The sequence below is a fragment of the Phytohabitans rumicis genome (genome assembly GCF_011764445.1).
Taxonomy (GTDB): Bacteria; Actinomycetota; Actinomycetes; order Mycobacteriales; family Micromonosporaceae; genus Phytohabitans; species Phytohabitans rumicis.
Genome location: NZ_BLPG01000003.1, coordinates 1 through 54,893 on the forward strand (window position 1 = coordinate 1; position 54,893 = coordinate 54,893).

At 71.4% G+C, this 54,893-nt stretch carries 57 protein-coding genes and 4 pseudogenes (1 of these 61 running past the window's edge); 37 read left to right on the forward strand and 24 right to left on the reverse strand.

Features of this window, described 5'->3' with window-relative positions:
- Positions 1-315: 315 nt before the first annotated feature.
- From Prum_RS48395 to Prum_RS53440, 4 genes and pseudogenes are all read left to right on the forward strand, one after another.
- Positions 316-813 (forward strand): NADPH-dependent FMN reductase, encoded by a 498-nt coding sequence (locus tag Prum_RS48395; RefSeq protein WP_173086613.1) that lies wholly within the window; start codon positions 316-318, stop codon positions 811-813.
- Complete coding sequence (locus tag Prum_RS48400; RefSeq protein WP_246278859.1) at positions 800-1,330, forward strand: flavin reductase family protein; 531 nt, start codon at positions 800-802, stop codon at positions 1,328-1,330. Before Prum_RS48395 ends, Prum_RS48400 begins: the two co-directional genes overlap by 14 nt.
- A pseudogene (locus Prum_RS50555) lies at positions 1,327-1,907 on the forward strand (amidase family protein); the annotation flags it as partial. The gene Prum_RS48400 and the pseudogene Prum_RS50555, both read left to right, overlap by 4 nt.
- Positions 1,908-2,144: 237 nt before the next feature.
- A complete protein-coding gene (locus Prum_RS53440) occupies positions 2,145-2,504 on the forward strand; it encodes an amidase family protein (RefSeq protein ID WP_246278869.1) in 360 nt (119 codons plus the stop codon).
- Between the two features lie 112 nt (positions 2,505-2,616).
- On the opposite strand, the gene Prum_RS48410 is transcribed toward Prum_RS53440, so the two are convergent.
- A complete protein-coding gene (locus tag Prum_RS48410) occupies positions 2,617-3,090 on the reverse strand; it encodes an AMP-binding enzyme (protein ID WP_173086615.1) in 474 nt (157 codons plus the stop codon).
- A gap of 180 nt (positions 3,091-3,270) precedes the next feature.
- Between Prum_RS48410 and Prum_RS48415 the strand changes: the two genes are divergently transcribed.
- The 13 genes and pseudogenes from Prum_RS48415 to Prum_RS55685 all read left to right on the forward strand — a co-directional run bounded on the left by Prum_RS48415 (position 3,271) and on the right by Prum_RS55685 (position 12,265).
- Positions 3,271-3,618 carry an ArsR/SmtB family transcription factor gene (locus Prum_RS48415; protein ID WP_173086617.1) on the forward strand — a complete coding sequence of 116 codons (348 nt, stop codon included), beginning with the start codon at positions 3,271-3,273 and terminating at the stop codon, positions 3,616-3,618.
- Between the two features lie 34 nt (positions 3,619-3,652).
- Positions 3,653-4,129 carry an NADH-quinone oxidoreductase subunit B family protein gene (locus Prum_RS48420; RefSeq protein WP_173086619.1) on the forward strand — a complete coding sequence of 159 codons (477 nt, stop codon included), beginning with the start codon at positions 3,653-3,655 and terminating at the stop codon, positions 4,127-4,129.
- The gene (locus Prum_RS50560; protein ID WP_218578008.1) at positions 4,126-4,716 is read left to right on the forward strand and encodes a hypothetical protein; all 591 of its coding nucleotides are present in this window, start codon (positions 4,126-4,128) and stop codon (positions 4,714-4,716) included. The genes Prum_RS48420 and Prum_RS50560 overlap by 4 nt, the downstream gene beginning before the upstream one ends.
- Positions 4,674-6,143, forward strand: a complete 1,470-nt coding sequence (locus Prum_RS48425; protein ID WP_218578009.1) for a proton-conducting transporter transmembrane domain-containing protein — start codon at positions 4,674-4,676, stop codon at positions 6,141-6,143. The genes Prum_RS50560 and Prum_RS48425 overlap by 43 nt, the downstream gene beginning before the upstream one ends.
- Positions 6,140-7,081, forward strand: coding sequence for a respiratory chain complex I subunit 1 family protein (locus Prum_RS48430; RefSeq protein ID WP_218578010.1), 942 nt, complete (start codon positions 6,140-6,142; stop codon positions 7,079-7,081). Before Prum_RS48425 ends, Prum_RS48430 begins: the two co-directional genes overlap by 4 nt.
- A 14-nt stretch (positions 7,082-7,095) precedes the next feature.
- Positions 7,096-7,227 carry a hypothetical protein gene (locus Prum_RS54325; RefSeq protein ID WP_281369177.1) on the forward strand — a complete coding sequence of 44 codons (132 nt, stop codon included), beginning with the start codon at positions 7,096-7,098 and terminating at the stop codon, positions 7,225-7,227.
- Positions 7,228-7,280: 53 nt separating this feature from the next.
- A complete protein-coding gene (locus Prum_RS48435) occupies positions 7,281-7,754 on the forward strand; it encodes a hypothetical protein (protein WP_218578011.1) in 474 nt (157 codons plus the stop codon).
- A gap of 349 nt (positions 7,755-8,103) precedes the next feature.
- Positions 8,104-9,242: pseudogene (locus tag Prum_RS53445) on the forward strand (proton-conducting transporter transmembrane domain-containing protein).
- Positions 9,239-9,541: a hypothetical protein gene (locus tag Prum_RS50570; RefSeq protein WP_218578013.1), complete on the forward strand. Its 303-nt coding sequence runs from the start codon at positions 9,239-9,241 to the stop codon at positions 9,539-9,541. The pseudogene Prum_RS53445 and the gene Prum_RS50570 overlap by 4 nt, the downstream one beginning before the upstream one ends.
- Entirely contained in the window at positions 9,511-10,416 is a 906-nt protein-coding gene (locus tag Prum_RS50575; protein ID WP_218578014.1) for a hydrogenase large subunit, read from the forward strand. Before Prum_RS50570 ends, Prum_RS50575 begins: the two co-directional genes overlap by 31 nt.
- 314 nt (positions 10,417-10,730) lie before the next feature.
- Positions 10,731-11,063, forward strand: coding sequence for a hypothetical protein (locus tag Prum_RS48450; RefSeq protein ID WP_173086621.1), 333 nt, complete (start codon positions 10,731-10,733; stop codon positions 11,061-11,063).
- 293 nt (positions 11,064-11,356) lie between these two features.
- Complete coding sequence (locus tag Prum_RS48455; RefSeq protein ID WP_173086624.1) at positions 11,357-11,722, forward strand: ArsR/SmtB family transcription factor; 366 nt, start codon at positions 11,357-11,359, stop codon at positions 11,720-11,722.
- Positions 11,723-11,842: 120 nt separating this feature from the next.
- Positions 11,843-12,265: a DUF2795 domain-containing protein gene (locus Prum_RS55685; RefSeq protein ID WP_173086626.1), complete on the forward strand. Its 423-nt coding sequence runs from the start codon at positions 11,843-11,845 to the stop codon at positions 12,263-12,265.
- 250 nt (positions 12,266-12,515) lie between these two features.
- Here Prum_RS55685 and Prum_RS50580 read toward each other — a convergent pair whose 3' ends face one another.
- From Prum_RS50580 to Prum_RS48475, 4 genes are all read right to left on the reverse strand, one after another.
- Positions 12,516-12,776, reverse strand: coding sequence for a PolC-type DNA polymerase III domain-containing protein (locus tag Prum_RS50580; RefSeq protein ID WP_218578015.1), 261 nt, complete (start codon positions 12,774-12,776; stop codon positions 12,516-12,518).
- Positions 12,776-12,985: a hypothetical protein gene (locus Prum_RS50585; RefSeq protein WP_218578016.1), complete on the reverse strand. Its 210-nt coding sequence runs from the start codon at positions 12,983-12,985 to the stop codon at positions 12,776-12,778. Before Prum_RS50585 ends, Prum_RS50580 begins: the two co-directional genes overlap by 1 nt.
- Complete coding sequence (locus Prum_RS48470; RefSeq protein WP_308785465.1) at positions 12,982-13,302, reverse strand: putative nucleotidyltransferase substrate binding domain-containing protein; 321 nt, start codon at positions 13,300-13,302, stop codon at positions 12,982-12,984. Before Prum_RS48470 ends, Prum_RS50585 begins: the two co-directional genes overlap by 4 nt.
- Before the next feature lie 420 nt (positions 13,303-13,722).
- Entirely contained in the window at positions 13,723-13,947 is a 225-nt protein-coding gene (locus tag Prum_RS48475) for a flavodoxin domain-containing protein (protein WP_173086628.1), read from the reverse strand.
- A 191-nt stretch (positions 13,948-14,138) separates the two neighbouring features.
- Between Prum_RS48475 and Prum_RS48480 the strand changes: the two genes are divergently transcribed.
- From Prum_RS48480 to Prum_RS48500, 6 genes are all read left to right on the forward strand, one after another.
- Positions 14,139-14,786 carry a hypothetical protein gene (locus tag Prum_RS48480; RefSeq protein WP_173086630.1) on the forward strand — a complete coding sequence of 216 codons (648 nt, stop codon included), beginning with the start codon at positions 14,139-14,141 and terminating at the stop codon, positions 14,784-14,786.
- A 329-nt stretch (positions 14,787-15,115) separates the two neighbouring features.
- Positions 15,116-15,850: an ABC transporter ATP-binding protein gene (locus Prum_RS48485; protein WP_218578017.1), complete on the forward strand. Its 735-nt coding sequence runs from the start codon at positions 15,116-15,118 to the stop codon at positions 15,848-15,850.
- Complete coding sequence (locus tag Prum_RS48490) at positions 15,851-18,796, forward strand: ABC transporter permease (protein WP_173086634.1); 2,946 nt, start codon at positions 15,851-15,853, stop codon at positions 18,794-18,796.
- Positions 18,797-18,927: 131 nt separating this feature from the next.
- Complete coding sequence (locus tag Prum_RS54330) at positions 18,928-19,059, forward strand: hypothetical protein (protein ID WP_281369178.1); 132 nt, start codon at positions 18,928-18,930, stop codon at positions 19,057-19,059.
- The gene (locus tag Prum_RS48495) at positions 19,056-19,325 is read left to right on the forward strand and encodes a hypothetical protein (protein WP_246278860.1); all 270 of its coding nucleotides are present in this window, start codon (positions 19,056-19,058) and stop codon (positions 19,323-19,325) included. The genes Prum_RS54330 and Prum_RS48495 overlap by 4 nt, the downstream gene beginning before the upstream one ends.
- A gap of 92 nt (positions 19,326-19,417) precedes the next feature.
- A complete protein-coding gene (locus Prum_RS48500) occupies positions 19,418-20,035 on the forward strand; it encodes a DUF305 domain-containing protein (RefSeq protein WP_173086636.1) in 618 nt (205 codons plus the stop codon).
- A 71-nt stretch (positions 20,036-20,106) separates the two neighbouring features.
- Here Prum_RS48500 and Prum_RS48505 read toward each other — a convergent pair whose 3' ends face one another.
- Positions 20,107-21,720 (reverse strand): FAD-dependent monooxygenase, encoded by a 1,614-nt coding sequence (locus Prum_RS48505; RefSeq protein WP_173086638.1) that lies wholly within the window; start codon positions 21,718-21,720, stop codon positions 20,107-20,109.
- Positions 21,721-21,897: 177 nt separating this feature from the next.
- Between Prum_RS48505 and Prum_RS48510 the strand changes: the two genes are divergently transcribed.
- From Prum_RS48510 to Prum_RS48520, 3 genes are read left to right on the forward strand one after another with little or no spacing between them, the layout of a single operon-like run.
- Complete coding sequence (locus Prum_RS48510) at positions 21,898-22,938, forward strand: zinc-dependent alcohol dehydrogenase family protein (RefSeq protein WP_173086640.1); 1,041 nt, start codon at positions 21,898-21,900, stop codon at positions 22,936-22,938.
- Between the two features lie 45 nt (positions 22,939-22,983).
- On the forward strand, positions 22,984-23,655 hold the full coding sequence (locus Prum_RS48515; protein ID WP_173086642.1) for a universal stress protein: 672 nt from the start codon (positions 22,984-22,986) through the stop codon (positions 23,653-23,655).
- Complete coding sequence (locus tag Prum_RS48520) at positions 23,652-23,867, forward strand: SHOCT domain-containing protein (RefSeq protein WP_218578018.1); 216 nt, start codon at positions 23,652-23,654, stop codon at positions 23,865-23,867. The genes Prum_RS48515 and Prum_RS48520 overlap by 4 nt, the downstream gene beginning before the upstream one ends.
- A 46-nt stretch (positions 23,868-23,913) precedes the next feature.
- On the opposite strand, the gene Prum_RS48525 is transcribed toward Prum_RS48520, so the two are convergent.
- A complete protein-coding gene (locus tag Prum_RS48525; protein ID WP_173086646.1) occupies positions 23,914-25,365 on the reverse strand; it encodes a DUF2252 domain-containing protein in 1,452 nt (483 codons plus the stop codon).
- A gap of 532 nt (positions 25,366-25,897) precedes the next feature.
- On the opposite strand from Prum_RS48525, the gene Prum_RS48530 reads away from it, so the two are divergent.
- Entirely contained in the window at positions 25,898-26,827 is a 930-nt protein-coding gene (locus tag Prum_RS48530) for a CinY protein (RefSeq protein ID WP_246278861.1), read from the forward strand.
- Here the strand turns inward: Prum_RS48530 and Prum_RS48535 are convergent.
- Complete coding sequence (locus tag Prum_RS48535) at positions 26,824-27,435, reverse strand: universal stress protein (protein WP_173086650.1); 612 nt, start codon at positions 27,433-27,435, stop codon at positions 26,824-26,826. The two genes, Prum_RS48530 and Prum_RS48535, sit on opposite strands and share 4 nt — an antisense overlap.
- Before the next feature lie 177 nt (positions 27,436-27,612).
- Between Prum_RS48535 and Prum_RS48540 the strand changes: the two genes are divergently transcribed.
- The gene (locus Prum_RS48540) at positions 27,613-27,972 is read left to right on the forward strand and encodes a CBS domain-containing protein (protein WP_173086652.1); all 360 of its coding nucleotides are present in this window, start codon (positions 27,613-27,615) and stop codon (positions 27,970-27,972) included.
- Between the two features lie 57 nt (positions 27,973-28,029).
- Here Prum_RS48540 and Prum_RS48545 read toward each other — a convergent pair whose 3' ends face one another.
- From Prum_RS48545 to Prum_RS48565, 5 genes and pseudogenes are all read right to left on the reverse strand, one after another.
- Complete coding sequence (locus Prum_RS48545; protein ID WP_173086654.1) at positions 28,030-28,905, reverse strand: universal stress protein; 876 nt, start codon at positions 28,903-28,905, stop codon at positions 28,030-28,032.
- Between the two features lie 103 nt (positions 28,906-29,008).
- Positions 29,009-29,813 (reverse strand): annotated as a pseudogene (locus tag Prum_RS48550) (universal stress protein).
- Positions 29,810-30,792 (reverse strand): annotated as a pseudogene (locus tag Prum_RS48555) (Acg family FMN-binding oxidoreductase). Before Prum_RS48555 ends, Prum_RS48550 begins: the two co-directional pseudogenes overlap by 4 nt.
- On the reverse strand, positions 30,792-31,679 hold the full coding sequence (locus Prum_RS48560; RefSeq protein WP_173086656.1) for a universal stress protein: 888 nt from the start codon (positions 31,677-31,679) through the stop codon (positions 30,792-30,794). The pseudogene Prum_RS48555 and the gene Prum_RS48560 overlap by 1 nt, the downstream one beginning before the upstream one ends.
- Positions 31,580-32,668 carry an Acg family FMN-binding oxidoreductase gene (locus Prum_RS48565; RefSeq protein WP_178132705.1) on the reverse strand — a complete coding sequence of 363 codons (1,089 nt, stop codon included), beginning with the start codon at positions 32,666-32,668 and terminating at the stop codon, positions 31,580-31,582. The genes Prum_RS48560 and Prum_RS48565 overlap by 100 nt, the downstream gene beginning before the upstream one ends.
- A gap of 315 nt (positions 32,669-32,983) precedes the next feature.
- Here Prum_RS48565 and Prum_RS48570 point away from each other — a divergent pair, with 315 nt between their 5' ends.
- From Prum_RS48570 to Prum_RS55690, 4 genes are all read left to right on the forward strand, one after another.
- Positions 32,984-33,697 carry a CBS domain-containing protein gene (locus Prum_RS48570; RefSeq protein ID WP_173086658.1) on the forward strand — a complete coding sequence of 238 codons (714 nt, stop codon included), beginning with the start codon at positions 32,984-32,986 and terminating at the stop codon, positions 33,695-33,697.
- 57 nt (positions 33,698-33,754) lie between these two features.
- Positions 33,755-34,396, forward strand: coding sequence for a response regulator (locus Prum_RS48575; RefSeq protein ID WP_173086660.1), 642 nt, complete (start codon positions 33,755-33,757; stop codon positions 34,394-34,396).
- A 745-nt stretch (positions 34,397-35,141) separates the two neighbouring features.
- Positions 35,142-36,332 carry a DUF2202 domain-containing protein gene (locus tag Prum_RS48580; protein WP_246278862.1) on the forward strand — a complete coding sequence of 397 codons (1,191 nt, stop codon included), beginning with the start codon at positions 35,142-35,144 and terminating at the stop codon, positions 36,330-36,332.
- Positions 36,333-36,385: 53 nt separating this feature from the next.
- Positions 36,386-36,502: a TusE/DsrC/DsvC family sulfur relay protein gene (locus Prum_RS55690; RefSeq protein ID WP_371871444.1), complete on the forward strand. Its 117-nt coding sequence runs from the start codon at positions 36,386-36,388 to the stop codon at positions 36,500-36,502.
- Positions 36,503-36,536: 34 nt separating this feature from the next.
- On the opposite strand, the gene Prum_RS48590 is transcribed toward Prum_RS55690, so the two are convergent.
- The gene (locus Prum_RS48590) at positions 36,537-37,397 is read right to left on the reverse strand and encodes a universal stress protein (protein WP_173086662.1); all 861 of its coding nucleotides are present in this window, start codon (positions 37,395-37,397) and stop codon (positions 36,537-36,539) included.
- Positions 37,398-37,442: 45 nt separating this feature from the next.
- Positions 37,443-38,414 (reverse strand): Acg family FMN-binding oxidoreductase, encoded by a 972-nt coding sequence (locus tag Prum_RS48595; protein WP_173086664.1) that lies wholly within the window; start codon positions 38,412-38,414, stop codon positions 37,443-37,445.
- Between the two features lie 297 nt (positions 38,415-38,711).
- On the opposite strand from Prum_RS48595, the gene adhP reads away from it, so the two are divergent.
- Together adhP and Prum_RS48605 are read left to right on the forward strand one after the other, a co-directional pair.
- Positions 38,712-39,722 (forward strand): alcohol dehydrogenase AdhP, encoded by a 1,011-nt coding sequence (gene adhP / locus Prum_RS48600; protein WP_173086666.1) that lies wholly within the window; start codon positions 38,712-38,714, stop codon positions 39,720-39,722.
- 181 nt (positions 39,723-39,903) lie between these two features.
- Entirely contained in the window at positions 39,904-40,329 is a 426-nt protein-coding gene (locus Prum_RS48605) for a PPOX class F420-dependent oxidoreductase (RefSeq protein ID WP_173086668.1), read from the forward strand.
- A 24-nt stretch (positions 40,330-40,353) separates the two neighbouring features.
- Here Prum_RS48605 and Prum_RS48610 read toward each other — a convergent pair whose 3' ends face one another.
- The 8 genes from Prum_RS48610 to Prum_RS48645 all read right to left on the reverse strand — a co-directional run bounded on the left by Prum_RS48610 (position 40,354) and on the right by Prum_RS48645 (position 53,102).
- Complete coding sequence (locus tag Prum_RS48610) at positions 40,354-41,538, reverse strand: MFS transporter (protein ID WP_173086670.1); 1,185 nt, start codon at positions 41,536-41,538, stop codon at positions 40,354-40,356.
- Complete coding sequence (narI, locus tag Prum_RS48615) at positions 41,535-42,272, reverse strand: respiratory nitrate reductase subunit gamma (protein ID WP_173086672.1); 738 nt, start codon at positions 42,270-42,272, stop codon at positions 41,535-41,537. The genes Prum_RS48610 and narI overlap by 4 nt, the downstream gene beginning before the upstream one ends.
- Entirely contained in the window at positions 42,269-42,868 is a 600-nt protein-coding gene (narJ, locus tag Prum_RS48620; RefSeq protein WP_173086674.1) for a nitrate reductase molybdenum cofactor assembly chaperone, read from the reverse strand. The genes narI and narJ overlap by 4 nt, the downstream gene beginning before the upstream one ends.
- The gene (narH, locus tag Prum_RS48625) at positions 42,865-44,478 is read right to left on the reverse strand and encodes a nitrate reductase subunit beta (protein ID WP_173086676.1); all 1,614 of its coding nucleotides are present in this window, start codon (positions 44,476-44,478) and stop codon (positions 42,865-42,867) included. Before narH ends, narJ begins: the two co-directional genes overlap by 4 nt.
- A 39-nt stretch (positions 44,479-44,517) precedes the next feature.
- Entirely contained in the window at positions 44,518-48,147 is a 3,630-nt protein-coding gene (locus Prum_RS48630) for a nitrate reductase subunit alpha (RefSeq protein WP_173086678.1), read from the reverse strand.
- Between the two features lie 187 nt (positions 48,148-48,334).
- Entirely contained in the window at positions 48,335-49,321 is a 987-nt protein-coding gene (locus Prum_RS48635) for an Acg family FMN-binding oxidoreductase (RefSeq protein ID WP_173086680.1), read from the reverse strand.
- 23 nt (positions 49,322-49,344) lie between these two features.
- Positions 49,345-52,038 (reverse strand): cation-translocating P-type ATPase, encoded by a 2,694-nt coding sequence (locus tag Prum_RS48640; RefSeq protein ID WP_173086682.1) that lies wholly within the window; start codon positions 52,036-52,038, stop codon positions 49,345-49,347.
- Between the two features lie 50 nt (positions 52,039-52,088).
- Entirely contained in the window at positions 52,089-53,102 is a 1,014-nt protein-coding gene (locus Prum_RS48645) for an Acg family FMN-binding oxidoreductase (RefSeq protein WP_173086684.1), read from the reverse strand.
- A 186-nt stretch (positions 53,103-53,288) separates the two neighbouring features.
- Here Prum_RS48645 and Prum_RS48650 point away from each other — a divergent pair, with 186 nt between their 5' ends.
- The gene (locus tag Prum_RS48650) at positions 53,289-53,720 is read left to right on the forward strand and encodes a pyridoxamine 5'-phosphate oxidase family protein (protein ID WP_173086686.1); all 432 of its coding nucleotides are present in this window, start codon (positions 53,289-53,291) and stop codon (positions 53,718-53,720) included.
- On the opposite strand, the gene Prum_RS48655 is transcribed toward Prum_RS48650, so the two are convergent.
- The gene (locus Prum_RS48655; protein WP_246278863.1) at positions 53,707-53,955 is read right to left on the reverse strand and encodes a pyruvate formate-lyase-activating protein; all 249 of its coding nucleotides are present in this window, start codon (positions 53,953-53,955) and stop codon (positions 53,707-53,709) included. The genes Prum_RS48650 and Prum_RS48655 overlap by 14 nt on opposite strands.
- Positions 53,956-54,143: 188 nt before the next feature.
- Between Prum_RS48655 and Prum_RS48660 the strand changes: the two genes are divergently transcribed.
- Positions 54,144-54,830, forward strand: a complete 687-nt coding sequence (locus tag Prum_RS48660; RefSeq protein WP_173086688.1) for a CBS domain-containing protein — start codon at positions 54,144-54,146, stop codon at positions 54,828-54,830.
- 13 nt (positions 54,831-54,843) lie between these two features.
- Positions 54,844-54,893: the 5' portion of a flavodoxin family protein gene (locus Prum_RS48665; protein ID WP_173086690.1), read on the forward strand. It continues 484 nt past the right edge of the window; the window shows 50 of its 534 coding nt (coding positions 1-50); it begins with the start codon at positions 54,844-54,846; its stop codon lies off the right edge, out of view.

Sequence of the window (54,893 nt, forward strand, 5' to 3'; positions counted from 1 at the left end):
TAGTTCGCGATGAAGAACCCACCCCAACGGCCGCCATGCCACAGGCAGCACGCGGCCAGGAGTTCGCGGTAGCCCGGGGTCGAGAACAACGGCGCCCACGGCCGACTCCCGGCCGGAACAGTGGCCGTGCCAACTGCACCCTCAGCCGTCACGCGCTTGGCCGCTCCGTGCTCTTCGGCGGTGCTTCGATGGCAATGATCGATGGGGTCGAGCCACGTGAGCTCTCGCGAAATACAGCGGTTACATCGGTTGCCCGCAGGAGAAACATGGGTCGGATTGTATACAGAACGAGATCCTCTGGCGAGGGAGGAGAACATGAACGTCATCGTTGTGGTCGGCAATCCGAAGCCGGCGTCGCGGACCCGCGCCGCCGCCGAACTGGTGGCGGAGCGGCTCACGGGCTCGGCGCCGCAGGCGGTGATCGACGTAGTGGACCTCGGTGCCGGGTTGCTCGGCTGGGGCGATGCCGCAGTCGCGCAGGCCAAAAAGGCGGTCCTGGCGGCCGACGTGCTCATCGTGGCTTCCCCGACCTTCAAGGGGACCTACAGCGGCCTGCTGAAGCTCTTCCTCGATCAGTTCGGCCAAGGAGAGCTCGGCCAGATCACGACCTTCGCGCTGATGCTCGGCGCCGCTCCTCAGCATGCGCTCGCCCCGGAACTGACCCTGCGTCCGGTGCTGGTCGAGATCGGCGCGAGCTGCCCCGCGCCGAGCCTCTACCTCCTCGACAGCTCCTACGCCGAGTCCCGCGAGCTCGACGCCTGGCTCGCCGTGGCTGCCAAGCACCTGGAAAGGATCGGCGATGACCGCGACTAAGAAGATGATCGGTACGTCCGACGGCACATTCGACAGCTCGCTGCTACGGCGGGCGTTGGGCCTGTTCCCCAGCGGTGTGACCGCCTTCTGCTCGCTGGTCGACGGCGAGCCGATGGGGATGGCGGCCAGCTCCTTCACCTCAGTCTCGCTCGACCCTCCCCTGGTGTCCGTGTGCGTCGCCCACACGTCGACGACCTGGGAGCGCCTCGCCGAACAGGCCAGGTTCGGGCTAAGCGTCCTTGCCAGCGAGCACTCAAGTGTGGCCCGCATGCTTTCCACCCGCTCACAGAACAGATTCGCGGGCATCCACTGGGTGGCCAGCGAGGGTGGCGCGGTCTTCATCGAGAACGCACCACTGTGGCTCGAATGCGTCCCATACCGCGAGATCGAGGCCGGTGACCACGTGATCGTGGTGCTGCAGGTAGCTGCGCTCTCGATGAACCCCGAGACCGATCCGATCGTCTTCCACCGAAGCAATTTCCGCGCGTTCGTCCCAGCTGCCGATCTGAGCCGGTGATCACCGCCGGCGGGACGGTTCCGGGAACGTCGCCGGCCCGGCCTGAGCCCGACGCTCGGATCTGGCGGGCGGTAGGCGATCCGCTCGTCGAGCCGTCGGGATCCGGAGCCCTCGACGGTGAGACGGTCGCGGTCAAAGACCTCTTCGCGATCGCCGGCCACCCGATCGGTGCGGGCAATCCCGCCTGGCTGGCCGCAGCCGCAACTGAAAAGGCCCACGCCCATGCAGTTGCGGCGCTCCTCGACGCCGGCGCCTCGGTACGCGGAATCGCGCAAACCGACGAGTTCGCATACAGCCTGATGGGGTCAACCACCACTACGGGACTCCGCCGAACCCGCGGGCGCCCGGCCGTATCAGCGGTGGGTCGACGTCCGGGCCAGCCGCAGCGGTCGCCGCAGGGGAGGTGACGATCGGACTCGGCACCGACACCGGCGGCTCGGTACGTGTGCCGGCGGCCTTTCAGGGTCTGTGGGGGTTCCGGCCCACCCACGGCGTGATACCGACGGCTGGAGTTCTTCCGCTCGCGCCCAACTTCGACACGGTCGGACTTCTCACGCGACGGCACGAGACCCTCCGCAGGGCAGCGTCCATCCTGCTTCCGCAGGACACCGCCTCGCCAGGCGAGGCGGTCATCGCCGAGGCGCTGCTCGCCATCGCGGACGACGAGATCGGACGAGCGGTACGGGCCGCCTCGGGAATTCTCGATGTCGCCACGGAGGGAGCTTTCACGCCGGAGCCGGGGTGGCTGGCCGCATTCCAATCGGTCGTGGGCGCGGCGGCATGGAGTGCCTACGGCGACTGGCTCGGTTCCCGCATGGAGTGCCTCGGACCGGATGCCCGTGCCAGGTTCGCCCAAGCGTCGACGATCACGCCCGACGCCGCGGAGGCGGCGCGGCGCGTCATCGGTGACGCGCGCGCCCGGATCCGTTCATGGCTGGGCGAACGGATCCTGATGTTGCCGACCGTGCCTGCGGCGGCGCCACCCATCGGCGCATCGACGGACCAGCTACGGGTCCGGACGATGTCCCTGACGATCATCGCGGGAATCGGAGGGCTGCCCGCGGTGAACGTCCCGGTGACGTTATCGTCCGGGTTACCTGTCGGCATTTGCCTGGTCGGACCGGCAGGGAGCGACCTCGCATTGCTCGACGTCGCCGGAGAGGTGAGCACATGACCGCCGACCGCGCACTGCTGGCTGCCGCACATGCCGGCCCCACAGCCGGGTTGCTGCGTGACAAGGCGCCGATGGCCGCGGTGATCGCGAACGTGGAGCGGTGCCCCTGCCCCTAGTCGGCGTGGCCGAATGCCTTGATCTGTTCGGCCTCCTGCGGTGTCAGCTCGCGGGGTAGCTGGCCACGGGCGAGCTTCTCGCTTTGGACGTGGTGGCGGATGTCTTCGACGATCTCCGGGTTGGCCAGCATGGTGGTGTCTCCCACGTCGGTGAAGTTGGAGACGGCGGCGATGACCCGGCGCATGATCTTTCCGGATCGGGTTTTGGGCATGTCGGCGACGATCCACACGTTGGCTGGCCGGGCGATCTTCCCGATCTGTTGCTCGATCGTGCGTACGACCCTGTCCTCGATGAGTTTGCTGGGTGGGTGGCCGGGTTTGAGCGCGACGTACATTTCCACGGCCCGGCCGCGGAGTTCGTCGATCACGGGGATGGCGGCGGCTTCGGCGATCTCATCGACGGTGAGGGCACCCCGAGCGGGCCCGACTCCACGGGCCTCTCGCCGCCCAACGGAGGCGGCCCTGGTCATCCCGTCCAGCTCACACAATGGTGGAGCGACCTCATCGTATCGCCGACCCCACCGCGCTTACCACAATAACGAGTTGCTAAGTTTGGCAACTCATGAGGCTTGAAGGCGTGGAGCGGTCGTCGGGTGGCGACCCGGCGGTGATGGGGCACGTAGCGTGTCCCCGCAGAAGGGGGTGGCCCAGTGAGCACGCCGCTGTATCAGGCCAAGGCAGAGTTTTTCAAGACGTTGGGGCACCCGGCGCGGATCCGGGTTTTGGAGTTGTTGTCGGAGCGGGAGCACGCGGTTTCGGAGCTGCTGCCCGAGGTGGGGATCGAGTCGGCGCATCTGTCGCAGCAGCTGTCGGTGCTGCGTCGGGCGAATCTGGTGGTGACCCGCCGGGACGGTTCGGCGGTGTACTACTCGCTGGTCAGCCCGCAGGTGGCTGAGCTGCTCGCGGTCGCGCGGCGGATCCTGACCGAGGTGTTGACCAGCCAGGCCGAATTGTTGGGTGACCTGCGCGCGGCGACGGATCGGGCCGGGCCGCCGTGAGGCCGCTGCGTGGGCCAGACACGAGGAGAGGGTCTTGGGGCTGATCGGCAAGATCCGCGGTGTGGGGCGGGTTGCTGAGCCGGCACCGGCGGCGCCTGAGCGGTTGCCGGCGGGGGCCGGTTTGGGTGGGTCGGTGCAGGTGCGGCATGTGGATGCCGGGTCGTGCAACGGGTGTGAGATCGAGATCGGGCAGGCGTTTGGCCCGGTGTATGACGGCGAGCGGCACGGGGTGCGGTTGGTGGCCTCGCCGCGGCACGCGGATGTGTTGACGGTGACCGGCCCGGTGACGGTGAACATGGCCGGGCCGTTGCGTAAGACGTTTGAGGCGATGCCGCAGCCGCGGCTGGTCGTCGCGGTGGGTGACTGCGCCCGGGATTGTGGGATGTTCGCCGGCGGGCACGGGGTGCACGGCCCGGTCGGTGATGTGGTGCCGGTGGATGTGCAGGTGCCGGGGTGTCCGCCGGAGCCGGCGGCGATCGTGGCCGCCCTGCGCGGCGTGTCGGGCCGGTGAACCAGGTCGCGTCGGCGCTGGGCGCCGCGTACGCGCTCGCGGGTGCCGGTGCCCTGGCCGGGTTGGTGACGCCGGCCCGCTGGCGGTCGACGACGGCCGGTGCGGCGACAGCCGCGGTCGGGGCGGCCGGTGTAGCGGCTGGGTTGGCCGCGGTGTCCGGTACCGGCTGGCAGGCACGCCTGCCAGATCTGCTGCCGCTGGCGGGGGTGAGCCTGTCGGTGGACGCCCTCGCCGGCTGGTTCCTGCTGCTGATCGGCGCCGTCGCCGCCGTCGTCGGGATCTACACGGTCGGGTATACCGGCCGTGGCGGGCACGGCCCGGCCTCCCGGACCGCCCTGGCCGTGCTGCCGGTGTTCGTCGCGGCGATGCTGCTGGTCCCGGCCGCGGCCAATGTGTCGACGTTCCTGCTGGCGTGGGAACTGATGGCGGTCACCTCGCTGCTGCTGGTGCTCGCGGAGCATCGGCACAGCCCCGCGGTGCGCACGGCCGGGCTGTGGTACGCGGCGATGACCCAGGCCGGGTTCGTAGCGGTGCTGCTGGATTGGTGTGGCTGGCCGCGGCCTCTGGCGGGGAGTCGTTCGCGGTGATCCGCGCCGCCGCGCCGGGCCTGTCGCCGGCGGTGTCCGGCGGGGTGTTCTTGCTGTGCCTGATCGGGTTCGCGTCGAAGGCGGGGGCGGTGCCGCTGCATCCGTGGCTGCCGCGCGCGCACGCCGAGGCCCCGTCGCATGTGTCGGCGTTGATGAGCGCGGCGATGGTCAAGCTCGGCGTGTACGGCATCGTGCGGGTCGGCTTCGACCTGTTCGGCGGCGGATCGCGGTGGTGGTGGCTGCTGCTCGCCGCTATCGGCGCGGTGTCGGCGTTGTACGGGATTTTGCAGGCCGTGGTGGCCACCGATTTGAAGCGGCTGTTGGCGTTTTCCACCAGCGAGAACATCGGGCTGATCCTGCTCGGCCTGGCCGCGGCCGGGTTGTGGGCCGACGCCGGGCAACCCGGGGTGGCCGGGGTCGCGCTGGCGGCGGCATTGCTGCACGCCGTCAACCACGCCGGGTTCAAGACGCTGTTGTTCTGCGGGGCCGGGTCGGTGCTGCACGCCACGGGTACCCGCGATTTGGACGCGTTGGGTGGGCTGTCGCGGCGGATGCCGGCCACCACCGTCCTGTTCACGGTCGGCGCGTTGGGTGCGGCGGCGCTGCCGCCCGGCAACGGGTTCATCTCCGAGTGGCTGCTGTTGCAGGCGCTGCTGCACCAGGCACCGGCCGCCGGCACGGTCCTGACGATCGCCGCACCGGCCGCGGTCGCGGTCGTCGCGTTGACCGCCGGCGTCGGTGTGGCCGCCTACGTCAAGGCCCTCGGCACCGGGTTTCTGGCCCGGCCGCGCAGCACCGCCGCCGCCCGGGCGGTCGAGTCCCCGCCCAGCATGCTGGCCGGGATGGGCCTGGCCGCGGCGGCCTGCGCCGGGCTGGCTGTCGCCCCGACCGTGGCGGCCCCGGCCCTGGACCGGATCGCGGCCGAACTGAACACGGGGGCGGCGCCGCTTTCCGGCAGCGGTATGGACGTGCGGCTGGCCGGCATCACCTCCACGATCGCTCCACTGTGGATCGCGGTCGGAGTGGTCGGGCTCGCCGTCGGGTTCGCCGCCGCCGGCCGCGCCTTCGGCCGGGCCAGGCGGCGGGCGGTGGCGTGGGACTGCGGCGACGGACCACTGACGCCGCGGATGGAGTACACCGCGACGTCGTTCGCCGAGCCGTTGCAGCGGGTCTTCGACGACGTCCTGGCACCGGAGCAGGACGTCGACGTCACCCACCCGGCCGAGTCCGCCTACCTGGTGCGGGCCGTGCAGTACCGGCGGCGGCTGCCGGACCGTATCGAGGCCCGCCTCTACCGGCCACTCATCACGGCCGTCGACACGGTGGGCCGGGCCGCCCGCGCCCTCGCGTCCGGCAGCGTGCACCGCTACCTGGCCTACATGCTCACCGCGCTGGTCGCGGTCCTGGTCGCCGGAGTGATCCGGTGAGCGCCTGGGCCATGGCCGCGACACAGGCGGTCCTCGTCGCGGCGGTCGCCCCGCTGCTGATCGGGTTCATGCGCGCGGTGCGGGCGCGGCTGGAGGGCCGCGCCGGCGGCCGACTGGTCCAGCCGTGGCGGGATCTGCGCAAACTGCTGCGCAAGGAGCCGATCACCCCGGCCGACGCGGGGGTGTTCTTCACCGCCGCACCGGTGGTGCTGATGGCCACCAGCGTGCTGGTCGCCGCCGCGGCCCCGTACCTGTCCACCCGCGGCCCGCTGCCCGGGGTCGCCGACCTGATCGTCGTGGTCGGGCTGCTGCTGCTCGGCACTGTCGCCCTCGCCCTCGCCGGGTTGGACACCGGGACCGCGTTCGGTGGCATGGGCGCCAGCCGCGAGATGACCATCGCCGCCCTCGTCGAGCCCACGCTGCTGCTGTCGGTGTTCGCGCTGTCCACCCGGGTCGGGTCGACCGACCTCGGCGCCATCGTCGCCGCCGGCGCCACCGACCCCGCCTCGGTGTTCACCCCCGCCAGCGCCCTCGCCGCCGCCGCCCTCGCGATCGCCACCCTCGCCGAGGCGGGCCGGCTACCGGTGGACAACCCGGCCACCCACCTGGAGCTGACCATGGTCCACGAAGCCATGGTCCTGGAATACTCCGGCCGCGACCTGGCCCTGGTCGAGTGGGCCGCGGCGATGCGGCTGAGCATCCTGCTCGGCCTGCTGGCCAACCTGTTCATCCCCTGGGGCGTCGCCACCACCCTGCGCCCCCTCGCCATCGCCCTGGCCGCCGTGGTGTTCGTCGCCAAACTCGCCGTCCTGGGCGGGCTCCTCGCCGCCGGTGAGGTGTTCGCCGCGAAACTGCGCCTGTTCCGCATCCCGGAACTGCTCGCCGGCTCGTTCGTCCTCGGCCTGCTCGCGGTCATCACCTCCGCCGTCCTGGCCTGAATGAGAGACCGTCGATGACCGGCACCCTCAACTCCCAACTGCTCAATCTGGCGTGTGGACTGTTTCTGCTGACCGCGATCGGGGTGCTGTGGCGCCGGGAACTGTCCGCGCTGATCGCCCTGCTCACCGTCCAAGGCTGGCCCTGACCGGCATCGCCGTCCTCCTCGCGGTCGAGGATCGCAGCGGCGAGGCGGCGGCGGTGGCGGTCGGGGTGGGGCTGCTCAAGGCCGGGCTGCTGCCGTGGCTGCTGCGCCGCGTGCTGGCCCAGGTGCCCGGGGCCCGGGAGACGGCCCCGCTGGTCAACGTTTCCGCCTCGATGCTCGCCGCCGCTGTACTGGTCCTGCTCGCCTACGCCGCCGCCCGCCCCCTCGTCGACCTCGCCCCCGCCGCGACGGCGCGGGCGGCGCCGGTCGGTATCGCCGTCGTGCTGGTCGGGTTCTTCCTGGCCGCCACCCGCCGCCGCGCGATTTCCCAGATCGTCGGCGTGCTGCTGATCGACAACGGCATCGCCGCCGTCGCGTTCCTGGCCACCGGCGGCGTCCCCCTCGTCGTCGAGCTGGGCGTCTCGGCCGACCTGCTCCTCGCGGTGCTGGTGCTGCAGGTGCTCACCACCCGCCTGCACGCCGCGTTCGGCGACACCGACCTGGACGAACTACGAGAGCTGCACGACTGATGACCCCCACCCTGGCCCTGTATCTGCCGATCGCCGCCCCGCTGGCCGCGGCCGGCGTCGCCGCCCTGCTCGGCCGGCGCCCCGCCGCCTGGATGGGGTGGCCGCCGCCGCCAGCATCCTGGCCGCCGGCATCGGGCTGGGCACCGCCGTCACCGGCGGCCGGCAGGTCGCCTCCGGGCTGCTGCGCGGCGACGCGCTGACCGCGTTCATGCTCATCGTCATCGGCTCCGTCGCCACCATCGCCTGCTGGGCCGGCGTGCACCACCTCGATGATGAGGCTGCCGCCGGGGCCGGCACCCCGACGACCGCCCGCCGCTACCTCATCCTGGTCCAACTGTTCCTGGCCACCATGAGTCTGGCCGTGCTGGCCGACAACCTCGGCCTGCTCTGGGTCGCGGTCGAGGCCACCACCATCGTCACCGCGTTCCTGGTCGGCCACCGCCGCAGCCGCGCCTCCGTCGAAGCCGCATGGAAGTACGTGGTGCTGTGCTCGGTCGGCATCGGCATCGCGTTCCTGGGCACCGTCTGCGTCTACGCCACCGCGGTCGCCGCCGGCGCCCACGGCACCACCGCCCTCAACTGGACCCACCTGACCAGCCACACCGCCGGCCTCGACCCCGACCTGACCCGACTAGCCATGGGGCTGCTGCTGCTCGGGTTCGGCACCAAAGCCGGCCTCGCCCCCATGCACGCCTGGCTACCCGACGCGCACAGCCAAGCCCCCGCCCCGTCTCCGCCCTCATGTCCGGGGTGCTGCTGTCCGTGGCGTTCTACGCCATCTGGCGCTACAAGACCATCACCGACGCCGTCCTCGAAACCGGCTACACCCGCACCATCCTGCTGGTCGCCGCCCTCGCCTCCCTGGCCGTCGCCGCGCTCTTGCTGATCGCCCAACAGGACTACAAACGCATGCTCGCCTACTCCTCCATCGAACACATGGGCCTGGTCGCGTTGGGCACCGCCACCGGCAGCCGCCTGGCGATCACCGCCGTACTGCTGCACGTACTCGGCCACGGCCTGGGCAAGGCCGTCGCGTTCTGCGGCGCCGGGCAGCTGCTGCACCTGTCCGGCAGCTCCCGCATCACCGCCGTACGCGGCCTGGTCGCCCGGCACCCGGCGCTCGCTGGCGCGTTCGGCCTGGCCCTGCTCGCCCTGTTGGGAATGCCGCCGTTCAGCCTGTTCGCCTCCGAAATCGGGATCGCCCGCGCCGGCCTCACCAGCGGCACCGGTTGGGCCACCGCGGCCGCGTTCATCCTCGTGCTGGTCGCGTTCGCCGCCCTGACCCGCAACAGCGCCGGCATCCTGCTCGGCGCACCCAACCCGGCCCCGGCCACCGACCCGCCCACCCCACCAGCCGGCCACGCGTGGCAGCGATCGCCCCCTTGCCGTCGGGCTGGCCGCCGCCGCGGCCCTCGGGATCAGCCTCGGCCCGCTGCGGGAGCTGTTGGACACCGCCGCCACGACGATCGTGGGAGGCCACTGACATGACCGAACCCCACCCGGCGCCCCCACCGGCCACGGTCATCGACGTCACCACCGACAACCTCGCCGACCACGCCGCACAGCTGCTCGCCGGCGGCGCCCGACTGGCGTTGGTCGCCGCGCACCACGACCCGGACGCCATCCGGATCGTGTACCTGTTCACCGCCGGCCCACCCGACCAGCGCACCGAACTGCACCTACGCACCCGCCCCGACCAACCCACCGTGCCCAGCCTCGCCGCCCTGTCCTTCCCGCCGGCCGCTTCGAACGCGAGATGCACGACCTGTACGGCGTCCAACCCGTAGGCCATCCGCTGCCCCGACGCCTGGTCCGGCACCCGCACTGGCCGCACGGCTGGCACCCCATGCGCGCCGACGCCGGCCCCCGACCACCCCTGGCCGCCTCCGAGGCGTTCCCGTTCGTCACCGTGCAAGGCCCCGGCGTCTACGAAATCCCCGTCGGACCCGTCCACGCCGGCCTGATCGAACCCGGCCACTTCCGGTTCTCCGTCGTCGGCGAAACCATCCTCAAACTCAAAGCCCGCCTCTGGTACGTCCACAAAGGAATCGAGAAACTCTTCGAAGGCCACCCCGCCCATGATCGGGTGGCCTTGGCGGAGCGGGTCAGCGGCGACACCGCCGTCGGGCACGCCCTGGCCTACAGCCTCGCCGTCGAAGACGCCCTCGGCTGGCCGATACCAGCCGCCGCGCAACGTGCCCGCGCCGCCGTGCTGGAACTGGAACGGCTGCACAACCACGTCGCTGACATCGGGGCCATCTGCAACGACGTCGGCTACGGCATCGCCCACACCCACGCCCAACGCATCCGCGAAACCCTGCTACGCCTCAACCACGCCACCACCGGCCACCGGCTGCTCCGCGGCGCCGTCTACCCCGGCGGCGCCCACTTGCACACCATCCCCGACCCGGCCACCATTCAGGCGGTCGCCGACGACATCGCCGAAATCGTCGACATCGCCCTGAACCACACCGTGGTCCGCGACCGGCTCACCGGCACCGCCGTCCTCACCCAACAGCAGGCCGCCGACATCGGCGCCGTCGGCTACGTCGCCCGCGCCAGCGGCCTACCCACCGACGCCCGCCACACCCACCCCACACCACCCTGGACGCGCTCACCATCCCGGTCCACACCAGCGGCGACGTCCTGGCCCGCTTCCTGATCCGCGCCGACGAAATCCAAGCCTCCACAGCGATCCTCACCACCCTGCTACCCACCCTCACCCCGGCACCACCACCAGCCACCCCACCCGGCACTCGAGCGGCCGGCATCCGGGGTCGGCATCGCCGAAGGATGGCGCGGCACCATCACCCACCGCGTCGAACTACATCCCGACGGCACCATCACCCGAGTCAAGATCGTCGACCCGTCGTTCCTCAACTGGCCCGCCCTGCCCGTCGCCCTGGCCGACACGATCGTCCCCGACTTCCCACTGACGAATAAGAGCTTCAACCTGTCCTACGCCGGAAACGACCTGTGACCAGGCCGATGGAGTTGGAGCCGGCCCGCCGCGCCGCGTGGGACGCCTACCTGGTGGTGACCGTCGAGCTGTTGCCCGCCCTGGACCGTGACTCGGTGGACGCCTGGCACGTCGTGGCCGAACTGACGGGCCTGGCCGCCAGTATCCGGCTGTGGGCGCCGGGCTGGGGACCCACCGGCGCGGTACTGGCCGCCGCGATCGACACCGCGCTGCGGCTACGCCGCGACGGGCACCACAACGACCTGGCCCGACTGCTACGCGTCCTCGCACCGCGGCTGTTCCGGCTCTCCAGCGGCCGGCCCAACCCCCGCACGCGGACCGGCTACTGAACGGCCATCCGGGCGTGCAGGGCGTCGAGTTCGGTCCACAGCACGGCCGGGAGTGCCTCCACATCGAACCCGTAGCGCCGCCGCCAGGTCCACAGCAGACACATCCAGCCCTGCGGTGTCGAGCGCGTCCGGTGTCGGCACCGGGCCGATCGGCGTGGTCAGCTCGGCGACCTCGCGCACCCAGGGTCGCCTCGTTGCGGGTGGTATGGGTCACAGCTATGACGGGCGGGCTGGACGTAGCAATTGAAGAGGTCTTCAATTGCACCTATACGGAGAACCGGTGGGGAGAGTCGATGGTTCCGCTGTACCAAGCCAAAGCCGAGTTCTTCCGCACCCTCGGGCACCCGGTCCGGATCCGGGTCCTGGAAATGCTCGGTGACGGGCCGAAGCCGGTGCGGGACCTGCTCGTCGACGTCGACATCGAGGCATCCAGCCTGTCCCAGCAGCTGGCAGTGCTGCGCCGGGCCGGGATCGTCACCGCGACCCGGGACGGCAACACCGTCCTGTACGCCCTGGCCGGCCCTGACGTGGCTGACCTGATGCGCGCCGCCCGCAGCTTCCTGACCGGTCTGCTGGCCAGTCAGGCCGAACTACTCGACGCGCTGCGCGACGAGGACGAACCGGCGGCCGGCGATCCTGTGGCGGGAGCGGCGGCATGACCGGCCACGGGCCCCACCGCCCGCCCGCGGTGCCGGCACCCCACCACGCCGTGGCCGTGGGGCTCGACAGATGCAGGCTCCTACGCTCAGGACTCGCCGTTGTGGGGCGAGCACGGACCCATGCTGCTGGCCGCCTGCATTGTGCGATGGGCCTGTACCGCGGCGGCGACAGCGACGAACTGGCCGGCCTCGCCCAGGACATCAGCGACGAACCAGCACCCCCGTAGCCGCACATCCCACCGGACCCGGCGTGGCCCGCCGACTTCACTCTCTCGTTCGGCGGGCCACGCCGAACCCGAACGCCCGCCCCACCACCGCCCGACCGGGAGAAGCAGTGTCAACCATCACCCGCACCGAACTCGTCACCCACATCGAGGCCGCCTTCGCCCACGGCCCGCCACCCGCGACAACCTGCTCGCCTACGCCGTCGGCAGCCACGCCCGACCAGAGCTCATCACCGTCATCGAGAACCTGCCGGACAAGGCCTACACCGAAATCCGCGACCTTTGGTACGACCTGCCCGACGTCCCGGTCACCGCATGACATCCGCTGGCGGGAACGCCATCGCGGGCACCCCGGCCGGTCACGACACCGACGTCCTTTGAGTGAGCGGCAACCGGGGCTCCATGTGGACGTCGCCACAGGCCCTCAGCCCCGAGGACCGCGGTCGGGGGTGCGGGCCGCGCGGCGCCGTCTTGTGGTGGTCGTTCCATCGGCGTTGAGCCCATCGTTACCGGATCCGTTGCGCTTGGTCGGGAAGATCCTGGAATCATGCTTTGCGTGCCCACTTCGGCTACGGGCCGCGGTGGTGCCTCGACACCGTGTACAGGTCGCCCACGGTGAGCGGGCGTGGCCGCCGGCTTGTCGTCTGGCGTTCCATCCGGGTGGCGAGCACGAGCAGCACCTGCGCGGTGGTGAACGCGTCGCCCAGCGCGTGGTGTGGGGTGTGTACGGGCAGGCCGAGCTGGCGTGCGGCGGTCTCCAGGTCCGGCTCGCGCCCGGCGGCGGGGTCGGCGAGCCGGCTGGCGCGCAGCAGCGCGGCGGTGTCGATCATCAGCCGGCCGGGCCGGTGTCGGCCCGCTCGAGGAACGCGCGCTCGACCCAGGCCGCCTGGGCTACCGGCCCCGGCCGGACGATCGCCGCGCCGTACGCGACGATTTCGTCGCGGCGCAGGTCCAGGCCGGTGGTCTCCAGGTCCAGGACGCAGAACTCCGCCTCCCGCCAGGGCGTACGCGGGTTGGCCGTGGGCAGCGGGGCTCTCACCCGGGCAGCCGGTACAGCCAGTTGCGGTCCACCCGTGCCTGGACGAGCGCGACCGCCCGGAACGTCTCGCGCAGGTGCCGGCGGGTGAGCGTGTCCAACTCCTTCGGTGCGATGAACGTGTCCGGTGTGCTCCCGGCGCGGATCGCCTCCACCTCGTGGCGCAGCAGCAGGCCGTAGATGCTCTCGAAACCTCCGGCCAGCCTGTCGGCCTCGTCGGCGGTGAGCAGGCCGAGCGTGGCGCCGCGGTGCAGCCGCTCGATCGTGGTGCCGCTGACATCGCCGGCGGCGATGGCGATCCAGCGGGACAGCCCGACGATGGGGGCGAGGCCGCCCGCCTTGAGGTCGAGCTGACCGCGGTGTTCGCCGCCAGCACCAGACGATCGGGCGGGCCAGGCGGGCCAGCGGTTGGTCGGCTCGCCCTAGCCCGTCCCCGGCGGTGAGCCGGGGCCGCTCCGCACCGGGGCGGACGGCGCCGTACCGTAGCCGGTCGGGGCGGGCCAGGAACGTGCGCGGATCTGGGATGCGCAGGCACAGGCTCTCCTCGTGGGCCCGTACCCGTACCGGCGGCGGCAGGCCCGCCAGCAGCCACACCTGGCCGAACATGTCACCGGGCCCCAACAGATCGACCTCGAGGTGCGCGACCAGCCGCGCCAGATCCTGCGCGTCCAGCGCATCGAACGGCGGCTGCCCGCCGAGGAAGTCAGCGAACTCCTTCACCCCGGCCCACCCTCCGGCACTCAGGCCGGATCGCTGATATCGGCGGCAACGCCACGCGCCCACGCCCGCACCGGGTCCGGGTTACGGAAGTTCAGAACGACCGCGTCGTACCCGGCGAGGTCGTCCACCTCGGCCGCCGGCCGGACCGCGACCGCCAACCCAGCCACGCGCAACTCCTCAGCGATCCATTCGGCGATCTCCGCGGTGGAGCCACCCGTCGTCGCGTACGACACCAGCACCGTCATCGCGCACCTCCGACATCGAGTACACCGGCGGAGGCCAACGGCCGGGTAGGGCCGATGGTCCCCGCATGCGAGCGGTCCCGCGGTGCCGGGCCGTTGGTCCCGCTCGATGCGGGACTTGGTTCTCTGCCGGCGGGCGGCGCACCACCCGAGCATCGTTCTCATCAATCTTTGCCGCGAACGGAGTGATCCCCATGAAGCGTCGGACCCTGGACCTCGTCGTCAGCGTTGGCGGTCTCGTACTGGCTGGCCTGCTGCTGATCGCCGGACTCGTACTGACCAGCAACGCGAACTTCGCCAAGAACTACGTCACCGACCAGCTCAGCGCGCAGAACATCACCTTCAAGACGGCCGACACCCTCACCGACGAGGAGAAGGCGCAGCCGTGCGTGGTCGAGTACGCCGGGCAGAAGCTGACCACCGGCAAGCAGGCCGAGTGCTACGCGAACAACTTCATCGGCCTGCACCTGAAGTCCACAGCGGACGGCAAGACGTACGCGGAGCTGGGTGTGCCGCAGAGCCAGTTGCGGGCCCAGGTGGCCGAGGCGGAGAAGGCCGGCGCCCCCAACCTGGCCGACCTGCAGGCACAGTTGGCCGAGGTGAGCCAGCAGCGGGACACGGTGTTCAAGGGCGAGACGCTACGTGGTCTGCTGCTGACCTCGTACGGGTTCAGCGAGTTCGGCACCAAGGCGGCGCAGTTCGCCACGTTGGCCTTCCTCGCCGCAGCCGCGATGTTCATCCTGGCGCTGTTCGGGTTCACCCACGCACTGGTCACCCCGAAGACGGCCACCTTCGCCGCCCCCGAGGCGAACGAGCAGGACCGGACGCCCGTCGGCGTCTAACCGTCGACAACGGAGCCGCCCCCGCGGAGCCCCGGCGTACCGGCATCCGCCGACCCCGCTGCTGCCGATGATCACCGACCTGCTCGGCTGACCCGACCTGGGGCCGTCCGCCTCCCCGCAGAGGGGTCGGACGGCCCTCACCCGGACACCGCAGCCGGACCAGCATCGAAAGCATGAACCAGAAGGACCGAAAGGCACGGGTCACCCGCAGGCCGACGGGTTCTGGTCGGTCGTCGTGGGCATCCTGCAAGCCCTGGTGTGGCCGGTCTTCGTCATCTACCACCTGCTGAAGTTCCTCGCGGCATAGAGGGGAAACGATGGCACACCCGATGACCGCGCCCCAGCCGTTGCTGGAGGCGGTGAACGTCCGCAAGGTCTACCGCTCCGGCCAGGTCAGCGTGGTGGCCCTGCACGAACTGAGCCTGACCGTTCACGCGGGTGACCTCGTCGCCGTGATGGGCCCGTCCGGATCCGGCAAGACCACCCTGCTCAACTGCCTGTCCGGGCTCGACGACATCGACGCCGGACAGGTCATGGTGGGCGGCGCGGACCTGTTCGCCATGTCCGACGCCGACCGGACCGAGCACCGGGCCCGCTCCATGGGGTTCGTGTTCCAGTCGTACAACCTCATCCCGGTCTTCACCGCGGCGGAGAACGTCGAGTTGCCGCTGCTGCTGGTCGGCACCCCCGCCGGGCAGGCCCGCCGCCGGTCGCTGGAGATGCTGGACCGGGTCGGGTTGGCTCATCGGGCCGGTCACCGGCCGAACGAGATGTCCGGCGGCGAACAGCAGCGAGTCACCGTGGCACGGGCGCTGGTGGCGCGGCCGGCGATCGTCTGGGCCGTCGAACCGACCGGCAACCTCGACACGGCGATGGCCGGACAGATCATGGCGCTGCTGCAACGCCTCAACGCAGAAGACGGCCAGACCATCGTGCTCGTCACCCACGATCCGGCCATCGGCGCCGCGGCCGGCCGACTGGTCCGGATGCGCGACGGACGGCTGGCCGCCGACGAGGCGGTCGTACCGGTCACGGCCGGCGCCTCCGCTCCCACCTTGGGGTGAATGGCGATGTATCCGGAACTGACCGCGCCACTGGTGGTCCTCCTCGCGGCGGCCGCCGCCTTCGTGGCCTTCCTTCTGCTGTTCCGGCCGGTACTGCGCCGGCTGGCGCTGCGCCAGGTGGTACGCCGCCCCGCCGAACTGGTCCTCGTCGTACTCGGGTCCCTGCTGGGTACGGCCCTGATCGTGGCGAGCCTGACCGTCGGCGACTCCCTGGACCGCTCGGTGCGCCAGGCCGCGTACGACGTGCTCGGCCCGGTCGACGAGTACGTCCGCTCGCCGTCCGCGCCGTTCGGCGACGAGGTGGCCGCCCGGCTGGCGCCGTTGCGGGCCGACCCGGCCGTGGACGGCCTCCTGACCACGCGCGGCGATCCGGCCGCGGCGCTGCGCCAAGACGGCGGACAGCGCCTAGCGGAGCCGCGGGCGATGGCCTGGGAGCTTGACTTCGCCGCCGCCGCGCGGTTCGGCGCGCCGTACCCGTCGGGCCTTTCCGTGCCGGACCCGGGACCTGGGCGGGCGGTCGTCAACGAGCATCTCGCCGACTCCCTGGACGCGGCTGCCGGTGACACCGTCCGGTTCTACGTGTACGGCCGGCCGCTCGACGTCACGGTCGCCGCGGTCGTGCCAGCGCACGGGATCGCCGGGATGGGACAGGGCGCGACGATCAACCGCAACGCGTTCTTCACACCCGGCACCCTGACCGGTCTGGCCCGGGCCGCCGGCCAGCAGGCGACAACGACCACGTTCGTGTCCAACCGCGGCGACGTCGAGAGCGGCGTCGCGCTGACCGACGAGGTCTCCGCGCGGGTGCGCGACCTGCTCGGCCCGCTGGCCAGCCGCGGCGCGGGACTGCAGACGCCGAAACGGGAGGTGCTCGACGCCGCCGAGCAGACCGGCAACGCGCTGGGGGCGTTGTTCCTGTTCGTCGCCAGCTTCAGCATCATCGCCGGCGTCCTGCTGATCGTGAACATCTTCGTCATGCTCACCGAGGAGCGGAAGGGCCAGATCGGCATCCTGCGGGCCATCGGCATGCGCCGGCGGCGGGTCTCCAGCGAACTGGTCATCGAGGGGGCGCTCTACACCACGGCGGCGGTGCTGCTCGGCGGCGTCATCGGGGTCGCGCTGGGCCGCGCCGTCGTCGTGCTCGCGCTCGGCATCCTCAACGGCTTCAACGGCAGCGGGAACCAGCTGTCGGTCGTCTTCACGGTCACCCCGACCAGCATCGTCAACGGCATGGCGGCGGGGTTCCTCATCGCCCTCGTCGCGGTGGCGCTCACCAGCGTGCGCATCGCCCGTACCAACATCATCGCCGCCATCCGCGATCTGGACGCGTCTCCGCGGCGGCGGACCCGGCGGCGGCTCACCGCCCTGTCCGCCGCGGGGACCGCGGTCCTGGCCGTCGCGTCGGTCCCCGCGGTCGCCGCCGCGGCCGGCGCCGCGACCTACCTGCTGCCGGCGCTGGCCGCCGTGGCCGCCATCCCACTGCTGCGCCGGTTCTGGGCACCTAAGACCGCGTATACGGTCGTGGGGTTCGCCGTCCTCGGCTGGGGCCTGACCGCCCACATCGCCCGGCCGCACGTCTTCGACGACGCCGCCGCGTCCACCGCGACGTACATCGTCATGGGGTGCATGCTCACGTTCGGTGCGGTCCTCCTGGTCAGCCAGCACCAGGCGCTGCTGCTGCTCCCGCTGCGCCGGTTGATGCGCAGCCCGTCGGAGACCGGCCTGGCCACCCGGCTGGCGATCGCCTACCCCACCGCGAAGCGGTTCCGGACCGGGGCGACGCTGGCCATGTACTGCATCGTCGTGTTCGTCATCGTGCTGATGACGCAGATCTCGGCGATCATCAACGCCGGTGTCGACGACGCCGTGGCCGAGGCGTCCGCGGGCTGGACCCTGCGTGCCGACTACAACCCGTCCGCCGCGTGGCAGGACCCGGAGCGTGCGGTGAGCAGCGGAGAATACGCCGGCGTCGTGGCCGAGACAGTGACGTTGGTGACGGCGCCCGCGCTCGGCGACGACCCGCTCGGGCGCGGCGAGGACCTCCCGGTCCTCGCGGTGGGCATGCCGGACCGCCTCGCGGCGTCGGCACCGGCCCTGCAGGAGCGGCTGCCGGCCGCGCCGGACGACGTCGCCGCGTGGCGTCTGGCCGCCAGCGACCCGTCGTACGTGATCATCGATGCCTTCTACGGCGCCACCGGTGGCCCGCCAGGGGAGCCGGTGCGCCCGGGCGCCGCGATCACGGTCACTGACCCGCAGACCGGCCAGCAGGTGGCACGCACGGTCGCGGGCGTGATGAGCAACGGCATCGCGTTCTACGGCATGGACGGCGGCGGGTTCCGCTACCCGGTGCTGATGAGCCAGGCCGCCATCGGCGACCAGTTCGGCGCCGTGGCGCGGCCGTCGAGCCTGCTGCTGCGGCTAGATCCGGGCAGCGACCCCGGCCAGGTCGCCGCGCGGCTCCAGGGGCAGTTCCTGACCAACGGGCTGGTGGTCACCGACCTGGCCCAATCGGTGCGCGACAACTTCGCCGCCAACCAGCAGTTCTTCACACTCATGCGGGGCTACCTGGGATTGGGGCTCTTCGTCGGTGTGGCCGGCCTCGGCGTCGTCATGGTGCGGGCGGTGCGGGAGCGCCGGCGGACCATCGCGGTCCTGCGGGCGCTGGGCTTCAAGGCGCGTACGGTGCGCCGCTCCATCATGGGGGAGAGCACGTTCGTCGCCCTGGAAGGCGTCATCATCGGCACGGTGCTGGGGGTGCTGACCACCTGGCTGCTGTACCAGAACAGCCCGATGTTCGGCTCGCTCGACGTCCCATTCCCGATCGCCTGGGGGCAGATCGCCCTGACCGTCGGCGCCACGCTCGTCGCCTCGCTGCTCGCGACCGTCGGGCCGGCTCGCCGGGCGGCCCGGATCCGGCCGGCCGTCGCCCTGCGGATCGCCGACTGACGATGAGGTGGCAGGTGTGATCGACATGCTGGAGCGCCAAGGGCGGCTGCCTAACCTGATCCGGGTTATACCCCTGCCCCGTATCGGGTAACGTGGGGGCGGCTTGTCGGGGACGAGAGGTGGTGGATCGCATGGCGGGGCAGCGCGCCGCCCTGCGGCTACTACTGGTCGTCCTGGTCACGCTCGGGGTCGCCGGCATGCACACCCTCGGCCACCCCATGACAGTGGGCATGGCGGCGCCGTGCCGGCGGCGCAGCACATGACCCAGCCGACGTCGGTGGTGATGGACGTCGCCGATGAGGGTGTTGTTCGCGGCTTGGACCTGAGCCTCGATCCGTCCGGCGTGTGCCTGGCCATCCTGGTCGTGTTCTCGGTGGCCGCGTTGCTGGCCGCGTTGCTGTTGCGCGGGGGCCGGCGACCCTCCTCGAACCGTCGCCGCCGCCGGCTCGTCGGGCCCGCTGGACGCGGGCCGCCACCACCGGTGCCGGTGGGGCTTTACCTGGCCAACCTGTCAGTGCTGCGCATATAGACCGCCCAGCCCGGTCGACCGTGTGGTCGTCACCAGGCGCTTCGTCGTGTCCATTCATCCGCGCAGACATCGATCAGAAAGGCCAACACTTCATGACACGCGTCAACACGCGTCGCTTCCTGCTGCCCGCAGCCGCCGCGCTCGCCACCGTCATCCTCGCCGCAGGCTGCGGCGACGGTGGGAACGAGGCCGGCGATTTGAACCACGGCGGTACGGCCTCGCCCACCGGGGCGGCCAGCTCGAATGCCACCTTCAACGACGTCGACGTGCGGTTCGCCCAGATGATGATCCCGCACCACGAGCAGGCCGTACAGATGGCGACGCTCGCCCAGACCCGGGCCAGCGACCCGCAGGTCAAGCAACTGGCGGTACAGGTCAAGGCCGCTCAGGACCCGGAGATCACCACGATGACCGGCTGGCTGACCACCTGGGGCCAGTCCACGGCGGCGCACGACAGCGGCCACGACATGGCCTCGATGCCGGGCATGATGTCCGACGACGATATGGCCAAGCTCAAGGCCGCCACCGGCACCGCGTTCGACCGGATGTTCGTCGACATGATGATCGCTCACCACAAGGGTGCGATCCAGATGGCTCAGGACGAGCAGAGCAACGGAGCCCACCCGCAGGCTAAGGCTCTCGCGGCCACCATCGAGAAAACCCAGACCGCCGAGATCACCACCCTCGAAACAATCCTCGAACGCCTGTAACACGATCACCCCGTGGTCGGGGCGTCCCCGCGCGGGGACGCCCCGACCACGGGATTGCGGGATCAGGGTGGTCACCGTGCTCGACTCGATAGCCAGCGTGATAGGTACGCGTCGAGGGTGGGTTCGTCGGGTCGGCCGGCGCGGTAGCCGATGTGGCCGTCCGGGCGGATGACGAAGACCGCGGTGGCGGTGCTGGTGATACCGAGGCGGCGCAGCGCCTCGGTATTGCTCGCGGTCTGAAGACGGTGCGTGTGCAGCAGATCGGGGTAGCGGTCGGTCAGATGGTTGATGGCGTCTGGCTGGATGTCGTCGTTCTGGACCCGAAGTAGGTGCCAGCGGGGTGCGGCGGTGATCTGGTGCAGGGTGGTGTCGTTGCCGTGGTGGCGCAGCGGAGCGTCGGGTAGGCGGTCGCCGGCTTTGAGGTGGCGGCCGCGTGGGTTCGGGCCGTTGGTCGATAGTGGACTGTGGCGGTAGTTGGTGGCGAGTTGGGAGATGGCGCGGAACGCGTAGGCGCGGCCGGTGTTGGCACGGGCGGCGAGCGGCAGGATGGCCGGTACGAGCCGGGTGCGGGCCAGTTGGATGAGCGGATTGGTGGACGTGGCGACGGTGAAGGCCCGGTTGGTCAAGCGGAGCACGAGCCGGCCGATGGGTGCGCGTTCGGTCTGGTAGCTGTCCAGCAGGGCCGGGTCGGTGACGCCGCGGAGGCCGTGGGCGAGTTTCCAGGCGAGGTTGGTGGCGTCCTGGATGCCGGTGTTCATGCCTTGGGCGCCGGCGGGGCTGTGGATGTGGGCGGCGTCGCCGGCGAGGAACACGCGTCCGGTGTGGTACCGCGTAGCGGCTCGGTGGTGCAGTCGGAAGTTCGTCATCCATACCGGGTCGCGTAGCTGGACGGTGCCGCCGGTGTAGGCGTCGGCGAGCTTTTGGACCTCGTCCAGTGTGATAGTGGCGTCGGATGGTGCGGTCGCGGTGCGTGGGCGCATGGCCAGCAGTCGCCAGGTGGTGGGGCGGCCGAGGGGGAAGAACAGCAGCATCCCTTGTGTGGACAGGAAGGCGTGGGCGGCGTCGGCGTCGATGCCGTCGGCTTCGGTGTCGGCCAGGACGAAGGTTTGTGGGTATGAGCCGCCTTCGAATCCGATGCCGGCCAGCTGCCGGACGGTGCTGTGCGCGCCGTCGCAGCCGACGACGTAGCGGGCGGTGACCGCCTGCTCGTTGCTATCCGCCTGACGCAGGCGGCATTCCACGACGTCGCCGGCCTGTTCCATTGTGGTCAGTTCGGTGCGGCGTTCCACGGTGATGCCGGCGGTGTTGAGGTGTTCTTCCAGGATGCGTTCGGTTTCGGCCTGGGATAGGAACAGCAGGTATGGGTAGGCGGTGTCGTCCAGGCCGAGGTCGAACAGTGGCAGCGAGACGGTTCGCTTGCCGGTGTGCAGCCGTAGCTGGACGGCCGGGTTGCCGGCGACGACGAGGTGCTCGGTGATCCCGAGGCCGGCGAGGACTTCGAGGGTCCGCGGCTGGATCGCCAGGGCCCGGGACTCGTGGACGCGGTCGGCGGCACGGTCGATCACGCGTGGGCGTACACCGTGGGCGGCAAGCTGCGCGGCCAGCGTCAAACCGGTCGGTCCGGCGCCGACGACCAGCACGTCAACTGCTTGGTTGTCGGGTTGGCTGACGACACCGCCGTCCATGAGGCCACGGTACGTGGTGTCCGGTGCCGGAACGACCGGCTCGGCCTATTCGATCGCGCGCTGCGCCCTGGCGCGCGTCCTCTGACCTGGACCTTCGTCCTGTCTGCGGGGGCGGTTGGTCCCTTCCGGGCGGCCCGGCGCTCGGTGCAGCGTGGGGTGGAGGATTGGAGGCACACCATGAAGGCACTCGTGTACGGAGGTCCGGGCCAGAAGTCGTGGACCGAGGTGCCCGACCCGACCATCATCGACCCGCGCGACGCGATCATCCAGGTGGACACCGTGACCATCTGCGGCACCGACCTGCACATCCTGGGCGGCGACGTCCCCGAGGTCGAACCCGGCCGCATCCTCGGTCACGAGGCGGTCGGCACGGTGGTCGACATCGGCACCGGGGTCACCGGACTGAGCCGCGGCGACCGCGTCCTGGCATCCTGCATCTCCGCGTGCGGCGCATGCCGCTACTGCCGCGCGGGCAGCTACGGCCAGTGCCGCAACGGCGGCGGCTGGGTTCTCGGCCACCTGGTCGACGGGGTGCAGGCCCAGTACGCCCGGCTGCCGTTCGCCGACCTGTCCACCTACCAGCTGGCCCAGAACATCGCCGACGAGGCGGCGGTCATGCTCGCCGACATCCTGCCCACCTCGTACGAGGTCGGTGTCCTCAACGGCCAGGTCCGGCCGGGCGACACGGTGGTGGTCGTCGGCGTGGGCCCGATCGGACTGGCGGCGATCCTCACCGCGCGGCTCTACTCGCCGTCGCACATCATCGCCGTGGACAAGGCGGAGAGCCGGCTGCAGGCGGCCAAGCAGTTCGGGGCGGACGTCGCGGTCAAGCCCGACGACGACCCGCTGGAGGTCGTCCAGGCGCTCACCGGCGGTCTCGGCGCCGACGTGGTGATGGAGGCGGTCGGTACACCTGCGGCCTTCGAGCTGTGCACCACGCTGGTGCGTCCCGGCGGGCGGGTGGCGAACATCGGCGTGCACGGCAAGCCGGCGACGCTGCACTTGGAAGAACTGTGGATCAAGAATGTCACGATCACGACGGGGCTGGTCGACACCTTCTCCACGCCGGACCTGCTCAGGATGCTCGGCACGGGTCAGCTCGACGTCGGTCACATGATTACCCACAGGTTCGCGCTCGACGACTTCATGGCGGCGTACGAGGTCTTCGCCAGGCCGGCCGAGACCGGTGCGCTGAAGGTCGTGCTGTCGCGGCAGTGACGCCGGCATGACGTCCCGGGCGGGTTGGTGCTGGAGGAGGCCATCATGACCGAGTACGAGAATCGGCCGATCATGGTCGGGGTGGATGGGTCCGCCGGCAGCCTGGAGGCGGGGCGATGGGCCGCGGCCGAGGCGCGGCTGCACGCGTTCCCCGTGCGGGTCGTGTGCGTGTACTCCTGGCCGGCGCCGCAGATGCCGTTGGCGCCGCTGCCGTCCGACTGGACCGAGCAGTCGCTGCGCTCGGCGGCCGAGGAGGTCGTCGCGGCGGCGGTCGACGTCGTGCGGGCGCCGGCGCCGGACGTCGGCGTGACCGGATCCGCGATACCGGGGCTGGCCGCGAGCAAGCTCGTGGAGGCGTCCCGCGGGATGGGCATGGTCGTCGTCGGCCACCGCGGCCACGGCGGGCTCGCCGCGCAGCGGCTGGGTTCGGTGGCGTCCAAGGTCGCGGCCCACGCGCACGGGCCGGTCACCGTGGTCCGTCCGGGTACCGGCGACCGGCCCGGCCGCGAGGACACCATCCTGGTCGGGGTCGACGGTCCGCCGGCGTCGGACGCCGCCCTCGGGTACGCGTTCGAGGAGGCCGAGCGCCGCGGCGCATCCGTCCAGGCGCTGCACTCGTGGCAGGCTCCGGGCCCGCCCTGGCGCACCGGGATGGTCAGGCGCACAGAGCATTCCAGAGAGGCGGACGGACGATGTACTGGTATGACCACGGCATGAACGGCTGGGGATTCGCCATGATGACGCTCAACATGCTGCTGTTCTGGGGCGTTCTGGCCGGCGGGGGATATCTGCTCTATCGGTGGCTGCGTCGCGACGAGCCGTCGTCGGGGAGCGACTCGGCCCGCCGCCTGCTGGCCGAGCGGTACGCCCGCGGCGAGATCGACGACGAGGAGTACCGGCGGCGGCTCGAGACGCTGGCCGGCCGGTGAGGCTCACGAGCCGGTGCAGTTCGCCGTTCAGGCAGCTGCCGACGGCCTACATTCCTTTGATGGCCTCCACACGGCCGTCCTTGGCGGCGTCTTGGAATGCGGTGTAGTCGCGTTCGTTCTGGTCCGCGTACGCCTCGGCGAAGTCGGCGATCGCTTGGTCGAAGGTGTTGGAGCGGCCGAGGTAGGCGGCCAGGGCGATCCGGTCGCCGGAGCGGGCGTGTGCGCGGGCCAGGGTCCATCCGCACATGCGGGCGTAGATCGTCATACCCTTCGGGACCATCTGTTCGATCGGGACCGAGAACTTCCAGTCCCGTAGCTGGCGTACGTAGAAGTCGCGGTCGGTGCCGCTCGCGCCGAGGTTGTGGGTCCACCCGAGGAAGATGTCGCTCACGGTTTGCATCAGGCGCTGCCCGGTGACGACGCGTTCGCCTTGGTTGTGGTGCTTGCTGCGCCCGCAGTAGGCGGCCAGGACGGAGGGCTGGGCCTCTTTTGCTTGTAGGAACAGCGGTTCGGTGCCGCCGTCGGCTTCCATCAGTACTATCCAGGCGCGTTGGCCGACGCTGCCGACGCCGACGACCTTGCGGGCCACCTGCACCAGGGTGAACTGCTCGAGCAGGTGCCGGCGGTCGGCTTGCAGCGTGCGCCGGTACTTGCCCAGCACGGCCCGCAGGAGCTCGTAGATCTCCCCGGTCTGGACGTCGCTGAATACTTCCTCGATCGGGACGATCGTCGGCGGCCTGCTGATGATCCGGGCCTGTCCGTCGACTACCGTGGTGAGCTTGCTGAGCGCCTGCATGCTGTCGTGCGTGTGGGCGGCGGCCAGCATCTTCTCAATCGCTTTGAACCTTTTGGCCTTGAGCTGGGACCTGATCCCGGCGAGGGCCTCCTCGACATCCAGGTGCGAGTACCAGACCTGCATCATGGACTGCTTCGCGAACCCGCGCATCGCGGTCCGGTAGCTCTCTGCCACGGTGGTGACGATCGGACGGCGGGTCTTCGCGCCAAAACCGTTTTGTCGGCCCGCCACCGCGAAGCTCGCGGCCAGCCGCTTCACGTCCCACTCGAACGGGCCGGGCAACGTCTCGTCGAAGTCATTGATGTCGAACACCAGGCGCCGCTCCGGCGAGGCGAACGCGCCGAAGTTGGACAGGTGCGCGTCCCCGCACAACTGGACCCGCAAACCCGATACCGGCGTGACGGCCAGGTCCGCCGTCATCGGCAGGGCGGCTCCCCGGTAGTACGTGAACGGGGACACCAGCATCCGGCCGTGCCGGACCGGCACCAGCTCGGGGACGCGGGAGGCCCCCTGCTCCAACAGCAGCCCAACCGGGTCTCGTGAGCGGCCCGGGGTGAACTCGGCATGTGATGCCAGCGGGGTCAGCGCCCTGGCGTCCTTGCCGCGCGCCACCCGATCGGCGCGACTTACCAGCTCTGCCTGCGCCACCGGCCCCTGCGAGGTCGACCCCGTAGCCGCGACGCGCTCAGTCACTGTAGTCATGTCCGTACCTCCAACCACTGCAGCCACGACACCCGGCCGCTGCCACGCCCCTTCGGATAGTGGCGCAAGCAAGTCAGCCGGCGGGTTGCATCCACTGAGTCAACCACTGTGCACGGGCCAATTCGGCTGGTTTGGACTGATTCAGGCGTACCGTAATGGGAACGAACCGGACGGACGCGGTCGCCTAGCTGGCCGCCGGAATGCTCGCCGCCGTGTTCCTCATCCGGGTGTTGCTAATCGTGTGGATTGCGAGGCCGGCCGGCAGAGGGTCTGACTCCCGCACGCATCGGCTGGCTGCCGGCGTCTCCTGGCGACAGACGAGAGGGGGAACTCGATGTGGGGGAGACTGGGGCCAGGAGTGCTCGCGTCACTGGTTCTCTCGGGCCTCATCGTGTTGGTTCCGAACTCGGCGGCTGGGTTCGGGACGATCGAGGGCGGGGGACAGAATCGGGAGCATGAACGCATAACTCGCGCCGCGGTGGCCTGCCCGGCCGGCGCCGGCTCAGACGGCGACTGCTTCGAGCCAAGGTCTGTGGACCAGCTCGCCGGCCATGGGAAGGGATTCGGCGCCGTCGGAGCTCCAGACCTCACTGAGATATCCAACCCGGCCGCACATTGCGATGACGCCGACTTCCTCGTCGGCCGCTATCCGCAGACGCGCGCCGAGGCTTCGGCGAAGCTACTTGATTGCGTCAACCATCTGCGCCGTCGCTTCCGAGAGGCGATCGACAGTGCCAAGGATCTGCTCGACGACGAGGGCCAGATCATCGGGGCCGAGGTGAATCTCGGCACCGACTGCGCGTTGGCGAACACTGAACAGCGTGCCAAGTGCGAGTCCCTGGAGGGTTTCGGTCGAGCTTTGCACGGGGCGCAGGACTTCTACTCGCACAGCAACTGGGCCGATGTGGCGGATCCATCCCGTCCGATCGGCGCTGACAACCCGCCGGGCCTGAACCTGCCGGCACCGAGCCCGGTCCTCGACCTGCGGGGCAGCGGCGCGCCAACGGTGCCGCGCGACTTGACGACCGGCTGCTTCGTGATCCGCGACAGCGTTCCTGGCGTCGGCGCATGCGAACGGCGAGTTACCCATGCCGCACTCAACAAGGACAACGGACTGGTCGATCAGAGTACGGGCGCCACCACGAGTCCGACGACGCCGCGGGGCGAGGTGGCGAGCAACTTCGCGAAGGCCGTGGCGGGTGCAATGGTCGAGACGCGCCATCAGTGGCAAGACTTCCGAGCCGCGTTGGAGACGAGTTACGGCGCGCAGAAGGGGTCGCTGATGGCCTGCGCCCTCACTCGCGACGATCCGTTGAACGACTGTCGGGGTCGCAGTCGGGCGGCCGCCGTTCTGGCCATTTCTGGTGTCCTCATTGGTGTCCTCGGCGTCGGTATCCTGTTGTTCCAGGCGCGCCGCCGACGGCACCTGAACGTGACAAATCGCAGTCCTCTGCCGCCCTAGCGCTGGCTCACAGAGTCCATAGTGGACGTTCGATCGGCGCTGACACCGGCGAGTGCGAGCGGGCATGCCGCATGGTGCAGCAGGTATTGACTCACCGCACCCGGGCGGCGGGAGTGCCGGTGCGGGGCGGTGACGACCAGCCGAGCGGTACGCGACAGCAGCGCCAGCGCAGGGCCGGTGTCGCCGGCGATGAGCGTCTGGGCGACGTCGACGTCGGGGTACTTGTCGAGCCAGCCGTGCACCGCGGCGGCGAGGATGTCGCGTTCAGTCGCCGCCTCTGCCGCGGTGCGCAGGAGGTGTTCGTGTGCGGGAAAGCGGTGCGGCGGCGGTTCCGGTGTCCAGACTCGTGCGGCGGTGACGCCCGCCCCGCAGGCGGCGGCCTCGGCGAGGGCGAACTCGTGCTCGTTGACGACTACGACGGGGCAGGCCGCGTGGGCGGCGACCGTACGGCTAGTGGAGCCGATCCGGATCCCGCGGCGGTCGCCAGCCCTGATGACGAGCATGCCAGCCTGTGTGGACTGTTCGCACAGCACGGCCGTGGCGGAACCGTCGACGACCAGGCCGCTGACCGGAGTGGCGTGCGGGCCGCGGCCCACGGCGCCGTCCACGCCGCGTGTTACCACGGCATCCGGCGACAGGTCACGATCCCAAACATTCGTACCCGAAGACGACGCGTCGGGCCGGTGGCTTGATACCCCTATTAGCGTCCCGCACGGCCGTCTGGCGCGGTCGGGTCGGAAGGCCCCGCCGCGGAGGATTTGGCCCGGCGTCCGGTGATGGAGGTGATGAGCAGTCCGGTCACGTCCGTGTCGGCGGACATGACCCTGGGTGACGCCTTGCGGGTGATGGTCCGACTGGGCCACCGCCACCTGGTGGCGGTCGACACCGATGGGCGCTGCCTCGGCGTACTGGCCGACCGCGCGGTCACGGCGGCCTGGGCGCACGATCCCAACTCGCTGTCGGTACGGCCGGTGCGTTCGGCGCTGCAGCCGGCATCGGCTGTGGTTGGTTCTCGGGCCAGGGTGCTGGACGTCGCGCGGCTGATGCGGTCGACCGGTGTCGACGCTGTCGCGGTCGCCGAGGCCGACGGTCAACCGATAGGGATCGTCACCGGCACCGACCTCGTCGCGCTGCTCGCCCGCTGAGCCGCCAGCGCGATGGCCGCCGTCCCGGCCGGGACGGCGGCCATCGGCAGTGCGTGGTCAGCTGACGGGGGCCAGTTCCCGCACGACGGCGACCGGGCAGTGCGCGTGGTGCAGCAGTTGCTGGCTGACCGAGCCGAGCAGCAGCCCGCGGAAGCCGCCGCGGCCGCGGGAGCCGACCACGGCGAGCTGCGCGCCGTGGCTCGCTTCGACCATCGCGTGGCCAGGCGAGTCGGGGACGACGTCGATGCAAAGCGGCACCTGCGGGTACTTCTCCCGCCAGCTCGCCACCAGCTCCTTGACCTCAACCCGTTCGGCGGTTTCCGCCTCCTCCAGATCGAAGTCCGGCGGCTGCCACCGGAGCGCCGGCGGGGACCAGGCGCGGACCACCCGCAGGCTTGCTTCGCGTGCCGCGGCCTGGGCGAACGCGAACTCCAGCGCCAGCAGGGCACAGTCCGAGTCGTCGATGCCCACGACAACCGGGCTAGCCGCGGCGGCGGGCTCGTCCCCGCGGACCACGACGATGGGGCAGTGCGCGTGCGCGGAGACCGAGGCGCTCGTCGAACCGATGAGCAGCTCGGCGAAGCCGCCGTGGCCGCGGCTGCCCAGCACGACCAGGCTGGAGTGCCGTGAGCGCTCCAGCAGCGCGGCCACCGCGGATCCGCCGTCGATGCCGCCGGTCACCGCCACCTGCGGGTGGGTCTGGAAGGCCGCTGTCACGGCGGCGTCGACAAGTTTCTGCGCGTCCTCGCGGAAGCCGCGGTCCGGCCAGGCCGACGGGCCCGGCGAGATGGGGCCGGCGACGGCCTGCCACTCGTATGCGTACAGGAGCGACACGGGTGTGCCGGTGCGGGCGCCTTCGTCGAGCGCCCAGCGCAAGCCGAGCTTCGCGCCCTCGGATGCGTCGTAGCCTACGGTGATGGGAAGGGTGGTCATGGCTCCTCCAAAGTGAGTCAATGGGCCGCGATGTCGCGCCGGTCGAACACTGGTAGCGCGGCGGGACCGTGGCCGGTCACCGGCGCACGGGCACAGTGGACGCTCAGCCCGACTCGGTGCGCGGATGCGCGACCAGGACAGGGCAGTGCGCGTGGTGCACCAGCGTCTGGCTGACCGAGCCGAGCAGCAGCCCCGCTGAAGCCGCCGCGGCCACGCGAGCCGACCGCGATCAGCGCCGCCTCGCGGCTCACCTCGACGAGATGCCGATCGGGCTGCAGGCCGTGGATCAGCCGCCATCCCACCGCCAACCCGGGATGAGCCCGCCGGACGGTGGCGGTTGCCGCGGACAGCACGTCCTCGGCCGCGGCCCGGGCGGCCTTCTCCGTCTCCTCGTACGTCTCCCGGACTTCGTCCAGGTCGCCGGTCCACCACACGTGCACCAGCAGCAGTTCGCCGGAGCGCAGAGCGGCCTCCTCGGCGGCGTACGCGAGGGCGTGCCCGCTGCCGGGCGAGCCGTCCACACCCACCGTGACCGGTCCGCGCGGCGCGATGCCGGGCCGTACCACCAGCACCGGGCCGCGTGCGTGGGCGGCCACCTGGGCGCCGACCGAGCCCAGCAGCAAGCCGGCGAACCCGCCGTGCCCGCGGCTGCCGACCACCACCAGGTCCGCCCGGTCGGCGGCGTCGATGAGGACGGCCGCGAGGTCGAGCATCCGCTGGGCCTCCTGATTCGGCAGCGGCAGCTCGACCGGGTACGGGTCGAGCGGCACGCCGTACCGGAACGGGTGCAGGTAGCCGTGCACCAACTCCAGCGGGAGCCCGCGCCGGACCGCGACGTCGGCGGCGTACTCGGCCGCGGTGAGGCTCGCCGGCGAGCCGTCGGCACCGGCGACCACGGGCCTGATCATGCGAGGTGTCCGGGTTCGTCGGTGACGTCGTCGGGTTCGCGTCGCGGGGTCGGCCAGCCCGGCTGGCCGTACCCGATCCGGAGCACCATCTGCGGTGCGCCGAACCGTCCCAGCCCGGTGCGGAGGCGTTCGCGGGCTGCGGGGACTTCGATGGGTTGGGAGAGCATGGAGGTGGCGAGGCCGGCGTTCGTGGCGGTGAGCAGGACGCGTTGCAGGGCCAGGCCGGCGGTGATCTGGTCGGCGGCGGTGTCGGCGGGTGTGCCGAGCACGGCGACGAGCGGTTCGGGCTCGAAGTCGCGGCCGGGGCGCGGCGGCGGTCGGCGAAGGGCCGCTGAGGGAGCAGGTCGTGGGGTTCGGTGACGGGTCCGCCGGAGGCGGCGGGGACACCGTCGGGTGCGGGTTCGTAGCGGGTCCAGCGGGCGATGGCGGCCCGGTAGCCGGGGTCGCGTTCGAGGACGCGGTTGGCGCTGTGGGCGAGCTGCCCGAACGCCTCGACGGCGGCGGTGCCGACGATGAGTTCGAGCCAGGCGGCTTCGGCTCGGGCGGCTTCGGCGAGCCGCCAGCGGATCTCGCCGGGTACCGGGTCGGGGAAGAACGGCATCCGGCTGCTGTGCCGGCGGGGGATGGCCTCGAACAGGTTATGTTCGGCCTGCGTCGCCGGGCGCGCGCGGTCCGGCACCAGCCGGGCTACCACGTCCAGGTCGTCGGGGTACGGTCGCAGGCTCACCCGGGCCGGGGTGTCCTGGACGGCCAGCGCCAACTGGATGTTGAACGCGGCGGCGCCGCAGGCGATGTGGGCGGCCCAGTCGCCGAGGTGGCCCGCTCCGGCTGGCGGCAGGGGACGGGTTCGGTCGAGGCGTACCTCGATGCCGCCGTCGTGGAGCCGGAACCGCCAGGGTTGGCTGTTGTGCAGCGACGGCGCGCGGATCGCGGCCGCGACGGCGCCGCGCAGGTCCACGGCGGTGAAACCGGTGGTGATCATTTCGGCTCTCCTTGTCGTGGGGCCTGGCGGACGACCGCGACCGGGCCGGTGGCGTGATCCAGCACGCCATGGGCGACGCTGCCGAGCACGATCCGACCCGCGGGGCCGAGCCGGCCCCGTCCGTGGTCGCCGACCACGAGCAAGCGGGCGCCGTGCGCGGCGCGCATCAGGCCGGGCACCGGCCGACCGCCGAAAACGGCGCACTTGACCGGCACCTGCGGGTACTTGTGCATCCACGGCTCCACCTGACCGCTGAGCAGCTCCAGGCCGGCGGGCATCGCGGAGAAGTGTGTGGACAGGGTCGTCTGATCGAACCAATAGTCCTCGCGGTGCTGCGTCGCGACGTGCACCGCCGCGAGCACGCAGCGGTGCCGGTCCGCCCAGTCGAACGCGAAATCAAGGGCCGCGTCGCAGTCGCCGGAGTCGTCCACGCCGACCACGACGTGCCCCAGCATGGGCGCGTCCGGCCCTGCCGTGATAGGCCGGACCACCACAAGCGGGCCCGGCGCACGGGCGGCGACGTGGTGCGCGGTGCTGCCGTACCCGCCTGGCCGGTGCCGCGCGGGTGACCCGATCACGACGAGGTCGGCGCGGGCGGCGGCGGACGCGAGCAGCGGTCCTGGCCTACCCGGCAGGACCTGCAAGGTGACGCGGTCGCTGCCCAGCCGCCTGCGGGTCGAGGCCACCGCACGGGCCAGCGGCGGGTCGAACAGTTCCAGGACCGCGAGCGGCGGTGTCGGCACCCGCAGCGCCAGCGGGTTGTCCGGCGCGGCCGCGTGGCAGATCACCAGGCGGCCACCGGTCGCGGTGGCCTCATCGACCGCCCAGGCGAGCGCCTGCCAACCTCCGCTGCCGCCGAGCCCGACGAGAATGGTTGGTCCCATGGGTTCCGCCTCCTAGCCGGTGATCTCGATGGCGTCGTCCGGGATCCGCCGGGGACCGGCGGCAGGTCGCCGGGGTTCGGACCAACCCCGACACGAACGACCAGATAGGGATCGCCGACGCCGGCGATCAGGTCACGCATGAGGCGGCGCGGCCAGGCCAATTCGATGGCGTCCGACAGCGGGGCCGCCGACAGGCCCTCCAGCACTGCGGTGAGCAGCAGCGCGGATAGCGCCTCCCCGGCGCGCAGCCAGGACGGCGGGGTGTCGTCGGCGCCGAACACCACGGCGTACGCGGCGCCGCGATCGTTGCCGACACCGGGCTCGAGGTCGGCCTCCCCGTCCAGGGCATGGTCCCGTACCGGCACCCGCCGGGGCACCTGGCGCACGGCCATCGAGGCGGGCACGCCGTCACCGGTCCACGGCGGGCGGTGCGTCCAGCGGTTGACCTCGTCGCGGTATGCCGGGTCGGCCACCTCCGCGGCCGCTGCCTGTGCCGTCGCGACGGCCAGCATCGGCATCTGGTCCTCGCGTACGACGTGCAAATAGGCACCCTCGGCCTCGACCGCCTCGCGGAGCCGGTCCAGGGCGGCCGGCGGTACGGCTATCTCACTGAACGCGCGCCGGTCGGTACGGCGGTACGGTATCGCGCCGTCGAGGGCGACTTCGTGCGGATCCGGGTCTTGGCGCCCGGTGATGCGCACCCGGGCGATCAGGTCGGCGTCGGTGACATCCGGAAATCGGGCGACTTCCGTCTGATATCCGGCGGCGGCCAAGGCGACCCGGGCGTGGTGCAGTGCGGCGCCGCAGGCGAGCGTGAGCAGCCGGCCGTCCGGGTCGGTCACGGCAAGTTGGCGGGTGCGGTCGGCGTGGAGTTCCAGCACGTCGGCGTCGATCCGCCAGCGCCAGGGCTGCGAGTTGAACGCCGAAGGCGCCCGCAGGGCGCGCTGGGCTGCCTCGGCGAGGGGCTCGATGATGTGGCGGGTGGTCATGGCGGGTGGCCTCCTGATCTGCTCAGGCCCTTACGGTGCGCCGATGGCGGGTGCCGTTTGCAGGGCCAGAGGTCCCGCGGCCGCCCGCTACCGGTCCTGATCCGTGGCGGCGATGGGCACGGTGCGGCTGATCGGCGGGGCGGGGCGGACGTCGACCGAGACCTCCCTCCATCCGACCGCGCCGGTGCAGGCCGGGCGCAGGGCCGCCTGCCACCGGCGACCGGGCCTTCCGGCCCTGACCGGCCAGCACGCGGAGCGGTGTCATGAAGGAGGAGACCTGCCGTCCCGGCGGGCGAGGTTGGAGGGAGAAGGACGATGAGGAAGTGGACGGTGGGCGAGGTCATGACGGCCGACGTCGTGGCCGTACCGGAGGACGCCACCTACCGGACGATCGTGGATCTGCTGGCCGAGCGCCGGATCAGCGCGGTGCCCGTCGTCGACGCCGATCGGCGCGTGGTCGGCGTCGTGTCCGAGGCCGACCTGCTCTACAAGGTGGAGTTCGCCGGCGCCGTGGCCGAGCGCCGGATCTTTCCCGGCCGGCACCGGACGGACCGCGAGAAGGGCGAAGGCCGGGTGGCCCGCCAGCTCATGACCAGCCCGGCGGTCACGACCAGGCCGGCGACCACGCTGCCCGCGGCCGCGCGGCTGATGGACGGCAAGCACGTCAAGCGCCTGCCGGTGGTCGACGAGCACGGTGTCCTGGTCGGCATCGTCTCCCGCGCCGACCTGTTGAAGGTCCACCTGCGCTCGGACGAGGAGCTGCGCCGCGACATCGTCGAGGACGTGCTGGGCCGGACGCTGTGGCTGGAGCCGAACGTGGTGTTCGTGAAGGTCGACGGCGGCGTGGTGACCCTGCGCGGGCACCTGGACAGCAAGACCCTTGTCGACATCGCCGCCCAGCTGACCGCCGCCGTCGCCGGCGTCGTGGCGGTCGAGGACGAGCTCACGTACGAGTTGGACGACACCGACCTGGCCACGTCCCGGTGGTACCGGTCGCACCCGTTCAGCGCCACGGGACCTTCGACCTAGGATCCCCTCGCCACTCGACCCTATGACAAGTGACGCCCGGGTCGGTACAAAGGAGGGGTGATCAGAGTTTTTCTCCTCGATGACCATGAGGTTGTCCGCCGTGGGCTGCGCGAGCTGTTGGAGCGTGAGGCTGACATCGAGGTGGTGGGGGAGTCCGGGTCGGCGCAGGAGGCGGCGCGGCGGATTCCCGCGCTGCGCCCCGACGTGGCGATCCTCGACGGCCGGCTGCCGGACGGCAGCGGCATCGACGTGTGCCGTGACGTGCGGGCCGTCGACTCCTCGATCAAGGGCTTGATCCTGACCTCGTACGAGGACGACGAGGCGCTGTTCGCGGCGATCATGGCTGGTGCCGCTGGCTATGTGCTCAAGCAGATCCGCGGCACCGACCTGGTGGACGCGGTCCGCCGGGTGGCGGCGGGCCAGTCCCTGCTGGACCCGGCGGTCACCCAGCGCGTGCTGGAACGGATCCGGCACGGGGTGGAGGAGCCGCGCGAGCTGAAGTCGCTGACCGATCAGGAGCGGCGGATCCTGGAGTTCATCGCGCAGGGGCTGACCAACCGGGAGATCGCCGGGAAGATGTTCCTGGCCGAAAAGACCGTCAAGAACTACGTGTCCAGCCTGCTGGCCAAGCTGGGTCTGGAGCGGCGCACCCAGGCCGCGGTCCTGGCCACCCGCCTGCTCGGCGAGCACAAGTACTAGATCGGCACGGACCACGAGATCTCGGTGCCCGTGGGCACTGCGGGCCGTACCTCGAATTCGCCGCCGTACTGGGCTGCCCGTTCGCGCAGGTTGATCGACCCGCCATGCGGCTCGGCGCCGGCCGCGCCGATGCCGTCTCGACAGCGACCCGGACCGCGCTCGCCTGGGCATGCCGGGCCGCATTCGACAGCGCCTCCCGGATGACGGCCAGCAGATCCGGGCGCAGGTGGTCGGGCACGGCGCTGTCGACCGGGCCGGACAGGCGCAACTCGGGTCGGAAGCCCAGCGGGCCGGCGGCCTCGGCCACCAGGTCGCGGATCTCGGTGCGCAGTGCCGCGCTCACCCCTCACGACCAGGCCGGCGGCGCCCGCCGGACCCTGCGTGTACGGAACCACCGGCACCGGATACAACGTCTTGGCGACGGTGGGTCTTGTGGTCCCGGGGACCACGGCGTACCTCTCCGGTGTCGGTGGCTCCGCCCTCTACCCGGCGGGCGCCACACCTCCACGCTGCTCCGCGGGCGACGGGGCGGGCAGGGTCCTGCGCAACCTGTTGGCGGGACCTTCGCCCCTGGGTGCCGACCTCGCGTGCCGCACACCTTCGGGCGGTTGAACGCCGGCATCACACACGACGATTCGGCCATCACGGTGGACGGGCGCCGGGTGCTGACCTTCCAGGAGCGCGAGCCGGAGCGGCTGCCTGGTCGGACCTGGGTGTCGACCTGGTCATCGAGGCCACCGGCAGGTTGCGCACCCGGGACGCCGCGGCCGGCCACCTCAAGGCCGGCGCACAACGGGTGCTGATCTCGGCTCCCGGCAAGGACGTGGACGCCACGATCGTGCTCGGCGTGAACGGCGCCGCCTACCACCCCCGGCAGCAGGTGCTGTCCGCGGCCGCGTGCACGACCAACTGCGCCGCCTCGATGGTCAAGGTGCTGCACGAGGCGTTCGGCCTCACCCGGGGCTTCCTGACCACGGTGCACGCGTACACCAACGACCAGGCCGTGCTGGACACGCCGCACAAGGATCCGCGCCGGGCCCGGTCCGCGGCCGTCAACATCATCCCCACCAGCACCGGCGCGGCGAAGGCCATCGGTCTGGTACTGCCGGAGGTCGCCGGCCGGCTCGACGGTGTCGCGCTGCGCGTACCGGTGGAAGACGGCTCGATCTGCGACCTGACGTGCGAGCTTGCCGTCCCGGTCACGGCCGCCGAGGTGAACGACGCGTTCGCGGCAGCCGCGGACCGGGACCTGGCCGGTGTGCTGCGCTACTCGGAGCGTCCGTTGGTGTCCCGCGACGTGGTCGGCGACCCGGCGTCGTGCGTCTTCGACTCTGGTCTGACCCAGGCCGCGGTGCTCGCCGCGGGTGTGGTCGGTGCCGGCGCGGTTTCGGTGCTGGCGCCGGCGTGGGCCGGTCCGGGACCAGCCGGGCCGGCAGCCGCAACGGCATCGATGCCCGGCTACGGCATGCACGGTGGGGCCAACGGCATGGGTATGCGCGGCGGCGACAGCGCCGGCATGGGCTGGGGCGGTGGCACGTGCCTATGGGCGACCGACGTCCCGTCCGGCACGCTGACCGGGGCGCAGAGGACCACCCTCGCCGCGATGGCCGAGGAGGAGAAGTTGGCCCACGACCTATACCAGGCGTTTGGCGGCAGGTACGACGCGGATGTCTTCGACCGGATCGCTGCCGCCGAGACCCGGCACCTGGCCGCGGTGCGGACGCTGCTCGACCGGTACGGCATCGCCGACCCCACCGCCGGCAAAGGCGGCCGGGCAGTTCGCCAGCGCCGACGTGCAGGCCACCTACGGCAAGTACCTCGGCGAAGGCAACGCCTCCCTGCGAGAGGCGCTCGGTGTCGGGGAGAAGGTCGAGAACTGGTCTACCAGCGCCTGCTGATGGCCTCGCAGCATCACCTGGCCGCGTTCACCCGCTGAACGGGTCGCGGGCCCGCACGACCTGACAGCTGAGTAGCCATGCCGTCACCACCATCGGCACCACGCAGGTCCACGTCGACGCGGAAGGCTTCCTGACTGACTACGACGAGTGGGACGAGGAAGTGGCCCGCCAGTTGGCCGGTCGCCAGGGGGTGGGGTCGCTCAGGTAGAGGCCGCAGGCGCAGTCGAGGGCTTCTTCGGCGGTTAACGAGCCTGCCACCACGGCGGTGATTCGTCGGGGGCGTCGTGGGCGACGTGCCGGAGCACCGCCACCGGGCAGGCGGCGTGGTGCAGCAGTTGCTGGCTGACCGAGCCGAGCAGCAGCCCGCCGAAACCGCCGCGGCCGCGGGATCCGACCACGACGAGCTGGGCGTCGTTCGACGCGGAGATCAGGGCGTTCGCGACCCCGTCGGTGGTCAGCCGCGTGGCGACCGGTACGTCGGGGTACTTCTCCCGCCAAGGGTTCACCATCGCGGTCAGTGCGGAACGCGCGGCGGACTTCATCTCGGTGTGCCGGCCCGCCGGGTCCGGCGTCCAGCCGTGGATGGCGATGAGAGCCACCGCGTGGGCGGCCGCCTCCTGCATGGCGAAGGCGAGCGCCAGCAGAGACTCCGGCGAGCTGTCGACGCCGACGACGACCGGGGTGTTGGGACGGGTCATCGGCTGCCGTGGTCGCACGACCACCACTGGGCAGTGCGCGTGCGCCGTCGCCGTGATGGCAACCGACCCCAACAGCAGGCCGGGGAAGCCTCCGCGGCCGCGGTGGCCGAGCACGACCAGCCGGGCGTTGCGGGATTGCTCGATCAGCGCCGGCGTGGCCGCGGTGTCCACCACCTCGGTGGTGATGCGCATGCCTGGACGCACCGCGCGGGCCGCGCCAGCGGCTGTATCCACCACCTCCTTGGCGCGGCCCAACACGCCGATGTCGGGGTGGGCGGGCCATTCGATCGCGTACACCAGATGGAGTCTTGGGCCGGTGCGGGATGCCTCCTCCACGGCCCACTGCAGCGCGGCCTGAGCTCCGGCGGAGTCGTCGTATCCCACGACGATGGGTCTGTCAGTCATGGCATCCTCCTTGGCCTGCCATGGTGGGTCTGCACGCCACCACCTCTATGGGGCGTCGATGACGTCGTCGACGTCGCGCCGGGGCGTTGGCCAGCCGGGCTGGCCGAAGCCGATGCGCAGGACCATCTGCGGGCTGCCGGCCCGCCTGATCGCCTGGCGGAGCTGTTCCCGGACGGTGGGCACCTCGATCGGCTGGGAGAGCATCGACGCGGCGAGGCCGGCCTCGGTGCCGGTGAGCAGGACGCGTTGCAGGGCCTGCCCGGCGGTGATCTGGTCAAAGACGGTGTCACCCGGGGTACCGAGCACGCCCAGCAGCGGTTCGGGCTCGAAGTCCCGGCCGGGAGCGCGCGGCAGTTCCCCGAACGGCCGCTGCGGCAGCAGGTCCTGCGGTTCGGCGATCGGGCCGCCGGCGAAGGCGGGCACGCCGTCCGGCGCCTGCTCCTGCCGTGTCCACCGGGCGATGTCGGCCCGGTATTGCGGGTCGCGGCTCAGCGTCCGGTTGGCGCTGTGCGCCAGCTGCCCGAGGGCCTCGACGGCCGCTGTTCCGGTCACCAGCTCCAGCCAGGCGCCTTCGGCCTGCGCGGCCTCGGTCAGCCGCCACCGCGAATGACCTGTGACGGGGTCGGGCCAGAACGGCAGCCGGTTGCTGTGCCGGCGGGGGATGACCGCGAACAGGATCTGCTCCGCTGGAGCCGCCGGGCGCGGCGTGCCCGGTGTCAGGCTCGCGATCACATCCGGTTCTTCGGGGTACGGCCGCAGCCGTACCCGGGCGGGTGTGCCGCGTACGGCGAGGGCGAGGCGCATGTTGAACGTGGCCGCGCCGCACGCGATGTTCACCGCCCAGTCGGCGGCGATACCCGGCCCGGTGGACGGCACCGGCCGGCTGCTGTCAACGCGTACCTCGATGGCACCGTCACGCAGCCGGAAGCGCCACGGTTGGCTGTTGTGCAGCGACGGTGCACGGACGGCGGCCGCTACGGCGGTGCGCAGATCCGCGTCTACGAAGGTCCTGATCATTCCTACTCACCTCGCCATCACGCCGACCTCGCGGACGACGGCAATGGCCTCTAGCCAGGCAGTGGGCCGGAGGTTCGTGCCAACCAGACTTCCGGTTGTGGCCGGCGCCCGTGCAGGGCCACACGTCCCGACCGGCCAGGCACACCGCCTTCACCAGGCATCCGCAGGGCCGGGCCTGTGACGCAAAGGACCCGATCAGGACGTGCTGTTAGGCCCGCATCGCCGGTACCAGTGGCCCTGACCGGCGTCGCGCCCCGCGACGACGCTTGGCGTGAACAGAACGGTGGAGGAGGAACCATGAGAGCGTCGGTCGTCACCAGCTTCGAGGCGCCGCTGCAGATCCAGGAACTGCCGGTACCCGAGCCGGGTGCCGGGCAGGTGCTGGTCCGGATCGAGGCCAGCGGGCTGTGCCACACCGACATCCACGCCGCGCGGGGCGACTGGCCGGTCAAGCCGAGCCTGCCGTTGATCCCGGGCCACGAGGGCGTCGGCATCGTCGAGCAGACCGGCCCCGGCGTGACGCAGGTCGCTGTCGGTGACCGCGTAGCGATCCCGTGGCTCGGGTACGCCTGCGGGGTGTGCGACTACTGCGTCAGCGGCCGCGAGACGCTGTGCGAGTCGCAGAAGAACACCGGATACGGTATGAACGGCGGTCACGCCGAGTACGCCGTCGCGTATGCCCGGCACGTGGTGAAGGTGCCGGACGGGGTCAGCCCCCTCGAAGCCGCGCCGCTGACCTGCGCCGGTGTCACCACGTACAAGGCGATCAAGGTGGCCGGCGTGCGCCCCACCGAGCGGGTGGCGATCTTCGGGATCGGCGGCCTGGGACACATGGCCCAGCAGTACGCCCAGATCTTCGGTGGCGACACCATCACCGTCGATGTGACGGAGGAGAAGCTGGCGCTTGCGCGCGAGCTCGGCGCGGCCCACGTGGTCAACGCCAAGCAGAGCGACCCGGTCGCGGCTATCAAGGCGCTGGGCGGCGCAGACGTGGCGGTCGTGCTGGCCGCATCGCCGACCGTGCTGGAGCAGGCGCACGCCTCGCTGCGCCGCGGTGGCCGGCTCGTGCTCGTGTCCCTGCCGAAGGACAACACGATGCGGCTGCCGATCTTCGAGACCGTCCTGGGTGGACTGTCGGTGATTGGGTCCATCGTCGGCACCCGCCAGGATCTGGCCGAGGTGTTCGCGCTGCACGCCGCCGGGCGTACCAAGGTGGAGCTGCAGACCCGCAAGCTGGAGGACGTCAACCAGGCCATCGAGGACGTGCTCGCGGGCAAGGTCACCGCCCGCGTGGTGTTCGAGTTCTGAGCGGCGGACAACCGCGGCGGGCCGTCGCGCATCGTCGACATGCTTGTCGGTGAGCAGCTGCCCCGAATCTGCTGAAGTCACGGCGGTGAGTGGTGGGCGCCGTGTGCGCCGCTGTGTCGTCCGCGTTTGGGCCGTCCGCCGAGTAGCCGGCGGCTACTGTTCGGGTAGGGAGGCGATCGCGGTGGTCAACATTCCGGCGGCGGCCCGAGCGGTGATCGAGTCCGGACGTCTGGCTCATCTGGTGACGGTCAACGTGGACGGCAGCCCGCACGTGACGTGTGTCTGGGTCGGGCTCGAAGACGGGGAGATCGTGGTCGGCAAGCTCGCGGTCGATCAGAAGGTCCGCAACATCCGCCGTGATCCCCGCGTGTCGCTGTCCATCGAGGCCGAGGGCGACCAGTACGGAATGCAGCACTATCTGGTTGTCGAGGGCACTGCTCGCGTTGACGAGGGCGGCGCGCCGGCCTTGCTCAGGCACCTCGCGCAGCGGTACATCGGTCCGGGCACGGAGTTTCCACCGATGCCCAACCCGCCGCAGGGCTACGTGATCCGGATAAGCCCGACCAGAGTGCGGGGCATGGGCCCGTGGGGCACGACCCTGCGCTGATCCCGAGAATGTCGCAAGCGAGGCTTAGCCTCGACTCGGCAGACTCCGGGCTAGGCCGGCCATTTTGACGGCGGTGTAGACGGCGGCGGCGAGGGCGACGTCGGACAGCAGCATCAGGCCGATGGCATACGAGCCTTCGACGCCGTACACCCAGCCCATGACCAGCGGCGGGACGAAGCCGCCGAGCCCGCCGGCGGCGCCGACCAGGCCCGTGACGGTGCCGACCTTGTCGGCGGGGGCGATCTTGCCGACGAGGGCGAAGACGGCACCGCTGGCGGCGCCGAGCAGCGCGGCCATGGCGAGGAAAGCGATGGTGCCGAGCGGGATGAGCGGCGGTTGGAACGCCTGGACGACGGCGAACAGGGCGGTGCCGGAAAAGCACCAGACGAGCACTGGTACGGGGTGGAACCGGTCGGACAGCCAGCCGCCGGTGGGCCGGGCGATGACGGCGAGGACCACGAACCCGGCGGTGCGCAGGGCGGCGTCGTTGGTGGACAGGTCGTACGTGGTGCGCAGGTAGGCGGGTAGGTAGACGCTGAAGGCGACGAACCCGCCGAAGCCGACGGCGTAGAGGGCGCACAGCTGCCAGGTGACGGTGAGTCGAGCTACCTCGGTGAGGCGGGCAACGGCCGAGCCGGTCGGGCGTTGCCGGTTCGGGTTGTCGCGGATGAACAGCCACGCCACGACGGCGTAGCCGGCGAGGATGGCGGCGACGAGGAGGAACGGGGTCTTGGCGCCGTATGCGTCCGACAACCGAACGGTGGTGAAGTTGGAGATGGCGGTGCCGCCCATGCCGACGCCGAACACGCCGAGGGCGAAGCCGCGGCGGGCCGGTGGGTACCAGCCGGAGACCAGGGGTACGCCGACGGCGAAGGCGGTGCCGCCGATGCCCAGGAAGAACCCGGCCACGATCATCGCGGCGTAGGAGTCCTGCACCCAGGCCAGTGTGAGCACCGGTGCGATGGTGACGAGGCTGACGGCCGGAAACATTATCCGGGCACCGAACCGGTCGGTCAGCGCGCCGACGGGGATCCGACCGACCGAGCCGACGACGACAGGGACGGCGACGAGCAGGGACTGGGCGGCGAAGCTGAGGTCGAGGCGTTCCTTCACGCCGGGGCCGAGCGGGCCGAGCAGCGCCCAGGCCCAGAAGTTGACCAGGAACCCGGCGGTGGCCAGCACCAGGTTCCGGTTCGCGGTGGTGGTCATCGCCTGCCTCGCAGGGTGGGTGGGGTGTCCCAGCCGCGCCGGGCGGCCCGCAGCCCGGGGCGGGCCTCGCGGCTGCGGTACACCACGTACGGGCGGGTGAGGTAGCCGACGGGGGCACTGAACGCGTGCACCAGGCGGGTGAACGGCCAGAACGCGAACAGTGCGAACGCGGCGACGATGTGGATCTGGAAGCCGAGCGGCACGCCGGCCATCACGTCCGGGTCCGGGCTGAAGTAGAACAGCGAACGGAACCAGGGTGAGATGGTTTCCCGGTAGTCGTAGCCGTGGCCGGCGACGTTGGCGCGCACGGTGGCCCAGAGGCCGAGCACGATCACCGCGGCCAGCACGACGTACATGGCTTTGTCGTTCTTGGTGGTGGCGGCGAAGACCGGGCCGGTGAGCCGGCGCCGGGCGATGAGGATGGCCAGGCCGATCAGCGTGCAGAAGCCGGCCACGGTGCCGATGAACACGGCCATCAGGTGGTAGGTGTCCTCGCTGATGCCGACCGCCTCGGTCCACGATGTGGGGATCACCAGCCCACCGATGTGTCCGATGAGGACCATCAGCACGCCGAAGTGGAACAACGGGCTGCCCCAGCGCAGCACGGCCGTCTCGTACAACTGGGACGAGCGGGTGGTCCAGCCGAACTTGTCGTAGCGGTAACGCCAGATGGTGCCGCCGGCCAGCACCGCGATGGACAGGTACGGGTACACGACCCACAGCAGCACGTTCATCGGGCGACTCCGTACGGCTCCAGGCCGACCAGCTCGGCGGGCGGGCCGGTGCGGGCCAGGCGGGCGGCGGCAGTGATGTCACCGGGCTGGGCGGGCGGGAGCATGGCCCGTACGGCCTCGATTGCGTGCCGGTACTCGGATTTCTGCGCGGTGAGCGCCTCGGCGAGCAGGTCCAGGCCGACCCGGTTCTCGCGCAGCAGCCGCCAGCCGCCGTCGTGCAGCGCGGCCAGATCCAGCACCGCCGGCAGGTAGTCGGGCAGTTCGCCGTCGACGACCGTGAGGCCGGCGGCCTTGTACGCGGCGGCGAACAGCACCAGCGCCTCCCCCCGGCGCCGGGTGTCGCCGGCGGTGTAGTAGGTCAGGTGCAGGCAGTAGCGGCGGCGGAAGTCGAACAGCTCCACGTAGCCGGCGGTGAGCCGGCCCGGGTCGGTATCAGCGCGATGGGCGGCCAGTGTCCTCAATGGACCGGCAACCGGCTCCGGCAGGTCGTCGAGCGCCGCGCGCAGGGTCGGCAGTGTGGCGAGGACGTCGGCGTCGGGGTACCGCAGCAGCAGGGATGCCGCGCGGGCGGCGACGGCCCGCTGCGTGGCGTTCATCGGTCGTCCTCGCGGGGCGGGAAGAGCCCTTCGGGCCGGCCCTTGCCGTCCCAGTTGAGCAGGTTGACGCGGGCCGGCGTGTCCGCCGTCTGGCGTGAACGCTGCGCGTGGAAGGTCTCCACGGAGATCGGCGCGGGCCCGCCGGACGCCTCCCCGAAGGGGCCGGATGTGCCGACCGGGCACTCGGTGCCGAGCGCTTCGAGGTGGTGCGCGTCTTCGGCGTGTGCGGCCGGGATCACGTACCGTTCCTCGTACTTGGCGATCGCGAGCAGGCGGTACATGTCGTCGATGTCGGCGCCGGTCATGCCGACGGCGGCGGCGATGGACTCGTCCCGCGGTTCGCCCAGGTTGATCCGCCGCTGGTAGGCGCGCATGGCGGCGAGCCGGTGCAGCACCGCGGTGACCGGTGCCGGGTCGCCGGCGGTGAACAGGCCGGCCAGGTAGTCGGTCGGGATGCGTAGCGCGTCGACCGCGCCGAACAGGTTCGTGGCGTCCTCGCCGTCGTGACCGGTGTCGCGCAGCACGTCGACCACCGGGGACAGCGGCGGGATGTACCAGACCATCGGCATCGTGCGGTACTCCGGATGCAGGGGCAGCGCGACCTCGTACCGCATGATGAGGTCCCACACGGGTGAGCGGGCGGCGGCGTCGATCCAGTCGTCCGGGATGCCGGCGCGCTGCGCCTGCGCCACGACCGCGGGGTCGCGCGGGTCGAGGAAGACCGAGCGCTGCGCGGCGTACAGGTCGGTCTCGTGCTCGGTGGCGGCGGCGCGGGCGACCGCGTCCGCGTCGTACAGCATCAGGCCGATGTAGCGCAGCCGGCCCACGCAGGTCTCCGAGCAGATCGTCGGCTGGCCGATCTCGATGCGCGGGAAGCAGAACGTGCACTTCTCCGCCTTGCCGGTGCGGTGGTTGAAGTACACCTTCTTGTACGGGCAGCCGGTCACGCACATCCGCCAGCCCCGGCAGCGGTCCTGGTCCACCAGGACGATGCCGTCCTCGGCGCGCTTGTAGATCGCGCCGGACGGGCAGGACGCCGCGCACGAGGGGTTCAGGCAGTGCTCGCAGATGCGCGGCAGGAAGAACAGGAACGCCTTCTCGTACTCCTGGCGTACCCGGTCGGACACCTGGGCGAGCACCGGGTCGCCGGCCGCGATCTGGTTGCCGCCGGCCAGCGAGTCGTCCCAGTTGGCCGACCAGGTGACCTTGGTGTCTCGGCCGGTGAGCAGCGACTTGGGCCGGGCGACCGGGGTGTCGTCGCTGGCGGGCGCGGTGATCAGGTGCTCGTAGTCGTACGTCCAGGGCTCGTAGTAGTCCTGAATGGACGGCAGCTTGGGGTTGGCGAAGATGGACAGCAGTCGCTTGATCCGGCCGCCGGAGCGGGGCTTGAGCCGACCGCGGCGGGTGCGGACCCAGCCGCCCTGCCACCGCTGCTGGTCCTGGTACGTGCGCGGGTAGCCCTGCCCGGGCCGGCTTTCCACGTTGTTGAACCAGACGTACTCGACGCCGGAGCGGTTGGTCCACGCCTGCTTGCAGGTCACCGAGCAGGTGTGGCAGCCGATGCACTTGTCGAGGTTCATCACCATCGCCATCTGGGCCATGATTCTCATGGTCGACCTCCGGTCGAACGCCGCATCACACAGTGCTCCCTAATAAGAAACCGACTGGGAACGGCGGCGGATCACGGTCACCTCGTCGCGCTGGTTGCCGGTCGGGCCGAGGTAGTTGAAGGCGAACGACAGCTGGGCGTACCCGCCGATCAGGTGGCTGGGCTTGATGAGCAGCCGGGTCAGCGAGTTGTGGATGCCGCCGCGGCGCCCGGACGTCTCCGCCTTCGGTACGTCGATGACGCGTTCCTGGGCGTGGTACATGTAGACGGTGCCCTCGGGCATCTTGTGGCTCACCACGGCGCGGCAGACCACGACGCCGTTGCGGTTGACGGCCTCGATCCACTCGTTGTCCCGGACGCCGATCTTCGCGGCGTCGGCCTCGCTCATCCAGATCGTCGGCCCGCCCCGGGACAGCGTCAGCATGATGAGGTTGTCCTGGTACTCGGAGTGGATGGACCACTTCGAGTGCGGCGTCAGGTACCGCACCGTCAGCTCGAGCTCCCCGTTGCGCCCCAACCGCGGCTCACCGAACAGCTTGTGCATGTCCAGCGGTGGCCGGAACACCGGGAGCTGTTCGCCGAGTTCGGCGATCCAGTCGTGGTCGAGGTAGAAGTGTTGCCGGCCGGTGAGGGTGTGCCAGGGCTTGAGCCGTTCGACGTTGATGGTGAACGGCGAGTAGCGGCGACCGCCGTGTTCGCTGCCGGACCACTCGGGGCTGGTGATGACCGGCACCGGCCGGGACTGGGTGTCGGCGAAGCGGATCTGCTTGCCCTCGTGCTCGGCGGCCAGGTCGGCCAGCCGCTGTCCGGTGCGGTGTTCCAGGAACCGGAAGCCTTCGGTGGCGACCCGCCCGTTGGTGGTGCCGGAGAGGGCGAGAATGGCCTCGCAGGCGCGGATGTCGGTGTCCAGCCGTGGCCGGCCGTCGACCGTGCCGTTGATCCTGCCGAGCTGCTCGACCTCCGGGTTGACGTCGACCGTGACTCCTTTGGTCGTGGTGCCCAGTCGATCCAGCAGCGGGCCGAGCGTGGCCATCTTGTCGGCGATGGCGCCGTAGTCGCGCTCCACCACGACGAATTTCGGCATGGTGCCACCGTCCGCCCAATCCCGCACCACCCCGTGCGGCGTCGCCATCGCATCCGGAGTGTCGTGCAGCAGCGGGGCAGCCACGAGGTCCTTGCGCACGCCCAGGTGCGCACCGGCCAATGTGGCGAACGCGCGGGCGATGCCGTGGAACGCGGCGAAGTCGGTGCGGGTCTGCCAGGGCGGGCTGATCGCCGGCGTGAACGCGTGGATGAACGGGTGCATGTCGGTGGTGTTGAGGTCGTGCTTCTCGTACCAGGTGGCGGCCGGCAGCACCACGTCGGAGAAGAGGGTCGTGGAGGTCATCCGGAAGTCCAGCGACAGCAGCAGGTCGAGCTTGCCCTCGGGCGCCTCGTCCCGCCACACCACGTCCCGCGGCCGCTTGTCCGGCGGGGCTTCGGCCGCGCGTAGCGAGGCGTCGGTGCCGAGCAGGTGGCGCAGGAAGTACTCATTGCCCTTGGCCGACGAGCCGAGCAGGTTGGCCCGCCACACGGTCAGCACCCGGGGCCAGTTCCGCGGCGTGTCCGGGTCCTGGCAGGCGAAGCCGAGCCGGCCGTCCTTTACGGAGTCGGCGACGTGTGTGGCGGGATCGTCCGGGGCGGCGGCGAGGGCCTCGTCGGCCACGTCGAGCGGGTTGCGGTCGAAGGTGGGCATGCTGGGCATCCAGCCCAGCCGCGCCGACTGGGCCAGCAGGTCCGCCGTGTGCCGGCCGGCGAAGCGGCCCTCGCCCAGCGGCGAGGCCAGCGCCCCGGCGCTGTACTGGTCGTAGCGCCACTGGTCGGTGTGCAGGTACCAGTACCCGGTGCCGATCATCTGCCGGGGCGGCCGGGACCAGTCCAGCCCGAACGCCAGGTGCGCCCAGCCGGTCACCGGCCGGCACTTCTCCTGCCCGACGTAGTGCGCCCAGCCACCGCCGTTGACGCCCTGGCAGCCGGTCAGCGTGGTCAGCGCCAGCATCGCCCGGTAGATGGTGTCGGAGTGGAACCAGTGGTTGGTGCCGGCGCCCATGAGGATCATCGAACGGCCGCCGGAGCGCTCGGCGTTGTCCGCGAACTCCCGGGCGACCCGGGCCACGGCGGCCGCCGGCACCCCGGTGATCGGCTCCTGCCACGCCGGCGTGTACGGCTCCGAACCGTCCTCATAGGACGATGGCCAGCGCCCGGGCAGTCCCGGCCGGGCCACGCCGTACTGGGCCAGCATCAGGTCGTAGACGGTGGTGACCAGCCGGCCGGCGACCTCGGCGGTCGGCACCCCGCGGCGCAGCACCTCCGGTGGGTCCGTGTCGAAGCGCGGCAACACCACCTCGACCGCGGCGCCGCCGGCGCAGCTGAGCCGCGGCTCGATGCCGTCCAGGTCCAGGTGCCACCGGCCCATGCCGGTGGCGCCGAACCGGTGCCCGAGCGAGCCGCCCGGCACCGCCGGCCCGTCCGCGCCGGAGTCCCACATCACCGGCCGGAACGCGGCCGCCTTCCCGTCCTCGCCCAGGTCCGCGGCGGTGAGGAACTTGCCCGGCCGGTAGCCGCCGCCGTCCACCGGCTCCAGCGTGATCAGGTACGGCAGGTCGGTGTACCGGCTCACGTAGTCGGCGAACCTCGGCGTGGTCCGCTCGACGAAGAACTCCTTGAGGATGACGTGTCCCATCGCCATCGCGAGGGCGCCGTCGGTGCCGGGCTGGGCGGGCAGCCACTCGTCGGCGAACTTCACGTTGTCGGCGTAATCGGGCGAGACGACCACGACCTTCTGGCCGCGGTAGCGGGCCTCCGCCATCCAGTGCGCGTCCGGGGTACGGGTCACCGGCACGTTGGAGCCCCACATGATCAGGTAGGCGGCGTCCCACCAGTCCCCGGACTCGGGCACGTCGGTCTGGTCGCCGAACATCTGCGGCGAGGCCACCGGCAGGTCCGCGTACCAGTCGTAGAACGACAGCATGGTCCCGCCGATCAGCGAGATGAACCGTGCCCCGACCGCGTGCGAGACCATCGACATCGCCGGGATCGGGGAGAACCCGGCCACCCGGTCGGGGCCGTACTCCTTGATGGCGTGCACGTGCGCCGCCGCGACGATCTCCTGCGCCTCGTCCCACGAGATCCGGACCAGGCCGCCCTTGCCGCGCGCCTTCTGGTACACCCGGCGCCGCTCCGGGTCGGCCTGGATGTCCGCCCAGGCCGCCACCGGGTCGCCGAGGCGCGCCTTGGCCTCCCGGTACATCTGCACCAGCACGCCCCGGGCGTACGGGTAGCGCACCCGGGTGGGGGAGTAGGTGTACCAGGAGAACGCCGCGCCACGCGGGCAACCACGCGGCTCGTACTCCGGCCGGTCCGGGCCGACCGACGGGTAGTCGGTCTGCTGCTGCTCCCAGGTGATGATGCCGTCCTTGACGTACACCTTCCAGGAGCAGGACCCGGTGCAGTTCACCCCGTGCGTGGAGCGCACCACCTTGTCGTAGGACCACCGGTCCCGGTAGAACGCGTCCGCCTGGCGCCCACCGATCTGGTACAGGGCGCGTCCGTCCGGGGACACCTGCGCCCGACGGACCAGCCCACCCACGCGGAGCAGAGCCCGCCCCGCCGCGCCAGCCGACTCAGACATACGCCTCAAATCCCTCAGTTTGTGACCTTCTGACCACGTTGATGCACGGGAAGCGCGGTCGCAACCGGAATGCCGTGATCCATTCCAGTCGGTTGTCGAAACGTTGACGAGGGTCCAAGGTCCCGACCCGGGCGGCCGCCGGTCCCCTCAGGCGGTCATGGCGTTCCTCCTGGGCCCTGGTTGCCGGTCAGCCGGTGACGACGTCGATGGTCTGGGCGCCGGGCAAGCGTGGGGTGTGTGGCGGTCCGGCCACGTCCGGGTCGGCGAGGCCGAGGCGCAGTACGAGGTACGGGTAGCCGATACCGCTGATGACGCGGCGCAGCGCCTCGCGGGTGGCGGGCAGTTCGATGACCGAGCTGAACGGCAGCACGGTCAGGCCCTGTTCGGTCGCGGCGAGCCAGCTGGCCGACAGTGCCTCGCCGGCGCGCAGCCAGTCGGCTGGTTCGTCGCCGGGGCCGTACAGCATCGCGTAGACGGCGGCCCGGTCGTGGCCGGCGCCGACAGACAGCGTGCCGGCCCGGACGAAATCACGACCGGGCACGGTGGTCTCCGGCGCGCGACTGGGGATCACCGCGTCCGGGACGCCGGTGCCGTCGGGCCGGTCGCCGCCGATCCAGTACGCCAGTTCGGTGCGCTGCTGCTCGTCCTCGGTCTCCGCCTTGTCGGCGTGGGACGCGGCGGCGGCCAGGTCGAGGACCTGATCGGTGGTGAGCACGTGCAGTTCCAGGCCCTCGGTGTGGACCGTGCGCCGGATCTCCTCGATCGCGGCTGGCCCGACGGGTGTGTCGCTGACCGGCCGCCGGTCGGTGTGTCGCAGTCGCGCGGCCTGGAACAGGCGCATGGCCTGCGGGGTCACCGGGGTGCGCTCGCCGATGGTGATCCGAGCCAGGTGGTCCGGGTTGGCGGGGTCCGGCATCCGGGTGACGTCGGGCGCCCGGCCTTCGGTCGCCAGTGCGACCCGGGCGTGGTGCAGGGCGGCGCCGCAGCTGATGGTCAGCAGCCGCCCGTCCGGGTCGGCGACCCGCAGCTGCCGGTCCCGCACCGCGATCAGGTCCAACGCGTCCGTGGTCACGCGCCAGCGCCATGGTTGCGTGTTGTGCACCGACGGTGCGTACCCGGCCGCGGCGGCGGCCTCGGCGAGCACCGCGGCGGCCGGACGCTCGGCTGTGGTCATCTGCCTCAACTCCTTAGTCAGCCTCATCGTGACCGCCCGGGCGGGCGGTGGTGTCCGAAACCGCTCAGCCGGAGCGTGAGTCCGGGCAGCGTCGCGACCGCCGCGCAGGCCACCAGCTCGGCGGCGGTCAATGGCTCGGTGCCCAGCAGTTCGCGCAGCGGCGGCAACAGCACGCCCGCGACCTGCAGCAACGCCGACACCCCCACCGCTGCCAGCAGCGCGGGATTGCGCGGGCGGCCACGCCAGCGCCGTACCCCGGCGCGTCGATCATGGATTTCCCCGTCGATCATGGGCGAACGGCTGTGGTTTGATCTCCAATCCACGACCGTTTGCCCTTGATCGGCGGACAAGACCTTGATCGGCGTACGCGGGTCCTTGATCGGCGTACGCGACGCCCGGACGGCCAGCGCGACGCCGAGTTGGGCGAGGCCGAGCACGACGAAGACGATCGACTGCCAGGGCCGGTCCAGCGCGTCGGCGGCGATCCCGGCGCCGAGCACGACCGCGGCGAGCAGCCCTCCGGTGAGCAGCACGGCCCGCAACAGCCCGGCGCCGAGCACCGACTCCTGCGGCGAGCGCGGCGCCCGGCGCATGGTGCCCGGCTCGGCCGGCTCCGCGCCCAGCGCCACCCCGGGAACGCCGTGGGTGAGCAGGTTGACCCAGAGGATCTGGGCCGGCAGCAGCGGCACCGCCAGCCCGAACGCCGGACCGAGCAGCATCACCAGGATCTCGGCCAGGCCGCCGGACAGCCCGTAGCGCAGGAAGCGGCGGATGTTGTCGTAGATGCGGCGACCCTCCCGGACCGCGGTACCTACCGTGGCCAGGTTGTCGTCGACGAGCACCAGGTCGGCGGCCTGCCGGGCGACCTCGGTGCCGCCGCCCATGGCCACGCCGATGTCCGCGCGGCGCAGGGCCGGTGCGTCGTTGACCCCGTCTCCGGTCATCGCCACGACGTGCCCCCGAGCCTGCAAGGCGGTGACGATGTCCAGCTTCTGCTCCGGCTGGATCCGCGCGAACACCCGTACCTCGTCGGCGGTGCGCGGGTCGATCGCCCCGTCATCGCCGCGGGCGACCGCGTCGCCCGCGGCCCAGATGCCCAGCCGCCCACCGATCGCCGCGGCCGTGGCGGCGTGGTCCCCAGTGATCAGGACGAGCCGGATACCGGCCTCGCCAAACGCCGCGGCGATGTGCGGTGCGGTCTCCCGTACCGGGTCGCCGACCGCCACCAGGCCGACCAGGCGCAGCCCGCGCACGGTCCGCGGATCCGGCAGGGCGGGTACGACCGCGGTGGCGACCGCGAGGACGCGCAGCCCTTCCTCCGCCAGCCGCTGGGCCTGCGGCAGGGCGTCCGCCGGTACGTCGTCGAGGAACGGGCTCGCCAGCACCGACTCCGGCGCGCCCTTGCAGACCACCAGGTAGCCGCCGTCCGGGTGGCGGTGCACCGTCACCATCCGCCGGGTCTCCTGCTCGAACGGTTCCTCGGCCACGCGCGGCCAGGCGGCGCGCTCGGCGGCCGGGTCGAGGCCGCTGCGGGCCGCGAACGCCACCAGGGCGGCCTCCAGGGGGTCGCCAACGGCGGTCCACTGTGGGCGATCGTCACCGGGTGGGGCGAGCGTGGCGTCGCTGCACAGCGTCGCCGCCCGGGCCAGATCGCGTAGCGACGATCCGGGCTCCACTGTGCAGGTGTCGGCGGCGTCGCGCAGCTCCCCGTACGGGGCGTACCCCTGGCCGCGTACCCGGTAGTGCTCGCCGCCGGCGGTGACCGCACGTTGGACGGCCATCCGGCCCTCGGTCAGCGTGCCGGTCTTGTCGGAGGCCACGACGGTGACCGAGCCGAGCGTCTCCACCGCGTGCAGCCGGCGGGGGATCGCCCGCAGACCGGCCATCCGGCGGGCGCCCAGCGCCAACGCGAGTGTGACCACCGCGGGCAGCGACTCCGGGACCGCCGCGACGACCAGACTGACCGCGGTGATCGCCATGTCCACCAGGGGTCGGCCCGCGGCCAGACCGAGCACGAGCACGACGGCGGACAGGACCACCGCGGTGAGACCGAGCACCCGGCCGAGGGCGGTCAGCCGGCGCTGCAGCGGTGTCGGCCCGGGCCTGGTCGTGGCGACCAGGGTCGCGATGCGCCCCAGGGCGCTTGCCGGGCCGGTGCGGACCACCGTGCCCACGCCGCGCCCGGTGACCACGACCGTGCCGGCGAACGCCTCATCGCCGGCACCGCGGTGCACCGGGACCGATTCGCCGGTCAGCGCGGCCTCGTCCACCTGGAGTCGGTGCGCGGCGTCCAGCCGCAGGTCGGCCGGGATCACGTCGCCAGGCTCCAGGTGGACGAGGTCTGCGCGGACGAGGTCGGCCGCCGGCACCACCTGGTCCACGCCGTCGCGCATCACCCGGGCGGTCGGCGCGGCCATCCGGTCCAGCGCGGCGATGGCCCGGTCCGCGCGGACCTCCTGGGTCACTCCGATCACCGTGTTGACAATGACGACGAGCGCGATGATCGCGGTGTCCGGAAAGTCGCCCAGCGCCGTAGTCACCACCCCCGCGGCCAGCAGCAGCGCGACGAGTGGGTCGGTGAGCTGGTGCAGGATCCGGGTGGCCAGGTGCCGGCGGGGTGGCTCGGTGACGGTGTTCGGCCCGTCGGCACGGAGCCTGGCCGCCGCGACCTGGGCGGTGAGCCCACGCGCCGCTGCCGGTGCCGTCGTCATCGCCATGCTTACAGCGTGTTCTGGCGCGATGGGCGCGGGCAGGGCCGCCGTGCCGCTCAATCCGGGACCTTCGACCCGCGCCCGGCGTGCACCAGCACGTCATCGAGCGACCGCCGCGGTGCGGGCGCGCTCGGCGGCCCGTACCCGAACCGCAGCACCGCCTGGGCGGCGTACCCGCCTGCCGGGTCCTGCAGCAGCGCGCGCAGGTCCGGGACCTCGACCGGCTGGGTCATCAAGGTCGACGCCAGCCCCCTAACGGTGGCCGTCAGCAGCACCCGCTCCAGGGCTTGGCCGCCACGCAGCCACTCGTACGGCGAGTCGCCCGGTGTGTAGAGCACCGCGATGGTCGGCGCGTGCTCGAACGGTGCCGGTCCGCGCCGCCGGGCCGGACGCACGAAGCTGAAATCCCGGATCGGCACCGTCTCCAGCGCGTCCCAGGGCCCGAACGCCTCAGGCGGCACCCCGTCGCGCCGGCCCGCGCCGGGGCGGGTCCAGTCACTGAGCTCCCGCCAATACGCGGGCTGGTGCCGGCGGCGGTGTTCGGCGATGCGCACGACGTCGAGGACGGCGTTGCGGGCAACCGGGTCCAGCACCACGAGTCGGGCCTGCTCGGTCTCGGCGGCGGCGCAGAGGTCCGCGAGGGCCTCGGCCGGGACGGAGATGCCGCTGAACGGCTGCCGGTTGGTGTGCCGGCGCGGGATCGCCTGGGCCAGCATCACGGCTGTGACCGGCGGGCGGGTGGGCGGCCCGACGGTGATGCGCGCCGCCAGGTCCGGCTCGTTCGCGTCGGGCAGCAGGTGCTGCATGGGGACGTGGCCGCGGGCCAGCATCGCCACCCGAAGGTTGAACGCCGCCGCGCCGACGCTGATGAGCAGCTCTCGCCCGGTCGGGTCGAGCACGTCCAGCCGGCGGCCGTGGTCGGCCAGGACGTCGACCGTGGTGCCGTGGACCCGGAAGCGCCACGGCTGGGTGTTGTGGACCGAAGGGGCCGCGATCGCGGCCTCCAGGCATTCGCGCCACCGTCCCTGTGGCACGCCATCCGCGTCAACCGTCCAACCGCTGCCGTTCATCGTGCCCTCCGGTGCGCCGGGCCCGCATCGTCCGGGCCTTCCACCTCGACCCTGCAAGTGCCGAGGACGTGCTCCAAGAGGCTTGGTGCCGTACGCTTCGGGACCTTCGGGACCGGGCCAACGGCAGGGCGTGGTCGGGACCTTTGGCCCTGTCCGGCCGCCGGTCGAGATCCTGATGATGGGCCGATGGCGTCGAGGATCCTGCGAAAACTGACCGCCGAGCAGTGCCTGTCGCTGCTCGGCAGTGTCGCCGTGGGCCGGATCGTCTTCACGGACAAGGCCCTGCCGGCGATCCGGCCGGTCAACCACATTCTCGACGGCGGCGCCGTGATCATCCGCAGCCATCTGAGCGGCGGCCTGGCCAGGGCGGTGGGCTCCGGGCGGGGTGTCGTGGTGGCGTACGAGGCGGACGCGATCGACCCGGACGGCCGGATCGGTTGGAGCGTCGTGGTCACCGGCGTCGCGCACCTGGTGGCCGACTCCCGCGAGGTGGCCAGGTACGAGCAGGCCCTGCACCCTTGGGTGGAGATGACCATGGACTGCGTGATCCGCATCGAGCCGCACATCGTGACCGGCTACCGGCTCGTCGACGCGGCGGAACCGGTCAGTACACCGTGAGCCCGTACCCGCGGAACTGATCCCGCACCCGGTACAGCAGTTCCGGCGTCGGCGGCGTGGTGTCCGCGAGCGGGAACGGCAGCCCCAGGGCGGCGTACTTGCCCGCACCGAGCCGGTGAAACGGCAGCACCTCAACCCGTTCCACGGTGGACAGCCCGGCAACCACCTGCGCTACGGCGTCCACGTTGGACACCGCATCGGTGAGGCCGGGCACGAGGACGAAGCGGATCCACATCCGCTTGCCCCGCTCGGCCAGATCGGGAGGCCACGATCACTCCGTGAGGTGACGGCCGCCCAGGGCCGGCTGCCCCCCGGACAACGGTCGTTGGACCCCCATCCTGCGGTACCTCGACTCTGACCCGGATCGCGGTTTCGGCCATAGCGTCGAGATAGAAGCCGATGACCAGGGAAGCGAGGCAGACGATGAGACTGTGGCGGGTGGACGACGTCATGACCAAGGACGTCGTCACGGTACGAGAACAGACGCCCTATCGGGAGATCGTCGACGTCCTGACGGCGCGCCACGTGAGCGCGGTGCCGGTGGTCGACGACGTCGGGCGAGTACTCGGTGTCGTGTCCGAGGCCGACCTGCTCTACAAGATCGAGACTGACGGCCGGCCCGAGCCCCGGCGGGTGTTCGAGAGCCGCCGCCGGCAGTCGGCACGCGCCAAGGCCGGCGCCATGACCGCGGCTGGGTTGATGACCACACCAGCGGTCACCGCGCCGTCGCACACGCTGATCCCGGCGGCGGCCCGCACGATGGACGCGCAGCAGGTGAAGCGCCTGCCGGTGATCAACGATCTCGGTCGGCTCATCGGCATCGTCACCCGCGGCGACCTGCTGAAGGTGCACCTGCGCCCCGACGCGGACATCCGGCACGACGTCGTCGAAGGAGTGCTGCGCCGGGTGCTGGCAGTAGAGGACGGCATCGTCCGCGTGGAGGTGCACGACGGCGTCGTCACGCTGGTCGGAGAGCTTGACCGGCACAGCGCCGCCGAGGCGGCCGCGCGGCTGGCCCACGCCGTCGCCGGGGTGGTGGCCGTCGAAGACCACCTGACCTACCGGTTCGACGACACCGCGCTGGCGAACATGAGCTACCGCGGAACCTGAGTTTGGAGGAGTCATGCGTGCGTTGGTGATCTACGAATCGATGTACGGCAACACCCACCTGGT

Bases quoted from the DNA above. Each gene is read 5' to 3' on its own strand.
- Prum_RS48395 (WP_173086613.1), top strand. From the start codon at position 316: ATGAACGTCATCGTTGTGGTCGGCAATCCGAAGCCGGCGTCGCGGACC.
- Prum_RS48400 (WP_246278859.1), top strand. From the start codon at position 800: ATGACCGCGACTAAGAAGATGATCGGTACGTCCGACGGCACATTCGAC.
- Prum_RS53440 (WP_246278869.1), top strand. From the start codon at position 2,145: ATGGAGTGCCTCGGACCGGATGCCCGTGCCAGGTTCGCCCAAGCGTCG.
- Prum_RS48410 (WP_173086615.1), bottom strand. From the start codon at position 3,090: ATGACCAGGGCCGCCTCCGTTGGGCGGCGAGAGGCCCGTGGAGTCGGG.
- Prum_RS54325 (WP_281369177.1), top strand. From the start codon at position 7,096: ATGACCGGCACCCTCAACTCCCAACTGCTCAATCTGGCGTGTGGACTG.
- Prum_RS50570 (WP_218578013.1), top strand. From the start codon at position 9,239: ATGACCGAACCCCACCCGGCGCCCCCACCGGCCACGGTCATCGACGTC.
- Prum_RS50575 (WP_218578014.1), top strand. From the start codon at position 9,511: ATGCACGACCTGTACGGCGTCCAACCCGTAGGCCATCCGCTGCCCCGA.
- Prum_RS48455 (WP_173086624.1), top strand. From the start codon at position 11,357: ATGGTTCCGCTGTACCAAGCCAAAGCCGAGTTCTTCCGCACCCTCGGG.
- Prum_RS55685 (WP_173086626.1), top strand. From the start codon at position 11,843: ATGCTGCTGGCCGCCTGCATTGTGCGATGGGCCTGTACCGCGGCGGCG.
- Prum_RS50580 (WP_218578015.1), bottom strand. From the start codon at position 12,776: ATGATCGACACCGCCGCGCTGCTGCGCGCCAGCCGGCTCGCCGACCCC.
- Prum_RS48475 (WP_173086628.1), bottom strand. From the start codon at position 13,947: ATGACGGTGCTGGTGTCGTACGCGACGACGGGTGGCTCCACCGCGGAG.
- Prum_RS48480 (WP_173086630.1), top strand. From the start codon at position 14,139: ATGAAGCGTCGGACCCTGGACCTCGTCGTCAGCGTTGGCGGTCTCGTA.
- Prum_RS48485 (WP_218578017.1), top strand. From the start codon at position 15,116: ATGACCGCGCCCCAGCCGTTGCTGGAGGCGGTGAACGTCCGCAAGGTC.
- Prum_RS48490 (WP_173086634.1), top strand. From the start codon at position 15,851: ATGGCGATGTATCCGGAACTGACCGCGCCACTGGTGGTCCTCCTCGCG.
- Prum_RS54330 (WP_281369178.1), top strand. From the start codon at position 18,928: ATGGCGGGGCAGCGCGCCGCCCTGCGGCTACTACTGGTCGTCCTGGTC.
- Prum_RS48495 (WP_246278860.1), top strand. From the start codon at position 19,056: ATGACCCAGCCGACGTCGGTGGTGATGGACGTCGCCGATGAGGGTGTT.
- Prum_RS48500 (WP_173086636.1), top strand. From the start codon at position 19,418: ATGACACGCGTCAACACGCGTCGCTTCCTGCTGCCCGCAGCCGCCGCG.
- Prum_RS48505 (WP_173086638.1), bottom strand. From the start codon at position 21,720: ATGGACGGCGGTGTCGTCAGCCAACCCGACAACCAAGCAGTTGACGTG.
- Prum_RS48510 (WP_173086640.1), top strand. From the start codon at position 21,898: ATGAAGGCACTCGTGTACGGAGGTCCGGGCCAGAAGTCGTGGACCGAG.
- Prum_RS48515 (WP_173086642.1), top strand. From the start codon at position 22,984: ATGACCGAGTACGAGAATCGGCCGATCATGGTCGGGGTGGATGGGTCC.
- Prum_RS48520 (WP_218578018.1), top strand. From the start codon at position 23,652: ATGAACGGCTGGGGATTCGCCATGATGACGCTCAACATGCTGCTGTTC.
- Prum_RS48525 (WP_173086646.1), bottom strand. From the start codon at position 25,365: ATGACTACAGTGACTGAGCGCGTCGCGGCTACGGGGTCGACCTCGCAG.
- Prum_RS48540 (WP_173086652.1), top strand. From the start codon at position 27,613: ATGAGCAGTCCGGTCACGTCCGTGTCGGCGGACATGACCCTGGGTGAC.
- Prum_RS48545 (WP_173086654.1), bottom strand. From the start codon at position 28,905: ATGACCACCCTTCCCATCACCGTAGGCTACGACGCATCCGAGGGCGCG.
- Prum_RS48560 (WP_173086656.1), bottom strand. From the start codon at position 31,679: ATGGGACCAACCATTCTCGTCGGGCTCGGCGGCAGCGGAGGTTGGCAG.
- Prum_RS48565 (WP_178132705.1), bottom strand. From the start codon at position 32,668: ATGACCACCCGCCACATCATCGAGCCCCTCGCCGAGGCAGCCCAGCGC.
- Prum_RS48570 (WP_173086658.1), top strand. From the start codon at position 32,984: ATGAGGAAGTGGACGGTGGGCGAGGTCATGACGGCCGACGTCGTGGCC.
- Prum_RS48590 (WP_173086662.1), bottom strand. From the start codon at position 37,397: ATGACTGACAGACCCATCGTCGTGGGATACGACGACTCCGCCGGAGCT.
- Prum_RS48595 (WP_173086664.1), bottom strand. From the start codon at position 38,414: ATGATCAGGACCTTCGTAGACGCGGATCTGCGCACCGCCGTAGCGGCC.
- adhP (WP_173086666.1), top strand. From the start codon at position 38,712: ATGAGAGCGTCGGTCGTCACCAGCTTCGAGGCGCCGCTGCAGATCCAG.
- Prum_RS48610 (WP_173086670.1), bottom strand. From the start codon at position 41,538: ATGACCACCACCGCGAACCGGAACCTGGTGCTGGCCACCGCCGGGTTC.
- narI (WP_173086672.1), bottom strand. From the start codon at position 42,272: ATGAACGTGCTGCTGTGGGTCGTGTACCCGTACCTGTCCATCGCGGTG.
- narJ (WP_173086674.1), bottom strand. From the start codon at position 42,868: ATGAACGCCACGCAGCGGGCCGTCGCCGCCCGCGCGGCATCCCTGCTG.
- narH (WP_173086676.1), bottom strand. From the start codon at position 44,478: ATGAGAATCATGGCCCAGATGGCGATGGTGATGAACCTCGACAAGTGC.
- Prum_RS48630 (WP_173086678.1), bottom strand. From the start codon at position 48,147: ATGTCTGAGTCGGCTGGCGCGGCGGGGCGGGCTCTGCTCCGCGTGGGT.
- Prum_RS48635 (WP_173086680.1), bottom strand. From the start codon at position 49,321: ATGACCACAGCCGAGCGTCCGGCCGCCGCGGTGCTCGCCGAGGCCGCC.
- Prum_RS48640 (WP_173086682.1), bottom strand. From the start codon at position 52,038: ATGGCGATGACGACGGCACCGGCAGCGGCGCGTGGGCTCACCGCCCAG.
- Prum_RS48645 (WP_173086684.1), bottom strand. From the start codon at position 53,102: ATGAACGGCAGCGGTTGGACGGTTGACGCGGATGGCGTGCCACAGGGA.
- Prum_RS48650 (WP_173086686.1), top strand. From the start codon at position 53,289: ATGGCGTCGAGGATCCTGCGAAAACTGACCGCCGAGCAGTGCCTGTCG.
- Prum_RS48655 (WP_246278863.1), bottom strand. From the start codon at position 53,955: ATGTGGATCCGCTTCGTCCTCGTGCCCGGCCTCACCGATGCGGTGTCC.
- Prum_RS48660 (WP_173086688.1), top strand. From the start codon at position 54,144: ATGAGACTGTGGCGGGTGGACGACGTCATGACCAAGGACGTCGTCACG.